General features: G+C 73.3%; 53 protein-coding genes and 1 pseudogene (2 of these 54 running past the window's edge). 24 read left to right on the top strand and 30 right to left on the bottom strand.

The genetic code is table 11. The annotated features are described in order from the left end of the window. A protein-coding gene (locus OG286_RS24685) for a hypothetical protein (RefSeq protein ID WP_396325800.1) crosses the window boundary here: on the top strand, positions 1-450 show its 3' portion. The gene continues 90 nt to the left of window position 1, outside the view; the window shows 450 of its 540 coding nt (coding positions 91-540); its start codon lies beyond the left edge, outside the window; it ends in the stop codon at positions 448-450. Between the two features lie 136 nt (positions 451-586). Here OG286_RS24685 and OG286_RS24680 read toward each other — a convergent pair whose 3' ends face one another. From OG286_RS24680 to OG286_RS24670, 3 genes are all read right to left on the bottom strand, one after another. Further along, complete coding sequence (locus OG286_RS24680; protein WP_396325801.1) at positions 587-1402, bottom strand: arylamine N-acetyltransferase; 816 nt, start codon at positions 1400-1402, stop codon at positions 587-589. A 130-nt stretch (positions 1403-1532) separates the two neighbouring features. Next, on the bottom strand, positions 1533-2027 hold the full coding sequence (locus tag OG286_RS24675) for a peptidylprolyl isomerase (RefSeq protein WP_396325802.1): 495 nt from the start codon (positions 2025-2027) through the stop codon (positions 1533-1535). Between the two features lie 92 nt (positions 2028-2119). Next, positions 2120-2245: a hypothetical protein gene (locus tag OG286_RS24670; protein ID WP_396325804.1), complete on the bottom strand. Its 126-nt coding sequence runs from the start codon at positions 2243-2245 to the stop codon at positions 2120-2122. A 171-nt stretch (positions 2246-2416) separates the two neighbouring features. Here OG286_RS24670 and OG286_RS24665 point away from each other — a divergent pair, with 171 nt between their 5' ends. Together OG286_RS24665 and OG286_RS24660 are read left to right on the top strand one after the other, a co-directional pair. Then, entirely contained in the window at positions 2417-3019 is a 603-nt protein-coding gene (locus OG286_RS24665) for an NAD(P)H-dependent oxidoreductase (protein WP_405360050.1), read from the top strand. A 184-nt stretch (positions 3020-3203) separates the two neighbouring features. Next, positions 3204-3815, top strand: a complete 612-nt coding sequence (locus OG286_RS24660) for a hypothetical protein (protein ID WP_405360052.1) — start codon at positions 3204-3206, stop codon at positions 3813-3815. Between the two features lie 82 nt (positions 3816-3897). On the opposite strand, the gene OG286_RS24655 is transcribed toward OG286_RS24660, so the two are convergent. From OG286_RS24655 to OG286_RS24645, 3 genes are all read right to left on the bottom strand, one after another. Beyond that, positions 3898-4395, bottom strand: a complete 498-nt coding sequence (locus tag OG286_RS24655; RefSeq protein WP_405360054.1) for a GNAT family N-acetyltransferase — start codon at positions 4393-4395, stop codon at positions 3898-3900. A gap of 115 nt (positions 4396-4510) precedes the next feature. Next, positions 4511-5734 carry a beta-ketoacyl-[acyl-carrier-protein] synthase family protein gene (locus OG286_RS24650; RefSeq protein ID WP_396325808.1) on the bottom strand — a complete coding sequence of 408 codons (1224 nt, stop codon included), beginning with the start codon at positions 5732-5734 and terminating at the stop codon, positions 4511-4513. 171 nt (positions 5735-5905) lie between these two features. After that, positions 5906-6769, bottom strand: a complete 864-nt coding sequence (locus tag OG286_RS24645; RefSeq protein WP_405360057.1) for an oxidoreductase — start codon at positions 6767-6769, stop codon at positions 5906-5908. A 151-nt stretch (positions 6770-6920) separates the two neighbouring features. Between OG286_RS24645 and OG286_RS24640 the strand changes: the two genes are divergently transcribed. Continuing rightward, entirely contained in the window at positions 6921-7832 is a 912-nt protein-coding gene (locus OG286_RS24640) for a LysR family transcriptional regulator (RefSeq protein ID WP_396325810.1), read from the top strand. A 48-nt stretch (positions 7833-7880) separates the two neighbouring features. Here OG286_RS24640 and OG286_RS24635 read toward each other — a convergent pair whose 3' ends face one another. Both OG286_RS24635 and OG286_RS24630 read right to left on the bottom strand, forming a co-directional pair. Further along, a complete protein-coding gene (locus tag OG286_RS24635) occupies positions 7881-9044 on the bottom strand; it encodes an acyl-CoA dehydrogenase family protein (protein ID WP_405360059.1) in 1164 nt (387 codons plus the stop codon). Between the two features lie 93 nt (positions 9045-9137). Continuing rightward, positions 9138-10292, bottom strand: coding sequence for an LCP family protein (locus OG286_RS24630; protein ID WP_396321311.1), 1155 nt, complete (start codon positions 10290-10292; stop codon positions 9138-9140). A 227-nt stretch (positions 10293-10519) separates the two neighbouring features. Here OG286_RS24630 and OG286_RS24625 point away from each other — a divergent pair, with 227 nt between their 5' ends. Continuing rightward, a complete protein-coding gene (locus OG286_RS24625) occupies positions 10520-11857 on the top strand; it encodes a UDP-glucose dehydrogenase family protein (protein ID WP_396321312.1) in 1338 nt (445 codons plus the stop codon). Between the two features lie 136 nt (positions 11858-11993). Then, the gene (locus OG286_RS24620; RefSeq protein ID WP_396321313.1) at positions 11994-12683 is read left to right on the top strand and encodes a hypothetical protein; all 690 of its coding nucleotides are present in this window, start codon (positions 11994-11996) and stop codon (positions 12681-12683) included. A 33-nt stretch (positions 12684-12716) separates the two neighbouring features. On the opposite strand, the gene OG286_RS24615 is transcribed toward OG286_RS24620, so the two are convergent. The 4 genes from OG286_RS24615 to OG286_RS24600 form a co-directional block, all read right to left on the bottom strand. Beyond that, a complete protein-coding gene (locus OG286_RS24615; protein WP_396321314.1) occupies positions 12717-13142 on the bottom strand; it encodes a CoA-binding protein in 426 nt (141 codons plus the stop codon). Between the two features lie 116 nt (positions 13143-13258). Further along, positions 13259-14503, bottom strand: a complete 1245-nt coding sequence (locus OG286_RS24610; RefSeq protein WP_396321315.1) for a dipeptidase — start codon at positions 14501-14503, stop codon at positions 13259-13261. A gap of 23 nt (positions 14504-14526) precedes the next feature. Beyond that, complete coding sequence (gene purE / locus OG286_RS24605; RefSeq protein ID WP_396321316.1) at positions 14527-15096, bottom strand: 5-(carboxyamino)imidazole ribonucleotide mutase; 570 nt, start codon at positions 15094-15096, stop codon at positions 14527-14529. Then, on the bottom strand, positions 15093-16250 hold the full coding sequence (locus OG286_RS24600) for a 5-(carboxyamino)imidazole ribonucleotide synthase (RefSeq protein WP_396321317.1): 1158 nt from the start codon (positions 16248-16250) through the stop codon (positions 15093-15095). Before OG286_RS24600 ends, purE begins: the two co-directional genes overlap by 4 nt. Before the next feature lie 227 nt (positions 16251-16477). On the opposite strand from OG286_RS24600, the gene OG286_RS24595 reads away from it, so the two are divergent. Both OG286_RS24595 and OG286_RS24590 read left to right on the top strand, forming a co-directional pair. Further along, complete coding sequence (locus OG286_RS24595) at positions 16478-17017, top strand: GtrA family protein (protein WP_396321318.1); 540 nt, start codon at positions 16478-16480, stop codon at positions 17015-17017. Between the two features lie 109 nt (positions 17018-17126). Continuing rightward, a complete protein-coding gene (locus OG286_RS24590; RefSeq protein WP_396321319.1) occupies positions 17127-17819 on the top strand; it encodes an ester cyclase in 693 nt (230 codons plus the stop codon). Between the two features lie 215 nt (positions 17820-18034). On the opposite strand, the gene OG286_RS24585 is transcribed toward OG286_RS24590, so the two are convergent. Further along, entirely contained in the window at positions 18035-19282 is a 1248-nt protein-coding gene (locus tag OG286_RS24585) for an ATP-binding protein (protein WP_396321320.1), read from the bottom strand. 54 nt (positions 19283-19336) lie between these two features. Beyond that, positions 19337-20011, bottom strand: coding sequence for a response regulator transcription factor (locus tag OG286_RS24580; RefSeq protein WP_030290974.1), 675 nt, complete (start codon positions 20009-20011; stop codon positions 19337-19339). A 329-nt stretch (positions 20012-20340) separates the two neighbouring features. Here OG286_RS24580 and OG286_RS24575 point away from each other — a divergent pair, with 329 nt between their 5' ends. Further along, the gene (locus OG286_RS24575; protein WP_396321321.1) at positions 20341-21849 is read left to right on the top strand and encodes a peptide MFS transporter; all 1509 of its coding nucleotides are present in this window, start codon (positions 20341-20343) and stop codon (positions 21847-21849) included. A 204-nt stretch (positions 21850-22053) separates the two neighbouring features. After that, complete coding sequence (locus tag OG286_RS24570) at positions 22054-24144, top strand: prolyl oligopeptidase family serine peptidase (RefSeq protein WP_396321322.1); 2091 nt, start codon at positions 22054-22056, stop codon at positions 24142-24144. Between the two features lie 49 nt (positions 24145-24193). Here the strand turns inward: OG286_RS24570 and hutI are convergent, their stop codons facing one another. The 4 genes from hutI to hutU form a co-directional block, all read right to left on the bottom strand. Further along, positions 24194-25363 (bottom strand): imidazolonepropionase, encoded by a 1170-nt coding sequence (gene hutI, locus OG286_RS24565; protein WP_396321323.1) that lies wholly within the window; start codon positions 25361-25363, stop codon positions 24194-24196. A gap of 152 nt (positions 25364-25515) precedes the next feature. Continuing rightward, complete coding sequence (locus OG286_RS24560; protein WP_396321324.1) at positions 25516-26865, bottom strand: formimidoylglutamate deiminase; 1350 nt, start codon at positions 26863-26865, stop codon at positions 25516-25518. Further along, positions 26856-28058, bottom strand: coding sequence for an allantoate amidohydrolase (locus OG286_RS24555; protein ID WP_396321537.1), 1203 nt, complete (start codon positions 28056-28058; stop codon positions 26856-26858). Before OG286_RS24555 ends, OG286_RS24560 begins: the two co-directional genes overlap by 10 nt. A gap of 20 nt (positions 28059-28078) precedes the next feature. Then, a complete protein-coding gene (gene hutU / locus OG286_RS24550) occupies positions 28079-29746 on the bottom strand; it encodes a urocanate hydratase (protein WP_396321325.1) in 1668 nt (555 codons plus the stop codon). A gap of 555 nt (positions 29747-30301) precedes the next feature. Between hutU and OG286_RS24545 the strand changes: the two genes are divergently transcribed. After that, on the top strand, positions 30302-30499 hold the full coding sequence (locus tag OG286_RS24545) for a hypothetical protein (protein ID WP_396321326.1): 198 nt from the start codon (positions 30302-30304) through the stop codon (positions 30497-30499). 7 nt (positions 30500-30506) lie between these two features. Here the strand turns inward: OG286_RS24545 and OG286_RS24540 are convergent, their stop codons facing one another. After that, positions 30507-30824 carry a hypothetical protein gene (locus tag OG286_RS24540; RefSeq protein ID WP_396321327.1) on the bottom strand — a complete coding sequence of 106 codons (318 nt, stop codon included), beginning with the start codon at positions 30822-30824 and terminating at the stop codon, positions 30507-30509. A gap of 117 nt (positions 30825-30941) precedes the next feature. Between OG286_RS24540 and OG286_RS24535 the strand changes: the two genes are divergently transcribed. After that, positions 30942-31421, top strand: a complete 480-nt coding sequence (locus OG286_RS24535; protein ID WP_405365778.1) for an SRPBCC family protein — start codon at positions 30942-30944, stop codon at positions 31419-31421. Between the two features lie 33 nt (positions 31422-31454). Here the strand turns inward: OG286_RS24535 and OG286_RS24530 are convergent, their stop codons facing one another. Next, complete coding sequence (locus OG286_RS24530; RefSeq protein WP_396321329.1) at positions 31455-32324, bottom strand: MurR/RpiR family transcriptional regulator; 870 nt, start codon at positions 32322-32324, stop codon at positions 31455-31457. 235 nt (positions 32325-32559) lie between these two features. On the opposite strand from OG286_RS24530, the gene OG286_RS24525 reads away from it, so the two are divergent. Next, positions 32560-32985, top strand: a complete 426-nt coding sequence (locus OG286_RS24525) for a hypothetical protein (protein ID WP_396321330.1) — start codon at positions 32560-32562, stop codon at positions 32983-32985. A 35-nt stretch (positions 32986-33020) separates the two neighbouring features. Here the strand turns inward: OG286_RS24525 and hutH are convergent, their stop codons facing one another. Beyond that, a complete protein-coding gene (gene hutH, locus OG286_RS24520) occupies positions 33021-34604 on the bottom strand; it encodes a histidine ammonia-lyase (protein ID WP_396321331.1) in 1584 nt (527 codons plus the stop codon). 150 nt (positions 34605-34754) lie between these two features. On the opposite strand from hutH, the gene fdhD reads away from it, so the two are divergent. Further along, positions 34755-35579 (top strand): formate dehydrogenase accessory sulfurtransferase FdhD, encoded by an 825-nt coding sequence (gene fdhD / locus OG286_RS24515; RefSeq protein WP_396321332.1) that lies wholly within the window; start codon positions 34755-34757, stop codon positions 35577-35579. Here the strand turns inward: fdhD and OG286_RS24510 are convergent. Next, entirely contained in the window at positions 35569-36057 is a 489-nt protein-coding gene (locus OG286_RS24510) for a MarR family transcriptional regulator (protein ID WP_396321333.1), read from the bottom strand. The genes fdhD and OG286_RS24510 overlap by 11 nt on opposite strands. Before the next feature lie 143 nt (positions 36058-36200). Here OG286_RS24510 and OG286_RS24505 point away from each other — a divergent pair, with 143 nt between their 5' ends. Next, a complete protein-coding gene (locus OG286_RS24505) occupies positions 36201-37046 on the top strand; it encodes an alpha/beta fold hydrolase (protein WP_405365777.1) in 846 nt (281 codons plus the stop codon). Positions 37047-37138: 92 nt separating this feature from the next. Then, positions 37139-37750 carry a TetR/AcrR family transcriptional regulator gene (locus tag OG286_RS24500; protein WP_396321335.1) on the top strand — a complete coding sequence of 204 codons (612 nt, stop codon included), beginning with the start codon at positions 37139-37141 and terminating at the stop codon, positions 37748-37750. Here the strand turns inward: OG286_RS24500 and OG286_RS24495 are convergent. From OG286_RS24495 to OG286_RS24480, 4 genes and pseudogenes are all read right to left on the bottom strand, one after another. Then, on the bottom strand, positions 37747-38112 hold the full coding sequence (locus tag OG286_RS24495) for a hypothetical protein (protein WP_405360074.1): 366 nt from the start codon (positions 38110-38112) through the stop codon (positions 37747-37749). The two genes, OG286_RS24500 and OG286_RS24495, sit on opposite strands and share 4 nt — an antisense overlap. A 729-nt stretch (positions 38113-38841) precedes the next feature. After that, positions 38842-40092: pseudogene (locus OG286_RS24490) on the bottom strand (diguanylate cyclase domain-containing protein); the annotation flags it as partial. A 241-nt stretch (positions 40093-40333) separates the two neighbouring features. Beyond that, the gene (locus OG286_RS24485) at positions 40334-41458 is read right to left on the bottom strand and encodes an adenylate/guanylate cyclase domain-containing protein (protein ID WP_396321337.1); all 1125 of its coding nucleotides are present in this window, start codon (positions 41456-41458) and stop codon (positions 40334-40336) included. Between the two features lie 197 nt (positions 41459-41655). Beyond that, positions 41656-42546, bottom strand: coding sequence for a biotin--[acetyl-CoA-carboxylase] ligase (locus tag OG286_RS24480; RefSeq protein WP_405365776.1), 891 nt, complete (start codon positions 42544-42546; stop codon positions 41656-41658). Positions 42547-42809: 263 nt separating this feature from the next. Between OG286_RS24480 and OG286_RS24475 the strand changes: the two genes are divergently transcribed. The 4 genes from OG286_RS24475 (at position 42810) to OG286_RS24460 (ending at position 45551) form a co-directional block, all read left to right on the top strand. Beyond that, on the top strand, positions 42810-44390 hold the full coding sequence (locus OG286_RS24475) for an acyl-CoA carboxylase subunit beta (protein ID WP_405360077.1): 1581 nt from the start codon (positions 42810-42812) through the stop codon (positions 44388-44390). 40 nt (positions 44391-44430) lie between these two features. Beyond that, positions 44431-44646, top strand: a complete 216-nt coding sequence (locus OG286_RS24470) for an acyl-CoA carboxylase subunit epsilon (RefSeq protein ID WP_396321340.1) — start codon at positions 44431-44433, stop codon at positions 44644-44646. Between the two features lie 145 nt (positions 44647-44791). Next, a complete protein-coding gene (gene mmpB, locus OG286_RS24465) occupies positions 44792-44917 on the top strand; it encodes a morphogenic membrane protein MmpB (protein ID WP_396321341.1) in 126 nt (41 codons plus the stop codon). Positions 44918-44951: 34 nt separating this feature from the next. Further along, on the top strand, positions 44952-45551 hold the full coding sequence (locus tag OG286_RS24460; protein WP_396321342.1) for a nucleoside triphosphate pyrophosphatase: 600 nt from the start codon (positions 44952-44954) through the stop codon (positions 45549-45551). Position 45552: 1 nt separating this feature from the next. Here OG286_RS24460 and OG286_RS24455 read toward each other — a convergent pair whose 3' ends face one another. Next, a complete protein-coding gene (locus tag OG286_RS24455; RefSeq protein ID WP_396321343.1) occupies positions 45553-46326 on the bottom strand; it encodes an alpha/beta hydrolase in 774 nt (257 codons plus the stop codon). Positions 46327-46432: 106 nt separating this feature from the next. Here OG286_RS24455 and OG286_RS24450 point away from each other — a divergent pair, with 106 nt between their 5' ends. Next, positions 46433-47185 carry a hypothetical protein gene (locus OG286_RS24450; protein ID WP_396321344.1) on the top strand — a complete coding sequence of 251 codons (753 nt, stop codon included), beginning with the start codon at positions 46433-46435 and terminating at the stop codon, positions 47183-47185. 220 nt (positions 47186-47405) lie between these two features. After that, a complete protein-coding gene (locus tag OG286_RS24445) occupies positions 47406-49181 on the top strand; it encodes an acetyl/propionyl/methylcrotonyl-CoA carboxylase subunit alpha (protein ID WP_396321345.1) in 1776 nt (591 codons plus the stop codon). Between the two features lie 118 nt (positions 49182-49299). On the opposite strand, the gene OG286_RS24440 is transcribed toward OG286_RS24445, so the two are convergent. Both OG286_RS24440 and OG286_RS24435 read right to left on the bottom strand, forming a co-directional pair. Continuing rightward, positions 49300-50298 carry a DeoR/GlpR family DNA-binding transcription regulator gene (locus tag OG286_RS24440; protein WP_405365775.1) on the bottom strand — a complete coding sequence of 333 codons (999 nt, stop codon included), beginning with the start codon at positions 50296-50298 and terminating at the stop codon, positions 49300-49302. Positions 50299-50498: 200 nt separating this feature from the next. Then, positions 50499-51953, bottom strand: a complete 1455-nt coding sequence (locus OG286_RS24435; protein ID WP_396321346.1) for an NAD(P)H-quinone dehydrogenase — start codon at positions 51951-51953, stop codon at positions 50499-50501. A gap of 78 nt (positions 51954-52031) precedes the next feature. Here OG286_RS24435 and OG286_RS24430 point away from each other — a divergent pair, with 78 nt between their 5' ends. Next, positions 52032-52469, top strand: a complete 438-nt coding sequence (locus OG286_RS24430; protein WP_396321347.1) for a gamma-glutamylcyclotransferase — start codon at positions 52032-52034, stop codon at positions 52467-52469. Positions 52470-52485: 16 nt separating this feature from the next. Here OG286_RS24430 and OG286_RS24425 read toward each other — a convergent pair whose 3' ends face one another. Further along, the gene (locus OG286_RS24425; protein WP_396321348.1) at positions 52486-53490 is read right to left on the bottom strand and encodes a hypothetical protein; all 1005 of its coding nucleotides are present in this window, start codon (positions 53488-53490) and stop codon (positions 52486-52488) included. 210 nt (positions 53491-53700) lie between these two features. On the opposite strand from OG286_RS24425, the gene OG286_RS24420 reads away from it, so the two are divergent. Further along, a protein-coding gene (locus tag OG286_RS24420) for a HAMP domain-containing protein (protein ID WP_396321349.1) crosses the window boundary here: on the top strand, positions 53701-55762 show its 5' portion. It continues 182 nt past the right edge of the window; 2062 of the gene's 2244 nt are visible here — the first part of the coding sequence; it begins with the start codon at positions 53701-53703; its stop codon lies off the right edge, out of view.

Genomic DNA, 55762 nt, shown 5'->3' with positions numbered 1-55762 from the left:
GTGCCGGCCGCCGCCGAGATCGGGCCCGGACTGACCGTCTTCCACCGCGGCTTCGGCACCGTCCTGCACCCGTACACCACGCTCGGCGCCGGCGTGACGCTCTACAACGGCGTGACGATCGGGCGGGCCGACCCGTGGGTGCCGCAGGAGCGGAGCGCGATGCGGCGGGTGGTGGTGGAGGACGGCGCGGTGCTCTGCGCGGGCGCCAAGGTGGTCTGCAAGGAGGGCGTGCTGACCGTCGGCGCGGGCACCGTCGTCGGCGCGAACGCCGTCCTCACCCGCTCGACCGGCCCCGGCGAGATCTGGGCCGGCGCTCCGGCCCGCAGGGTGGGCCTGCGTGAGGGCTCGTGGGCGGCGGCCGCAGCGGCTCCGGACGAGCTGACGCCCGGTGAGGCTCCCGGTGGGGTGGCTGCCGGCGGGGCCCCCGGCGAGGCGGATGCCGTTGGTTGATTCGGGCCTGTGCGGGTCCGCGCGCATCCGAGGCGGGGCGGGCCCCGGCCGACCTGCGCCAACCGGCCGCCTGGTCCGCTGTTCCGCGCGCACGGCCGGCCGGTCCGACTCCCCTCCTCCGGTCACCGGCTTCCTGCTACCGCGGGTGCAGCACCATGGGGAGGCGGTCCAGGGCGATGCCGAAGAGCGAACGGTAGGCGGCCAACGCCGCGGCCTCGTCGAGGAGTTCCTCGGTGCGCCCGCCGTCGGCGCCGGTGCGGATCAGACGGGTGCCGCTCAGGGTGACCCGGCCGCCGTCCGGGGCCGGCAGCGAGCAGGTGGTCGAGCGGGTGAAGTGCGAGTCCGGCGAGGTGGCCTGCCACCAGCAGGTCGGCACGAAGTCGGCCGGCTCGTACGGGCGCAGGCCGAGCCGGTACTGCGGCTCGCCGTCCATCCGCACGTCGAGCTCGTCGCCTCCGTACGGGGTGATGGTGAACTCCCCCGCTGGGTCCGGCTGTTGCCCGCGGTCGTCCAGGCGCAGCGGGAGCCGGCTGAACCGTCCGAACCCGACGTCGGCCAGCCAGGGCCCGCCGAGGTCCACCCGCAGGGCGAGGTGGTCGAACGGCGGCCCGAGGCGGTCCCCGTCGCAGACGCGCGCGCCGAGCAGGCTCACCCGGTAGCCGAGTGCGCGCAGCAGGGCCGCGAAGGAGGCGTTGAGTTCGTAGCAGAATCCGCCGCGGCGCCGGGTGACGATCTTCTCGAAAAGGTCGCCGGTTCCGAGCAGCACGGGCTCGCCGAGGTGCACGCTCAGGTTCTCGAACGGCACGGCGTCCAGATGCGCGCGCTGCAGCTGCGCCAGCGCGGCCTCGGAGGGCCGTCCGGGCCGGACCGCGCCGATCCGGGCGAGGTAGGCGTCCACCTGCGCGGCGGTCAGCCCGCCGCCGGTCGATGAAGGAAGATCCACACCACCCATTCCATCGCGCCGGACTCCGTTCGGCCATCGGTCCTTGGTCCTAGGGCACGCTTCGGGGCCCGGAAACGGCGAGGAGCAGGAAGTCGGCCGGGCCGACGTCCTGCTCCACAGCGCCTCGGGGAGGGCGGAACTACTCCACGATGCCCGAGTCGGCGATGGTGATCTTCGCCTTGGTGCGGCCGCTCTGCGAGCCGAGCGACTCGATCTTCGTCACCAGCTCCAGGTTCTCGACGACCTCGCCGAAGACGACGTGCTTGCCGTCCAGCCAGTCGGTCACGATGGTGGTGATGAAGAACTGCGAGCCGTTGGTGTTCCGGCCGGCGTTGGCCATCGAGAGCTGGCCCGGCTTGGTGTGCTTGAGCTGGAAGTTCTCGTCCGCGAACTTCTCGCCGTAGATGCTCTTGCCGCCGGTGCCGTCACCACGGGTGAAGTCGCCGCCCTGGAGCATGAAGCCCGGGATCACACGGTGGAAGGACGAGCCCTTGTAGCCGAAGCCGTGCTGGCCGGTGGCCAGCTCGCGGAAGTTCTGGGCGGTCTTCGGGACGATGTCGTCGAAGAGCTTGAAGACGATCCGGCCGGCCGGCTCGTCGTTGATGGTGATGTCGAAGTAAACGTTGGAACCCATGCAGGGATCATGGCATGCCGCCCCCCGCGACGCGCGACGACCCCGGCCTGCGGTCACAGGGCGCTACCGGCCCGGGGCAGGCGGCACCGGCGTCAGGCGGCGGCCGGCCCGGCGGCGAGCACGGGGTAGTCCGTGTACCCCTCCGCGCCGCTCGCGTACATCTGGGCGCCGCGCACCGGGTTGAGCGGCGCGCCGGTGCGCAGAGGTGTCAGGTTCAAGCCCGTCCTCGAACCCTGCGGCCCGCACCGGGGCGGCCCCCTGCGACCGGACGGCCGCCGGCCCCGCCCACCCCGGCGACGAGCGCTGCACCCCACCCGGCGCCGCCGGGAGGGGGCCCGTCGGCGCGCCCTAGGATCATCACAGAGCAACTGACCGAGGGGGAACGGGACATGGGCGCACTGAGGGTCGGGGTCTATCTGGCGCATCCGGGGCCGAGGAGCTTCAACCACGCGCTGTTCGAGGCCGTGGCGGACGAACTGCGCGGCCACGGCTGCGAGGTGGTGGCGCACGACCTGTACGCGGAGGGGTTCCAGCCGGCACTGACCGCCGGGGAGACGGAGACCGTCGCCGCGGCCGGTGAGTCCGCCGACCCGCAACTCGCCCTGCACCGGGCCGAGGTGGCGACCCTCGACGCACTGGTCCTGGTCCACCCGAACTGGTGGGGCATGCCGCCCGCCGTCCTGGCCGGCTGGGTGCAGCGGGTCCTGGTGCCCGGGGTGGCATACAAGCTGGGCACGGCGGACGGCGAGCCGGCCGGGCTGCTCCGGGCCGGGCGGGCGCTGGTACTGAACACCTCCGACACCCCGGAGGAGCGCGAGCACGGCGAGTTCGGCGACCCACTGCAACGGATCTGGGCGGCCTGCGTCCTGCCCTACGTGGGCGTGGACGACGTGCGGCGGGTGGTCTTCCGGACCGTCACGGACTCGACGGAGGCCACCCGCGCGCAGTGGCTGCACCAGGCTCGCCGGGAGGCGGCGGCGCTGCTCGACTGAGGCCCAGGAGCGCACGCACGGACGGATATGGCCGGCGGACGGGCGTCCGGTGGCGGGTAACCGCCCCTGCCGTCCGGCGGGGGTGCGGAGATCCACATGAGCATGCTAGAACCAGCGGCGGGCACAAAACCTTGCCCGAATCACCGTGCGACCTTCACACCACCGGCCACCCCTTGGGAGACCCATGTCCGCCGCACGCACCGCCCGCACCGGCGCCGTCCGCCTGGTGCTCGCCGCCCTCTCCGCCCTGGCACTGCTGCTCTCCGGCGCCGCCACCGCGACCACCGCCTCCGCCGCCACCACCGCCGTCACCAGCCTCGACGGAGCCTGGGCGTGCGACGTCCCGGCCGGCTACGTCTACGACCAGGTGTCCATGAACCGGACCTGCAGCTCCGGTAGTTGGAACGCGCCGCAGTTCCACCTGCGCACCCCCGTCGACGGGCTGACCGCCTGTAAGAGCGCGCCCGGCTTCGTCTACGACGCCATCACCTGGGGCAGCGCCTGCAGCCAGATGCCCGGCGTGACATCCAACGCGTACCACCTGCGGACTCCGGTCGACGGCCTCACCGCCTGCATGGCCACCCCGGCCTTCACCTACGACCGGATCACCTTCACGAGCCAGTGCAGCCTCAACCAGGGCGTCCAGGCCACGACCTTCCACCTCCGCAAGCCGGCCAACGGGATCTGGGCGTGCACCATCCCCACCGGCTTCACCTACAGCCAGACCATCCAGAACACCGACTGCAGCAACATCCAGGGAAGTGTCCTGTCGACCAAGTACCTGCTGCTGGGCTGACGCCCGGCGCACCGGTGGAGCAGGAGGGCGGCGGACCGGCCTCCTGCTCCACACGCGTCCGGGCCGCCCGGACGGGCCGGGGTCAGTCCTCCGGCAGAGCGAGCTCGGCCACCTCCTGGTCGCCGCTGAACTCGCCGGTGGGGCGGAAGCCGAGGCTCGCGTAGAACCCGGCCGGCCCGTGGTCGCCCGGCACGTAGGTGACCGTCACCCGGCGCCCGCCCCGGCGGCGGATCTCCGCGCAGACCTGCTCGACGGCGAAGCGCCCGTACCCGCGGCCCTGCTCCTCGGCACCGATGTTGAGGCGCCAGAGGCCGGACTGCGGCTGGTCACCGGGCTGCTCGGGGTTGAAGCGGATGTCGAGGAACGCCATCACGAACCCGACCGGCCGGTCCCCGTCGAAGACCAGCCGGGGCCAGGCGGTGTCTCCGTGGGCGTACGCCTCGGCCAGGGACTTCACCACCGGCGACACCAGCCCCTCCTGGTCGGGCCGCACCTTCAGGGCGAGCGCGGCGTCGATGGTGGCGGGGGTGATCGGCTCCAGTCGCAGGGCCGGCGAGGGCGAAGGCGACGACGTAGACATGCCGGTCACCCTAGTGAGGGCCGGCGGCACGGTCGCCCGGTTTTCAGGGCACCGGCGCGCGGCACCGGCTTCCCGGGTGCCGCATTCAAGGTGCCGGCATCCGAGGCACCGGCACTCAGGGCGCCGGGGTGAAGACCAGGGACGCGTTGTGGCCGCCGAAGCCGAAGGAGTTGGTGAGCGCGGCGGTCAGCGCACCGCGCCGCGGGGCGCCCGCCACGACGTCCAGCTTGACCGCCGGGTCCAGGGTCTCCAGGTTCCGGGTGGCCGGCACGACGCCGTCGCGCAGTGCGAGGACGGCGGTCAGCGCGCCGACCGCACCGGCGGCCCCGAAGAGGTGGCCGGTCATCGACTTGGTCGCCGTGACGGCCGGGTGCAGGCCGATCGCCTCGGCGACCGACTCGGCCTCGACCAGATCGCCCAGCGGGGTCGAGGTGGCATGGGCGTGGACGAGACCTATGTCGCGCGGGGCGAGCCCGGCCTCGGCCACCGCCCGGCGCATCGCCCGGACCTGCCCCTCGGCCGCGGCCCCCGTGATGTGGTACGCGTCCGAGGTGACCGCCGCACCCGCGAGGGTGGCGTGCGCGCGGGCGGACCGGGCCGCGGCGAACCCGGCCCGCTCCAGGACGACGACCACCGCGCCCTCGCCGATCACGAAGCCGTCCCGGTCCACGTCGAACGGACGGGACGCCCGCCCGGGCTCGTCGTTGCGGGTCGAGTGGGCCTTGGCCTGGGCGAACCCGGCCAGCGGCAGCGGGCAGATGCATGCCTCGGCGCCACCCGCCACCACCACGTCGGCCCGGCCGAGCCGGATCAGGTCCAGGCCCATCGCGATCGCCTCGGCGCCGGACGCGCAGGCGCTCACCGGGGTGTGCGCGCCGGCCCGCGCGCCCAGGTCGATGGAGACCCAGGCGGCCGGGCCGTTCGCCATCAGCATCGGCACGGTGTGCGGGGAGACCTTCCGCACCCCGGACGCCTCCAGCACGTCGTCCTGGCCGAGCATGGTGAGCGCCCCGCCGGTACCGGTGCCGATCACCACGGCGAGGCGTTCCGGGTCCACCCCGGGTGCCCCCGCGTCGGCCCAGGCCTGCCGGGCGGCGATCAGCGCCACCTGCTCGCAGCGGTCCATCCGCCGGGCCTGCACCCGGTCCAGCACCTCGGACGGCTCGACCCTGAGCCGCCCGGCGATCCGGACCGGCAGGCCGTCGGCCCACTCCTCCTCGATCGCGCGGATGCCCGAGTCGCCGGCCAGCAGACCGGCCCAGGTCGAGGCGACGTCCCCGCCGAGCGGCGTCGTCGCGCCGAGCCCGGTGACCAGCACACCGTTGTTGTCGACACTCATCGAACGAACCCCCTGACTGTTGTGGAGATTGTGAGAGAGGCACAACTCCCCGCGTCGGGTCGACGCGGGGAGCAACGCCTCATCTGCCACCTTGCCAGGGAGGTGATGATCGATCAGGTGTGCAGGGGAACCGATTCGACCACGAAGATGTTGTGGGGTTTCTCCATGTGATCAGGCCTGGAAGTCGGTGCCCCGGCCGACCGGCTCCCAGTCCCTGAGCTCCTTCTCGGCGGCCTGGAGGTTACCGAGGACGGCGTCGACGGCGTCGTTCCCGAGCGCCAGCCGCAGCGGGGTCCGCTCGGCGTCCAGCGCGGACAGGATCGCGGCGGCCGCCCTGGCCGGGTCGCCGGGCTGCTTGCCGTCGCTCTCCGGCAGGGCCGCGCGCACCGGACCGACCACCGAGTCGTACGCGGGGATGGCGGCGGCCTGGGCGAGCGCGCCGGGACCGGCGAAGGAGGTGCGGAAGGAACCGGGCTCGACGATCAGCACCTTGACGCCGAACTGGGCGACCTCCTGCGCCAGTGCCTCGGAGAGGCCCTCCAGCGCGAACTTGGTGGCCGAGTAGGCGCCCACGCCGGGGAACGAGAAACGGCCGCCCATGCTGCTCATCTGGACGACGGCACCGGAGCCCTGGGCCCGCATGTGCGGCAGGACGGCGCGGGTGAGCGCGGCCGGGCCGAAGAAGTGCAGCTCCATCAAGTCCCGCAGCTCGCGGTCGGTGTACTCCTCGACGGCGCCGATCAGCCCGCGCCCGGCGTTGTTCACCAGGACATCGATCCGCCCGTACCAGAGCAGGGTGTCCGCCACCACGGAGGCGATCCCGGCCGCGTCGGTGACGTCCAGCCGGACCGGGACGACCCGGTCGGGGTGGGCGGCGGCCAGGGTGTCCAGCGTCTCGGGGCGGCGGGCGGCAGCCACCACGGTGTCGCCGGCGGCCAGCGCGGCCTCGGCGATCGCCTGGCCGAAGCCGGAGTTGGCGCCGGTGATCAGCCAGACCCGGCCGGCCGCGTTCTTCTCAGGGGTGGTGCTGGTCATCCGGAGTGCCTCCGTAAGCCGTTGGAAGACTTGCTAGTTGACGCACTCAGTTATGTCAGCCGGGCCCGGCCAGCGTCCAAGACAGATGCCTGGTCGCTCGATAAGGATGCTTTATGGCCCACCGCGTGATCACCATCCTTATGATCACCGGATGGAGCTGCGCCAGCTGCACTATCTGATCGCGATCGCCGACGAGGGCAACCTCGGCCGGGCCGCCGCCCGTCTGTACGTGAGCCAGCCCGCCCTCTCCTACGCCCTGCGGAACCTGGAGACCGAATTCGGAGTCCGCCTCTTCGACCGCCACTCCGGTGGGGTCACCGCCACCGCGGCCGGGCTCGACGTGGTCGTCGAGGCCCGCCGCACGGTCGCCCAGGCGGAGCAGATCACGGCTGCCGCCGAGCGGCACCGGCGGGCGGCGAGCGGGGTGCTGCGGGTGGGCTTCGAGGCCAGCGGTGCGGGCGAGTTGACGACCCGGGCGCGCGCCGAGTTCGCGCGCCGGCACGCGGGCGTACGGGTCGAGCCGAAGCGGTTCGACTGGGGCCAGGAGGCCGACGGGCTGCGCGACGGCCGGGTGGACGTCGCCTTCGTCTGGCTGCCGGCCGACCTCACCGGGCTGCACGCGGAGATCGTCCACACCGAGCCGCGGGTCGTCGGGCTGCCCGCCGGCCACCGGCTGGCCGGGCGCGCGGGCATCTCCGTCCTGGAGGTCAACGACGAGCCGCTGATGTGGACCGAGCGCGCACCCCGCGCCTGGGTCGACTGGTGGGCGGTCAACCCGCGCCCGGACGGCTCGGCGCCGCGCTGGGGGCCGACCAACGACAACGTCGAGGAGATGCTGGAACAGGTCGCCGAGGGCGCCGCCATCTGCTTCGCCCCGGCGGGCCTGGCCCGTTACTACGCCCGCCCGGACCTCGTCTGGGTCCCGCTCACCGACGTCGAGCCGCTGCGGGTCGCCCTCGCCTGGCCGGAGGGCGCGGACAACCCGCTGGTGCACGGATTCGCCGCCGTGGTCCGCGAACTGACCGGCCCGCTGAGGGAACCGGCCCCCGGCGGGTCGAAGTGACCGGGGGCCGAAACCCATGACGCAGCGCAGCGTCCGACAGCGGCCGGGTTACGGCAGGTTGCGGGCCATGACGATGCGCTGGATCTGGTTGGTGCCCTCGTAGATCTGCGTGATCTTCGCGTCCCGCATCATCCGCTCCAACGGGTAGTCCCGCGTGTACCCGTACCCACCCAGCAACTGCACCGCATCCGTCGTGATCTCCATCGCCGCGTCCGACGCGAAACACTTCGCCGCCGCCCCGAAGAACGTCAGATCCGCATCCGTCCGCTGCGACCGCGCCGCCGCCGCATACGTCAACTGCCGCGCCGCCTCCAGCTTCATCGCCATGTCCGCCAACATGAACTGCACACCCTGGAAATCACCGATCGGCTTCCCGAACTGCTTACGCTCACGCACATAGCCCTTCGCGTAGTCCAACGCCCCCTGCGCGATCCCCAACGCCTGCGCCGCGATCGTCACCCGCGTGTGGTCCAGCGTCTTCATCGCCGTCGCGAACCCCGTACCCTCCGCACCGATCATCCGGTCCGCCGGAATCCGCACATCGTCGAAGTACACCTCACGCGTCGGAGACCCCTTGATCCCCAGCTTCTTCTCCGGCGCACCGAACGACACCCCCGCATCGCCCTTCTCCACCACGAACGCCGAGATCCCCTTCGAACGCTTCTCCGGATCCGTCACCGCCATCACCGTGTAGAACTCCGACACACCCGCGTTGGTGATCCACCGCTTCACACCGTTCAACACCCAGAAGTCCCCGTCCCGCACCGCCCGGGTCTTCATCCCCGCCGCGTCCGAACCCGCATCCGGCTCCGACAGGCAGTACGAGAACATCCCCTCACCCCGGGCCAACGCCCCCAGGTACTTCGCCTTCAACTCCTGCGACCCCGACAACTGCACCGGCAGCGAACCCAGCTTGTTCACCGCCGGGATCAACGACGACGAGGCGCACACCCGCGCCACCTCCTCGATCACGATCACCGTCGCCAGAGCATCCGCCCCCGCACCACCGAACTCCTCCGGCACGTGCACCGCATGCAGGTCACTGCCCTGCAACGCCTCCAACGCCTCCTGCGGGAACCGCCCCAGCTCGTCCACCTCCGCCGCGAACGGAGCGATCTTCGCCTCGGCCAGCGAACGCACCGCCTCACGGAGCATCTCGTGCTCCTCGGAGATCCGGAAGAGATCGAAGTCCGCCCCTGCGCTGCCCGCCATGATTCCCGCCTCGTTCGTGTGATGAAGGAGTGAAGTGAGTTAACTACCGTTCAGTAGACAGATCCTAGGGCTCCGACCTGCGGCTGCCTAGGTTCAGTCGACGTCCGCCCCCAGGGTGTCGCCGGCCCGGTGCTCCTGGAAGTACTGCGGCATCCGGTCGTTGCGCATCGCCTCCCAGAGCTGGGCGGCCGGGCGCTCGGCCAGCAGGACGACGCTCTGGCCCTCCCGCGTGTCGAAGCCGCCGAACGGCGCGTTCATGAAGCGGACGTCGTCCGGCCGCAGCGAGCGCAGGCTCCAGGCGAGTCGGAAGAGGTCGCCGTTGGAGAGCCGGTCGTCCACGCTGACCACCTCGCCGACCGACTGCAGCAGGCCGCCGAGCCTGGACGGGCTGGTCAGCGTGCCCGAGTCCATGATCCGCAGCATCAGCGCGCGCAGGAAGTTCTGCTGTCGCTTGGTGCGGTCGAGGTCGCCGCCGGGCAGGCCGTAGCGCTCGCGGACGTAGAGCAGCGCCTGCGCGCCGTCCATGTGATGAGTGCCGGCCTCCCAGGCGCGGGCCTCGCCGGCCGCCTCGATGGTGCGCGCGATGGTGATGTCCACCCCGCCGACGGCGTCGGTGAGCTCGCGGAAGCCGTTCCAGTCGATGACGGCGAGGTGGTCGATCCGGATGCCGGTGAGGTCCTGCACGGTCTCGGTCATCAGCGCCGGGCCGCCCCAGGAGTACGCGGCGTTGAGCTTGGCCTGGCCGTGGCCGGGGACGGAGACCCAGGTGTCGCGGGCCAGCGAGACCAGCGAGGCGCTGCGGCGGTCGTCGGAGAGGTGCAGCAGCATCATGGTGTCGCTGCGGGCCGCGCCCGCCTGCCAGGCCGGGGCCTCGGCCCTGCTGCCGGTGGTCGGGACGTCCGAGCGGGCATCCAGGCCGACCAGCAGCAGGTTGAGGCCGCTCGACGGGACGGGCCTCGGCTGGGCGGACTCCGGCGCGGTGGGGAAGGCGTTCGGGATCCGGGTGACGGACGAGGCGTAGTGCTCGGCCGTCCAGTAGAGCGCGCCGCCGGCGCCGCCGGCCAGCACCAGCAGCACGGAGAGGGTCCAGAGCAGGACGCGGCGGGTGCGGCGGCGCCGGCCCGGCGGCTCGCGGTCGGCGTCGGGCCCGGGCGCTCCCCCGCCGTCCTCGCGCGGCTCGAAGAGGCTGAGCCCGGCCGTCTCGTCGGTGTTCTCGGGTTCGTCCGTGCGCTCGGGCTTCGGATCCATGCGCGCATTGTGCCGCCGGTCACATCTCCGGCGCGGGGGTTCCGCCGAGATCGCACCCCCGGTCCGTGCCGGGCCCCGTGCCCTGCCCGGAAACCGCGCCCCCGCGGCCGAAAACCCGGTGCCGCCGGGACGGCCTGGGCGGCACTCGTGCAGCCGGATAGCATCGGTCCTCGCACGTCATGTCCGCCCGCACCCGCCCAGGTCGAGATTCCACATAAGGGGAACCCGTGGCCCTCCGCATCTCCGTGATCGGCACCGGCTATCTCGGTGCCACCCACGCCGCCGCCATGGCGGAGTTCGGCTTCGAGGTGCTGGGGCTGGACGTCGACCCGGAGAAGATCGCCACGCTGACCGCCGGCCGGGTCCCGATGTACGAGCCGGGCCTGTCCGAGCTGCTGCTCAAGCACGTGGCGGGCCACGAGGGATCGACCGGCCGGCTGCGCTTCACCACCTCCGCCCAGGAGGCCGCCGACTTCGGCGACGTGCACTTCGTCTGCGTCAACACCCCGCAGCGCAAGGGCGAGTTCGCCGCCGACATGTCGTACGTGGACGCCGCGATCGACGCGCTCGCCCCGCACCTGACCCGCCCGGTGCTGGTGGTCGGCAAGTCGACCGTCCCGGTCGGCTCGGCGGGTCGGCTGGCCGAGCGGCTGGCCTCGCTGGCACCGGTCGGCGAGGGCGCCGAACTCGCCTGGAACCCGGAGTTCCTGCGCGAGGGCTTCGCCGTCCAGGACACCCTGCGCCCGGACCGGATCGTGGTCGGCACCCGCAGCGAGCGCGCCGAGCAGCTGCTGCGCGAGGTGTACGCGGACCCGATCGCGGCCGGAGTGCCGTTCGTGGTCACCGACTACGCGACCGCCGAGCTGGTCAAGGCCGCCGCCAACTCCTTCCTGGCCACCAAGATCTCCTTCATCAACGCCATGGCGGAGGTCTGCGAGGCGGCCGGCGCCGACGTGACCCAGCTGAGCACCGCGCTCTCCTACGACGAGCGGATCGGCGGCAAGTTCCTCAACTCCGGCCTCGGCTTCGGCGGCGGCTGCCTGCCCAAGGACATCCGCGCGTTCATGGCCCGGGCCGGCGAGCTGGGCGCCGACCAGGCGCTGACCTTCCTGCGCGAGGTCGACTCGATCAACATGCGCCGCCGCTCACGGATGGTGGAGCTGGCCCGCGAACAGTGCGGCGGCGGCTTCCTCGGCCGCCGGGTCGCCGTCCTCGGCGCCGCCTTCAAGCCGAACTCGGACGACATCCGGGACTCGCCCGCGCTCAACGTCGCCGCCCAGATCCAGCTCCAGGGCGCCCAGGTCACGGTGTACGACCCGAAGGCGATGGACAACGCCCGCAAGATGTTCCCCGGCCTGGCCTACGCCGACTCCCCGCTGGAGGCCGCCGAGGGCGCGCACGTGGTGCTGCACCTCACCGAGTGGCAGGAGTTCCGCGCCCTCGACCCGGCCGAGCTGGGCGCGGTGGTCGCCGAGCGCCGCCTGCTGGACGGCCGCAACGTCCTCGACGCCGACGCCTGGCGCGAGGCCGGCTGGACGTACCGCGCGCTCGGCCGCCCCAGCTGACGGGAGCCCCCGCCGCCGATCGCGGGGGCGGCCGGATGGCTCATCCTCGTTGGCACCGCCGCCCGGTCCGCCGCATGCTCGACGGACAGGGCATCGGCTTCCCCCGTCGCCGGAGCGGGCCGGATGAGGTGAGGGCATGGCCGCAGCGGACGCGTCGGGCGTCGTCCACGACGTGGTGACGTCGGCGCTCCCGGCCACCGTGGCCGCGCTCCTCGGCGCCGCGGGGCTCTGGTTACGCGACTGGCGTGCCCGACGGAGCGCCGCGACCAGGCGGCGGCAGCAGCTGGAGGAGGCGCAGGCCTACCTCGGCTTCCTCGGCCAGTGGTTCAGCACCTACACGGCCATCGCCCCGGGGGTGGACGCCGCCCCGGCACGGGCCTGGGCGGCCGGCTACCTGGAGGACCAGCTCCGGGCCCTGCAGACACCGGAAACCGAGGCGCCGCAGGGCGAACAGACCCCGTTCTGGAAGAGGACCAGGCTGGTCCTCCTCCTCTATCCCCTGCACTCCTTCGCCGGATCGATGGTGCGACTGCTCTTCTACGTCGCGCTGGCGCTCACCTGCGAGTTCACCTCGGCCTCCCTGGTGACCTCGGACGACTGGGCCACCAGGATCGTCCTGGCCGCGTTCTTCCTGGTGGCCGGGCTCGTGACGCTCGGCATCCTGTGGCGACTCGCCCTGGGGCTCTCACCCGGGCACGCCGTTCCCCGGATCCCCCCTGAAGGCCCCGCGCAGCGAAGAGGCCCCGTCCCGAACTGGACCGGTTCGGACCATGACCGGGCACCTCCCCCGCCGCCCTCCTCCCCGCCGCCCGGACCACCGCGCTGACCCGACCGGCCCCGGGGCCGTCCCGGACGGTCCTTAACCGAACCGGCCGGCCAGGCCGAGGCGCGGGATCTCGATGGCGGGGCACTTGTCCATCACCATCGAGAGCCCCGCGGCCCGCGTCCGCTCGTAGGCGGTCTCGTCGACCACGCCGAGCTGGAACCAGACGGCCGCGGCCCCGATCGCGGCCGCCTCGTCCGCGACCCCGCCGGCGAGGTCCGGCCGGACGAAGACGTCCACCACGTCGACCTCGAACGGGATGTCCGCGAGGGAGGCGTAACCCTTCTCGCCGTGCACGGTCTCCGCCTTCGGGTGCACGGGCACGATCCGCTTGCCGAAGCGCTGCAGCACCTCGGCGACGCCGTGGGCCGCCCGCCGCCGGTTGGACGAGAGGCCCACGACGGCCCAGGTGTCACCGAGCTCGGTAAGGATCTTCCGGACCGTCTCCGGGTCGCCGTACATGTCCTGCCTCCTCGCAGCCGAGAACCCACCCGACCCAGCGCCACCGCGGCCCCGGCCATTCCCGGCCGACGGCGGCGCAGGCCGGCGCGCCCGGCCGTCCGGATCCCGCGACCGGGTCAGGACTCCCGCGGCTCGGCGCCGTCCAGCTGCGCGATGGTGGCGATGGACGGGCCGCGGGTGGACCGGAGGTCGCGCGCGACGGCCTCGGCGTCGCGCAGCACGCGCACGGCGTTGTGCCAGGTGAGCTTCCCGAGGTCCGTCTCCGACCAGCCACGGCGGAGCAGTTCGGCGATCAGGTTGGGGTAGCCGGCCACGTCGTCCAGCCCGTCGGGGAGGAACGCGGTGCCGTCGAAGTCGCCGCCGATGCCGATGTGGTCGATGCCGGCCACCTCGCGCATGTGGTCCAGGTGGTCGGCCACGGTGGCGGGGGTGGCGACCGGGCGCGGGTTGGCCTCCTCGAAGGCGCGCTGGCAGGCCATGGCGGCCGGGGTGGTGTCGAGGTGGTCGAAGCCGTGGGCGCGCATGTTCTCGTCGGCGGCGGCGGTCCACCCGATGGCGGCCGGCAGGATGAACTTGGGCACGAAGGTGGCCATCGCGACGCCGCCGTTGGCGGGCAGCTGGGCGAGCACGTCGTCCGGGATGTTGCGCAGGTGGTCGCAGACGGCGCGCGCGGAGGAGTGCGAGAAGAGCACCGGCGCCTCGCTGACCCGCAGCGCGTCACGCATGGTGCCGGCGGAGACGTGCGAGAGGTCGACCAGCATGCCGACCCGGTTCATCTCCCGGACGACCTCCTCGCCGAACCGGGTCAGTCCGCCGGCGGCGGGCTTGTCGGTGGCGGAGTCGGCCCACGGGGTGTTGTCGTTGTGGGTGAGCGTCAGGTACCGGACGCCGAGCGCGTACAGGGCGCGCAGGGTGGCGAGCGAGCAGTCGATGGAGTGGCCGCCCTCGGCGCCCATCAGGGAGGCGATCCGGCCCTCGGCGCGGGCGGCCTCCATGTCCGCGGCGGTGGTGGCGAGCCGGAGCCGGTCGGGGAAGCGCGCGGCGAGGGCCCGGACGAAGTCGATCTGCTCCAGGGTGGCGCTGACCGCGTGGTCGCCGGCCAGCCGGGAGGGGACGTAGACGGACCAGAACTGGGCGCCGACCCCGCCCGCGGTGAGGCGGGCGAGGTCGGTGTGCAGGCGGTCGCGCTGGTCGGCGGCCAGGTCGACCGCGTCGAGGTCGTATCCGGCCTGCTCGCGCATCGCCCAGGGGAGGTCGTTGTGCCCGTCCACCACGGGGGTGTCGCGGAGGACGGCTCGGGCACGCTCCAGCAGGGCGGTGGAGTCCGACGGGGTGGAGGAGTCCAACAGCTCAGATGTCATACGAGCTGTTGTATCTGATTTGACTACTTTCCAAAGCCGAAGGAGGAGGAACCCGCCACCTTGGCCCGCAGCTTCTTCCCCTTCTCGGTGGCCTGGCTGTTCAGCTCGGCCTGGAAGTCGGTCATCCGCTCGGTCAGCTCCGGGTCGAACGCGGCCAGCATCCGCACCGCCAGCAGGCCCGCGTTGCGCGCGCCCGCCACCGAGACGGTGGCCACCGGCACGCCGGCCGGCATCTGGACGATCGACAGCAGGCTGTCCATGCCGTCCAGGTAGCGCAGCGGCACCGGCACGCCGATGACCGGCAGCGGGGTGACCGAGGCGAGCATGCCCGGCAGGTGGGCCGCGCCGCCGGCGCCGGCGATGATCGCCTTCAGCCCGCGGGTGTGGGCGTTCTCGCCGTACGCGACCATCTCGCGCGGCATCCGGTGTGCGGAGACGACGTCCACCTCGTAGGGGATCTCGAACTCGTCGAGGGCCTGGGCGGCGGCCTCCATCACGGGCCAGTCGGAGTCCGAGCCCATCACGATGCCGACGAGGGGGGTGCGCGCGTCAGCGCTCGAGTGGGGGTGCTGGCCGGGCGACGGGTGGGTCATTCGGTGATCGTTCCTCGCAGGTAGGCGGCCGCGTGGCGGGCGCGCTCGCGGACGTCGTCGAGGTCGTCCCCGAAGACGTTGACGTGGCCGACCTTGCGGCCGGGCTTCACGTCCTTCCCGTACATGTGGATCTTCAGGCCCGGGTCGCGGGCCATGCAGTGCAGGAAGGCGTGGTACATGTCCGGGTAGTCGCCGCCGAGGACGTTGACCATGACGGTCCACTTGGCGCGCGGCCGGGGGTCGCCGAGCGGCAGGTCCAGCACGGCCCGCAGGTGGTTCTCGAACTGCGAGGTGACGGCGCCGTCCTGGGTCCAGTGCCCGGAGTTGTGGGGGCGCATGGCCAGCTCGTTGACCAGGATCCGGCCGTCCCGGGCCTGGAACAGCTCGACCGCGAGGTGGCCGGTGATGTCCAGCTCGCCGGCGATCCGCAGGGCCAGCTGCTGGGCCTCGTCGGACAGGGCCGGGTCGAGGTCCGGCGCCGGGGCGGTGACCTCGGCGCAGACTCCGTTCTCCTGGAGGCTCTCCACCACCGGGTAGGCGACGGCCTGGCCGCTGGGCGAGCGGACCACGTTGGCGGCCAGCTCGCGGACGAAGTCGACCTTCTCCTCGGCCAGCACCGGGACGCCGGCCAGGAACGGCGCGTGCGCCTCCCGCTCGTCGCCGACGACCCAGACGCCCTTGCCGTCGTAGCCGCCGCGGACGGTCTTCAGCACGACCGGGTAGCCGGCGCCCTCCTGCGCGAAGGCGGTGACGTCGGCCGGGTCGGCGACGATCCGGTGACGGGGGCAGGGCACGCCGATGGAGTCGAGCCTGGCCCGCATCACGCCCTTGTCCTGGGCGTTGACCAGCGCCTCCGGGCCCGGCCGGACGGCGACGCCGTCGGCCTGCAGGGCCCGCAGGTGCTCGGTCGGCACGTGCTCGTGGTCGAAGGTGATCACGTCACAGCCGGCCGCGAAGCGGCGCAGCGTGTCGAGGTCGCGGTAGTCACCGAGAACGACATCGGAGACCACCTGCGCGGCGGAGTCCTGGGGCGTGTCGGCGAGGAGTTTGAACCTGACCCCGAGCGGGATGCCCGCCTGGTGTGCCATGCGGGCCAACTGCCCGCCGCCGATCATGCCCACCACTGGAAAATTCGCATTGCCCGGGAAAGTCACCCCGCCAGGATATCCGGGCCGGTGGGAGCCCGTGGAACCGCTCCGCCCCCGGGGGCGTCCCAGAATGCACGGGACCCTCGGGGCTGAGCCGAACGGCGGAAGCGGGTAGCCTGGGCCGCTAGGTCCTGGTACGCGTGGTCCGATCATGTGCGTGCACGCAGGGCTCAAGGGCCGACCGAGCATCCGCTCCGGGCCCCTCTTCCGCTGGTACATGGAGGCAGCCCGGTATGGCGACGACCGAAGCGTCGAACCCCTCGCTGGCGCAGAAACTGCGTGGGCTCAAGGGCGAAGTCGTGAAGTTCGGCATCGTCGGCCTGAGCGGCGTGGTGGTCAACTTCGCCCTCTTCTGGATCTGCATCAACGGGCTGGGCCTCGCCTCGGTGCGGTCGAACATCGTGGCGACGGTCATCGCGATCGCGACCAACTACCTCGGCTACCGCTACTGGCTGTACCGGGACCGCGACGCCGCCTCCCGCAAGCGGGAGATCACGCTCTTCCTGGTCTACAGCGGCATCGGCATGCTGATCGAGACCGGCGTGCTCGGCTTCTCGAGGTACGTGCTGGGCCTCGGCTCGAACTACGAGCAGCTGGGCGCCAAGGTGGTCGGCCTCGCGGTGGCCACGGTGTTCCGCTTCATCTCGTACCGGACCTGGGTGTTCACCGCGACCCCCGAGCCGGAGACCGCGGAGGAGCCCGGCAGCGAGCTGGCGGCGCAGGCCGAGCTGATGCTGGCCGCCCGGGAGATCCGGTACGCCAAGGCCGAGTAGGCCTCCCCGTCCCACTTGCCGCGCCCGCCTCCGCAAGAGGACAGTGGTGACCGAGGGCGAGCACGGCCGGCGAACGATCGAGGCCCGGGGGGTACCCAGGAGGCTCGCCATGGCGTTCGTCCAGATCATCGACTGCAAGACCGACAAGTTGGACGACCTCAACCGGCTCATGGACAGCTGGGCCGAGCAGACCAAGGGCAGGCGGACGGCCGGCCACGCGGTGGTCGCCACGGACCGCTCCGACACCAAACACGTCGTGGAGATCGTGGAGTTCGCCTCGTACGAGGAGGCCATGAAGAACTCCCACCTGCCCGAGACCGACCGGATATTCCGGGAGATGGTGGCGCTCTGCGACGAGCCGCCGACCTTCACCGACCTCGACGTGGTCCGCGACGAACAGTTCAACAAGGACACCGCGACCCGGCTCCTGGACGAAATCGCCAAGGGCAACCTCGGCATGATCGACGAGTGCATGGCCGCCGACTACCGCGACCACGACTACGCCAGTGAGGGGGACGCGGTCGGCCCGGCGGCGTTCAAGGAGCGCTGCGCCGGCTACGTCGGAGCCTTCGACTTCACCTTCGCCATCGAGAGCCAGATCGCCGAGGGCGACGAGGTCGCCACCCGGTGGACGTGGCACGCCACGCAGAAGGCCGACTTCATGGGCGTACCGTCCACCGGCAAGTCGGTCGTCGGACGCGGCACGACGACCTTCCGCTTCGCGGACGGAATGATCGCGGAAGGCTGGTGGCAGTGGGACGTCATGGGCCTGATGCGCCAGCTGGGGATGATGCCCAGCTGATCCACCGCTCGCGCCGGGCCGGTGGGCCCTGCGGCTCCGCCCCAAGAGCCGCCGGTCGCGCTTGGGGCGGCACCCCCGGCCCCTCTGGTCGTCCCTGCGGCTCCGCCCCAGACCCCCTGGTCGTCCCTGCGGCTCCGCCCCAGACCCCCCTGGTCGTCCCTGCGGCCCCGCCCCAGACCCCCCTGGTCCTCCCTGCGGCTCCGCCCCAGACCCCCCTAGTCGTCCCTGCGGCTCCGCCCCAGGAAGAGCGCGAACACCGGCGGCTGGAGCGAGAGCAGTTCGAGCCGCCCGCCGTCCGCCTCCGCCAGGTCGCGGGCGACGGCCAGGCCGATGCCGGTCGAGTTGCGGCCGCTGACCGCGCGCTCGAAGACCCGGTTGCCGAGCTCCGGCGGGACCCCGGCGCCCTGGTCCTGCACCTCTACCACCACCGACGTCCCGGACGGCCGCACCCGCAGGGTGATCATCCCGGCGCCGTGCATCAGCGAGTTCTCGATCAGGGTGGCCAGCACCTGGGCCACGGTGCCCGGGGTGCCGACCGCGGTGACCCCGCGCAGCCCCTCCAGCTGGAGCACCCGTCCGGTGCCGCGCAGCGACGGGCCCCACTCCTCGACCTGCTGCTTGACCACGTCGTCCAGGTCGAAGGCGACGGCGGTGGGGCTGCGCGGGTCGCGCTGGGTGGTGAGCAGCCGCTGGACGACGTCGGTGAGCCGCTCGACCTGCTGGAGGGCGATGGTCGCCTCCTCCTTGACGGTCTCCGGCTCCTCGGCGAGCGCGGTGATCTCCTCCAGCCGCATGGAGAGCGCGGTGAGCGGGGTGCGCAGCTGGTGGGAGGCGTCGGCGGCGAGCCGGCGTTCGGCGGTGAGCATCCGGGCGATACGTTCGGCGCTGACGTCCAGCACCTCGGCGACGCGGTCGAGCTCGGGCACCCCGTAGCGGCGGTCGCGCGGGCGGGGGTCGCCGGAGCCGAGCCGTTCGGCGGTCTCGGCGAGGTCGGTGAGCGGGCGGGCGAGCCGTTTGGCCTGCCAGACGGCGAGGGCGACGGCGGCCTGGACGGCGAGCAGGGCGACGACGCCGAGCAGCAGCAGCATGTTGGCGATCTCGTGGTCGACCGCCTCCCGGGACTGCTCGACGGTGACGGTCTCGCCGCTGGCGCCCTGCTCCACCGCCTTCAACAGGTGGTTCCCGGCCGGGCGCTCGCCACTGGAGACGGGCTCCTTGCCGGGGATGTCCACCTCGACGTACTGGCCGTCGGTGACCTGGTTGGCGAACTTGTCGCCGGTGACCGGCTCGCCCGCGGCGAGCCGGTTCTCCACCAGGGCCAGGACCCGGACGGCGGCGGCGTCCACCCGGTCCTGGGCCGAGTTGACGATGGTGCGCTTCTCGACCAGGGCGAGCGGGACGCAGAACACCGCGACCACCACCAGGACGACGCCCAGCAGCGAGTTGATCATCCGGCGTTTCACGCTGCCGCTCCCCGTGGTGGTACGTACCCCCGCGGGGGCTGGATCGTTTCGCGGCTAATTCTTCTCGAAGCGGAAGCCCACCCCGCGCACGGTGGCGATGTAGCGGGGGTTGGCCGCGTCGTCGCCGAGCTTCTTGCGCAGCCAGGAGATGTGCATGTCCAGCGTCTTGGTGGAGGTCCACCAGGTGGTGTCCCAGACCTGGCGCATGATCTCCTCGCGGGTGACCACCCGGCCGGCGTCCCGGACCAGCACCCGCAGCAGCTCGAACTCCTTGGCGGAGAGGGTGAGCTCCTCCTCGCCGAGCCAGGCGCGGTGCGACTCGATGTCGATCTTCACCCCGTGCGCGCCCGTGGTGAGCTGGTCGACGTTGCCGCGCCGGAGCAGGGCGCGGACGCGGGCCAGCAGTTCGGCGAGGCGGAAGGGCTTGGTGACGTAGTCGTCGGCTCCGGCGTCCAGGCCGACCACGGTGTCCACCTCGTCGGCGCGGGCGGTGAGCACCAGGACGGGGCAGCTCTTGCCGTCGGCGCGCAGGCGGCGGCAGACCTCGAGGCCGTCCATCTCCGGCAGGCCGAGGTCGAGGACGACGAGATCGACCTCCTCGGTGAGTCCGGCGGCCAGTGCGGTCGGACCGTCCTCGCGGACGAGCACCTCATAGCCCTCGCGTCGCAGGGCCCGGGCGAGCGGTTCGGAGATCGCCGGATCGTCCTCGGCGAGCAGCACACAGGTCATGTGGTGATGGTAGTCCGCCGGGGTATGGCCGTTTCCCCTGTGAACTAGTTCACAGAGCGTGATCGTTATACGGGGGGTGATCACCGCTCAACGGACATGTCCGGACCGCCTGTTCGGCGAAGATTCTGCTCCTCGGGCTTCAAACCGAAGGAATTCTCTCGGCGGAACCATGGATCGGCCGAGTTAGCCTGTCGCGAGCTTTACCATTGGCATACCTGATTAGCGTGTTTTGTCAGCTGATGGCGCCAAATGTCGCCACGTACAGTGGTTTGGTCCACGTCCGCCGCCACCCCCCTAGGCGGACGCTGTCAGGCAAGGAACCACTACACATGGCGTCTACGACCCTGGAGCCCGGCGTTCAGTCGGCCTCTCCCAGCGGCAAGACCTTCCTCGGGCACCCCCGGGGCCTCGCCACCCTCTTCATGAGCGAGATGTGGGAGCGCTTCAGCTACTACGGCATGCGTGCCCTGCTGGTGCTCTACATGACGGCCTCCATCGCGGAGGGCGGTCTCGGCATGAAGGCGGCCGTCGCCGCCGCCGTCTACAGCGTGTACACGGCAATGGTCTACCTGCTCGCCCTGCCGGGCGGCTGGATCGCGGACCGCTTCCTCGGCGCGCGCAAGACCGTCGCCCTCGGCGGCTCGATCATCATGATCGGCCACTTCCTGCTGGCCGTGCCGGCGAGCGTGTCGTTCTTCGTCGGCCTCGCGTTCATCGCGGTCGGCTCGGGTCTTCTCAAGGCCAACATCTCGACGATGGTCGGCCACCTCTACGACGGGCCGAACGACCCGCGCCGTGACGGTGGCTTCACCATCTTCTACATGGGCATCAACCTCGGTGCCTTCGCCGCTCCGCTGGTCATCGGCACCGTCGGCCAGAGCGTCAACTGGCACCTCGGCTTCGCCCTGGCCGGCATCGGCATGGCGCTCGGCCTGATCCAGTTCCTGCTCGGCACCCGCCACCTGAGCGCCAAGAGCGACGTGGTGACCTCGCCGATCTCGGCGGCCGAGAAGAGCGCGATCTTCAAGAAGGCCGGCCTCTGGCTGGCCGTTGCCGTGGTCTTCTACGCGGTCGTCGCGCTGACCGGTCACTTCACCATCAACTGGGCGATCTGGCCGCTGTCGATCGCGGGCATCGCGATCCCGGTCTTCGTCTTCGCCAAGGTGAAGCGCGACAAGGACCTCGACGAGACCGAGCAGTCCCGGATGAGCGGCTACATCTGGTTCTTCGTCGCCGCCGCCGTCTTCTGGATGATCTACGACCAGTCCGGCTCGACGCTGAGCATCTTCGCGGACGAGAACACCTCGTCCACGCTGTTCGGCTTCAACTTCCCGTCGACCTGGTTCCAGTCGCTGAACCCGCTCTACATCATGGCGCTGGCCCCGGTCTTCGCCTGGCTCTGGGTGGCCCTGGCCCGCAAGGCCAAGAACCCCAGCACCACCGTGAAGTTCGCCTTCGGTCTGCTGATGATCGGCGGCTCCTTCCTCGTCATGATGCTGGCGATGGCCGCCGCCACGGGCGGCACCAAGGTCACCCCGCTCTGGCTGGCCATGGTCTACCTGGTCCAGACCGTCGGTGAGCTGACCCTCTCGCCGGTCGGCCTCTCCGTCACCACCAAGCTGGCCCCGACGAAGTACGCCAGCCAGATGATGGGTGTCTGGTTCCTCGCGGTCACCGCGGGTGACTGTGTCGCGGCCATCTTCCAGCTGGTCCTCGGCGACAAGGTGGTCGGCTCCACCGGGTACTTCGCGGTCCAGGGCGTGATGGCGATCCTCGCCGGCGTGGCGCTGTGGATGTACCGCAAGAAGGTCGTCCGGCTGATGGGCGACGTCCACTGACGTCGCGCTGACGGCACACCTGCCACCGGGGCCGGTGCGGATTCCTGAGATCCGCACCGGCCCCGGCCGCGTTCGACCCGGCCGGCCGCGGCTCCGGCCGTATGTCCGGGCACGCCCGCGCCCGGCCGTGTCCACCCCGGCCGTGTCCGAGGCCCCGGCCGATTTCCCTCGCACGCCCGCGCCCGGCCGTGCGAAGGTGTCGGGATGCCGACCGACAGCCTCCCCCGCCAGCTCGCCCGCACCCGGCGCTTCACCCTGGGCACCCCCGTCCACCCGGCCGTCTCCGCCGACGGCGGCACCGTGCTCTTCCTGCGCAGCCGGGCCGGCGACGACCCGCTCTCCTGCCTCTGGGCGCTGGACACCGCCACCGGCCGGGAACGGCTGGTCGTCGATCCGTCCACGCTCGCCGGCCCCGGTGACGAACTTCCCGAGGCCGAGCGCATCCGCCGCGAACGGGCCCGGGTCCTGACCACCGGCATCACCGCGTACTCCACCGACGCCACCGGCCGGCTGGCCGCCTTCGCCCTCGGCGGCGCGCTCTGGCTCGCCGACACCACCGCCGGCACCGTCCGGCCGGTCCCCACCGCCACCGAGGTGTACGACCCGCGCCTCGACCCGGCCGGCCGCCGGATCGCCTATGCCGGCGGCGGCGCGCTGCGCGTGGTCGAGGCCGACGGCAGCGGCGACCGGGCGCTCGCCGAACCCGAACAGGAGGAGGTGACGTACGGGGTCGCCGACCACGTCGCCGCCGAGTCCATGTTCCGCACCCGGGCCCACTGGTGGTCCCCGGACGGCACCCGGCTGCTGGCCACCCGGGTCGACAACGGCCCGCTGAGCCGCCTCCACCTCGCCGACCCGGCCAACCCGCAGCAGCAGCCGCGCGTCATCCGCTACCCGCTGGCCGGCACCGCCAACGCCGACGTCTCGCTCTGGCTGCTCGGCCTGGACGGCGCCCGCACCGAGGTCCGCTGGGACCGCACGGCGTACGAGTACCTGGCCGCCGCCGGGTGGGACGGGCACGGCCCGTTCGCCGCCGTGCAGAGCCGCGACCAGCACACCGTGCTGACCCTGGCGGTCGACCCGGCCGACGGCACCACCCGGCTCCTCGCCGAGCAGCGCGACGAACGCTGGGTCGAGCTCGTCCCCGGTCTGCCGGTCCGCACCGCGGCGGGCGCGCTGGTCGGCTCCGCCGACCACGGCGACACCCGGCACCTCACCGTCGACGGCGAGCCCGTCACCCCGGCCGGGCTCCAGCTGCGCGAGGTGACCGGGACCGACGGCGAGCAGGTGCTGTTCACCGCCACCACCGAGCCCACCGAAACCCACCTCTGGCTGTACGAACCGGTCGCCGGCCTCCGGCGGCTGAGCGACGGACCGGGCCTCCACACCGGCGTGCGGCGCGGCGGCACGCTCGTCCTCACCACCCGGGAGCCCGGAGCCCCCGCCGGCCGGACCAGCGTCCGGCGCGACGGCCGCCCGCCGCTCCCCGTCGCCTCCCACGCGCAGCCGCCCGTCCTGACCGCGCGGCCCGAACTGCTCCGCCTCGGCCGGCGCGACCTGCGCGCCGCACTCTTCCTGCCCGCCGGCCACCGCCCCGGCGACGGCCCGCTGCCCGTCCTCCTCGACCCGTACGGCGGGCCCGCGCAGCAGAAGGTCACCACCGCCGGCGCCTGGTGGGACCTCGTCTCCCAGTGGTTCGCCGACCAGGGCTTCGCCGTGCTGGCCGTCGACGGCCGCGGCACCCCCGGGCGCGGCCCCCGCTGGGACAAGGAGGTGTTCGGGGACAAGGCCACACCGGCCCTGGAGGACCAGGTCGACGCCCTGCACGAGACCGCTCGCCTGCGGCCCGGGCTGCTCGACCTCGACCGGGTCGCCATCCGCGGCTGGTCCTACGGCGGCTACCTCGCCGCGCTCGCCGTCCTCCGGCGCCCGGACGTCTTCCACGCCGCCGTCGCCGGGGCGGCCCCCTCCGACCAGCGGCTCTACGACACCCACTGGCAGGAGCGCTTCCTCGGCCACCCCGACAAGCACCCCGAGCGCTACGACGCGTGCTCGCTGGTCGGCGACGCTCCCCGGCTGCGCCGCCCGCTGCTGCTCGTCCACGGCCTCGCCGACGACAACGTGTTCCCCGTCCACGCCCTGCGGCTCTCCGGCGCCCTGCTGGCCGCCGGCCGCCCGCACGAGCTCCTGCCGCTCAGCGGCACCACCCACACGCCCTCCGACGAGTCGGTGGCGGAGAACCTCCACCACCACCAGCTCGACTTCATCCGGCGCTCGCTGGGCCTGGGCCGGTGACGGACGCCCCCCGCACCCGGACCGGGGTGCGGGGGGCCGGCCCTCGGCGTCAGACCTCTCGCACGCCCGCGCGCCAGACCGCCGCCGTCAGCGGCACCCCGGGCCGGTAGGCGAGGTGGACGTGCGAGGGGGCCTCCAGCAGCTGGAGGTCGGCCCGGGCACCCACCGTCACCGTCCCGACGTCCGTCCGCCGCAGCGCGTGCGCGCCGCCTGCGGTGGCGGCCCAGACCGCCTCGTCCGGCGTCATCCCCATCTCCCGGACCGCGACCGCGATGCAGAACGCCATCGAGCTGGTGAAGCTGGAGCCCGGGTTGCAGTCGGTGGAGAGCGCGACCACGGCGCCTGCGTCGAGCAGCCGGCGCGCATCCGGGTAGGCGGCGCGCGTGGAGAACTCCGCGCCGGGCAGCAGCGTGGCCACCGTCGCCGAACCGGCCAGCGCGGCCACGTCCTCGTCCGTCAGGTGGGTGCAGTGGTCCGCGGAGGCCGCCCCCAGTTCGACGGCGAGCTGCACACCCGGCCCGTAGGAGAGCTGGTTGGCGTGCACCCGGGGGGTGAGGCCGCGCTCGATCCCGGCGGTCAGGACGGCCCGGGCCTGGTCGCCGTCGAAGGCGCCGTTCTCGCAGAACACGTCCACCCAGCGGGCGTACGGCGCGCAGGCGTCCAGCATGTCGCCGGTGACGAGGTCGACGTAGCCGGCCGGGTCGTCCGCGAACTCGGGGGCGACGACGTGGGCGCCGAGGTAGGTGGTCTCGGGGGTGTACGAGGAGGCGATCCGCAGCGCCCGGGCCTCGTCCACGACCGTCAGCCCGTAGCCGGACTTGCACTCGATCGCGGTGGTGCCCTGCCGCAGTGCCTCGCGGACGAAGCGGGCCAGGTTGGCGTCCAGCTCGGCGTCGCTCGCGGCCCGGGTGGCGGCGACCGTGGTGCGGATCCCGCCTGCGGAGTACGACTGGCCGGACATCCGGGCGTTGAACTCGGCGGTGCGGTCGCCCGCGAAGACCAGGTGGGCGTGCGAGTCGACGAAGCCCGGCAGCAGCGCCCGGCCCGCCGCGTCGAACCGCTCGTCGGCGGCGGGCGCCTCGGCCGCCGGACCGACCCAGGCGATCGTGCCGCCGTCCACCACCACGGCCGCGTCGGTGAGCAGGCCGAGCGGCCCGGTCCCGTACGCGGGGTCGTTGGTGACCAGGCTGCCGACACCGGTGATCAAGGTGCTCGGCATGCCCTGGCTCCGGGGGCTGCTCGGGGTGCTCACATGGGACCTTTCACGGACGGATGGACCCGGGGGCGGGGCGGGATCGGCCCCCGCCCCGCCCCCGGGAGTGACGGGGAGTTCAGCCGCTCAGCCTCTCGACGGCTCAGCAGCTCAGCAGCTCAGCAGCTCAGCGCGGCGATCGCGGAGTGCAGCGCGCCCGGGACGTCCGGCACCAGCTGGTGCACCCCGTCCCTGACCACGTGCCGGCCGCCGACCACCACGTGCCGCACGTCGGCGGCGGAGGCCGCGAACACCGCGATCTCGGCACCGAGCCGGGGCGGCGGTCCGGCGGTGCGCACCGAGTCCAGCGCGATCACGGTGAAGTCGGCCAGCGAACCGGCTTCGATCCGCCCCGCCTCCGGCCAGCCGAGCGAGGCGTGCCCGTCCTCGGTGCCGGCCCGCAGCAGCGCGTTGGCCGTCCAGTGGCCGCGGGTGCGGGTGCGCAGCCGCTCGTCCAGCTCCAGCGCGCGGGCCTCCTCGAACGGGTCGATGACGGCGTGGCTGTCGCTGCCGAGGGTGACCGGGCAGCCGGCCGAGGCCAGCTGGCGGGCCGGGCCGATGCCGTCCGCGAGGTCCCGTTCGGTGGTGGGGCACATGCAGATGCTGGTGGAGGTGTCGGTGAGGAGCTTGATGTCCTCGTCGGTGAGGTGGGTGGCGTGCACCGCGGAGGTGCGCGGGCCGAGTGCGCCGTGGTCGGCGAGCAGCCGGGTCGGGGTGACGCCGTGCGCGGTGAGGCAGGCGTCGTTCTCGGCGGTCTGCTCGGAGAGGTGGACGTGCAGCGGGGCCTTGCGCATCGCCGACCAGTGCGCGACGGTGCCGAGCTGCTCGGCCGGTACCGCCCGCACCGAGTGGATGGCGGCTCCGATCCGGGCGTGCTCGCGCGGCTTGAGCCCGTCGGCGCGCTCCGCCCAGGCGTCGGCGTCACCGTCGCTGAACCGGCGCTGCGGCTTGGTCGGCTCCGCGCCGAAGCCGGACGAGAGGTAGCAGGTGTCCAGCAGGGTGATCCGGATGCCGGCCCGGGCGGCGGCCTCGATCAGCGCCTCGCCCATCGCGTTCGGGTCGTCGTAGCGGACGCCGCCGGGCGCGTGGTGCAGGTAGTGGAACTCGCCCACCGCGGTGATCCCGGCAAGTGCCATCTCGGCGTAGACGGCGGTGGCCAGCGCCAGGTAGCTGTCGGGGTCGAGCGCGGTGGCGAACCGGTACATGGTGTCGCGCCACGTCCAGAAGGTGCCGGAGCCGACCTGGACGTTGCCGCGCAGCGCCCGGTGGAAGGCGTGCGAGTGGGCGTTCGCCTGGCCGGGCAGCAGCAGCCCCTCCAGCCGGACGGCGCCGGGCGGGCACGGCCCGCTGTCCGGCGTCACCTTGGCGATCCGGCCGCCGGGCCCGGTGGCGATCAGCACGTCCTGCTCGACCACCGGCCCGTTCACGTGCGGCAGCCAGGCGTACTGCGCCCAGTAGGTCACTGACACGCCAGGTCCTCCAGTACGTCGGCGAGGGCGGCGACTCCGGCCAGGCAGTCGGCCGTCTCGGCGTGTTCGGCCGGGGAGTGCGAGACGCCGCTCGGGTTACGTACGAACAGCATGGCGGTCGGGATCGCCGATGCCAGGATTCCGGCGTCGTGTCCCGCGCCCGTGGGCAGGATCGGCACACCGCCGGGGGCCCCGTCCCTGGTGAGACGACGGGCGAGCCGGTCGCGCAGCGGGCCGTCGAAGTCCACCACCGGGGTGTAGGACTCGCGGGTCAGCTCGACCCGGACACCGTCGCGCTCGCCGCGCTCGTACGCGGCCCGCTCGATCTCCTCGACCAGTGCCTTGAGCGTCACCTCGTCGGCGGCCCGGGAGTCCAGCCAGCCGCGGACCAGCGAGGCGATCGCGTTGGTGCCGTTGGGCTCGACGGCGACCTTGCCGAAGGTGGCCAGGGCGCCCGCCAGCTTCGCCTTCTTCCGCGCGGCAAGCACGGTGTTGGCGTAGGTCAGCATCGGGTCGCGGCGGTCCTCGATCCGGGTGGTGCCGGCGTGGTTGGCCTCGCCGTGGAAGTCGAACCGCCAGCGGCCGTGCGGCCAGATCGCGCTGGCCACACCGACCGGCTGGCCCTCGGCCAGCGAGCGGCCCTGCTCGACGTGGAGTTCGACGAAGGCGCCGATCCGGGCCAGCCGGTCGCCGTCCGCGCCGATCACGGCCGGATCGTAGCCGGCCTTCTCCATCGCGTCGGGCAGCCGGACGCCGTCGGCGTCGCGCAGCTCGTACGCGGCCTCCCGGCCGAGCACGCCGGCGCTGAGCCGGGAGCCGATGCAGGCCACGCCGAACCGGGCGCCCTCCTCGTCGCCGAAGTTGACGATCGCCAGCGGCCGGGTGAGGTCCGCCTTCCTGCCGCGCAGTTCGTCCAGGGCGGCGAAGGAGGAGACGACGCCGAGCGGGCCGTCGTAGGCGCCGCCGTCCGGAACGGAGTCCAGGTGCGAGCCGGTGACGACCGCGCCGCCGGCGGCCGGGTCGCCCAGCCAGGCCCACTGGTTGCCGTTGCGGTCCAGCTCGTAGGTCAGGCCGCGCTTGCGGGCCTGCTCCTCGAACCAGGCCCGGCACTCGGCGTCGGCGGAGTTCCAGGCGAAGCGGCGGTAGCCGCCGGAGGCGGCGGAGCGGCCCACGGGGAGCAGCTCCGCCCACATCTCCTCGAAGCTGTCGGAGCTCACAGCTCACCCATCGGGACGCGGACCCCGCGCTCGGCGGCGACCTCGTCGGCCCGGTCGTAGCCGGCGTCGACGTGCCGGATGACGCCCATGCCCGGGTCGTTGGTGAGCACCCGGCGGATCTTCTCGCCGGCCAGCGCGGTGCCGTCGGCCACCGTGACCTGGCCGGCGTGGATCGAGCGGCCGATGCCGACGCCGCCGCCGTGGTGGATGGAGACCCAGGACGCGCCGGAGGCGACGTTGACCATGGCGTTGAGCAGCGGCCAGTCGGCGATCGCGTCGGAGCCGTCGAGCATCGCCTCGGTCTCGCGGTACGGGGAGGCGACCGAGCCGCAGTCCAGGTGGTCGCGGCCGATGACGATCGGGGCGGACAGCTCACCGGAGGCGACCATGTCGTTGAACCGCTCGCCGGCCTTGTCCCGCTCGCCGTAACCGAGCCAGCAGATGCGCGCGGGCAGGCCCTGGAAGTGGACCTTCTCCTGGGCCATCTTGATCCAGCGGTGCAGCGACTCGTTCTCCGGGAAGAGGTCGAGCACGGCCTTGTCGGTCTTGGCGATGTCCTGCGGGTCGCCGGAGAGCGCCGCCCAGCGGAACGGGCCCTTGCCCTCGCAGAACAGCGGCCGGATGTACGCCGGGACGAAGCCGGGGAAGGCGAAGGCGCGGTCGTAGCCGGCCAGCTGGGCCTCGCCGCGGATCGAGTTGCCGTAGTCGAAGACCTCGGCGCCGGCGTCCATGAAGCCGACCATCGCCTCGACGTGCTTGGCCATCGACTCGCGCGAGCGCTGGGTGAACTCGGCGGGCTTCTCGGCCGCGTAGGTCGCCATGTCGTCGAAGGAGACGCCGATCGGCAGGTAGCTCAGCGGGTCGTGGGCGCTGGTCTGGTCGGTGACGATGTCGATCGGCGCGTCCATCGCGAGCAGCTGCGGGAAGAGCTCGGCGGCGTTGCCCAGCAGACCGATGGAGAGCGGCTGCTTCTTGTCGCGGGCGGCGGTGGCCAGCTCCAGCGCGTGGGCGAGGTTCCTGGCCTCGACGTCCAGGTAGCGGTGCTCGATCCGGCGGGCGATCCGGGACGGGTCGCAGTCGATGCAGATCGCCACGCCGCCGTTCATGGTGACGGCCAGCGGCTGGGCGCCGCCCATCCCGCCGAGGCCGGCGGTGAGGGTGATCGTCCCCGCCAGGGTGCCCTCGAACCGCTTGTTGGCGACGGCCGCGAAGGTCTCGTAGGTGCCCTGGAGGATGCCCTGGGTGCCGATGTAGATCCACGACCCGGCCGTCATCTGCCCGTACATGGTGAGCCCGAGGCTCTCCAGCCGGCGGAACTCCTCCCAGTTGGCCCAGTCGCCGACCAGGTTGGAGTTGGCGATCAGCACCCGCGGCGCCCACTCGTGCGTCTGCATGACACCGACCGGACGCCCGGACTGGACCAGCATGGTCTCGTCCTGCTTCAGCGTCTGCAGCGTGCGGACCATGGCGTCGAAGGAACGCCAGTCGCGGGCCGCCTTGCCGGTGCCGCCGTAGACCACCAGCTTCGACGGGTGCTCGGCCACCTCGGGGTCGAGGTTGTTCATCAGCATCCGCAGGGCGGCCTCCTGCTGCCACCCCTGCGTCGTCAGCGCCGTCCCGCGCGCCGCACGCACCTCACGCGGTCCGCTCGTCTGCTGCACCATGTCCGGGCCTCCCTACGGATGAATCCATTCAGACTTTGTCCGAATGAATATATCCAAACATTCGGCTCCCGACCAGACCTCGACCACATCCGATCAGCACCCGCCCCGATGACCCCCGAGCGCTACCCTGAACCCGGCGAACACCAGCCACTCGGCCCATGCGCCAGGGAGCGGAGGACACGATGGCGGCCATCAGCGTGCGACCGGGCAGACTCCGCGACGCGGCAGAGGAGATCGAACGGAGCATCGGCCTCCGCGTCCAGATCATCGGAGGAACCCTGGTGATGGCCCCACTCCTCGCGGCAAGCACGCGGGAACCGTGCGCCGGCTGAGGATCCAGCTCGAGTCGCGGCTGCCGAGCGGGCCCGGCACCTTCGAGGTGTCGTCCGTCTCCATGCCCGACAACACGGAGGACTACGCCACACCCGATCTCGTCGTCCTCCCCACCGACTGGGAGGAGGACGACGACTGGTTGGCCGACCCGCACGACGTCGCACTGGCCGTGGAGGTGGTCTCCGGCTCCGAGCGCGCCGGCGGCATCACGGCCAAGGCCGAGTGGTCGCGATCGCCGGCGTTGCCGCGCTGCTCTCGATCGATCCCCGCACGGGCCTCCGGACGCTCTACACCTACCCGCGCGACGGCGCCTACCAGGGCGTACTGCACGGCAAGTACGGCGAGCCCGTCCCGCTCGCAGCACCCCTGCCGCCGGAGCTGCGCACCGACGATCTGCCGCTGTACGCCCCGAGGCGCTGAGCGCGCGTCACGCCGCCGCGTCGCCGTCCCAGTCGATGCCGATCTCGGCGAGCCAGCGGCGGTCGTCGTCGTCCGGCGTGGCCGGGCGGGGCGGGCGGGGGATCTCCTGGACCGGGCCGAGGCCGTACTTCTCGGCGGCGGCCGTGCCGGCGTCGGGTTCGATGACGCCGACGTGGACGGCGCTCTGATCGCCCGGGTCGAGGACGACGAGCTCGGGGTCGGGCAGACGGCGCAGGGTGACGCGGCGTCCGCAGGCGGGGCAGGACCATTCGTCGGCGCCGGAGGCGAGCCGGCCGACGAACTTCATCTCGTGGATCACGCGCATGGCGGCACCCCCTGACAGGGTGATACCCGCCCTGGGCGGATCGGCAACGTGACGGTACGGTCACTTGCGCGCGCAGAAGCGCCGACACCGGGCGGGAGCGATCGGGGAGGGGCCGCAATGGGCCGCGAGTGGAGCGTCGAGGAGAGCGTCACGGTGGCGGCCGGACCGGCCGCCGCATACCGGGCCGTCAGCGAGGTGCGCCGGACGGGCGAGTGGAGCCCGGAGTGCCGCGCGGTCTGGGCCCGCCGGGGGTCGCTCCGTGCGGGCGAGCGGTTCGTCGGGTTCAACCGCCGCGGGCTCTTCGTCTGGTTCACCACCTGCCGGGTGACGGTCGCCGACCCGGACCGTGAATTCGCCTTCCGGGTCGACTCGTTCGGGATCCCGATCGCCGAGTGGGGCTACCGCTTCGCGGCGGACGGGAACGGCGGGACGACGGTCACCGAGTACTGGCGGGACCTGCGCACCGGGCGCAGCGCGCCGTTCGCCGAGCTGCTCGGCAAGGTCTTCACCGGGGTCTCCCCGGAGCGGCGGGCCGCGGCCAACCGGGCCGGCATGCGCGCCACCCTGGAGCGGCTCCGGACCGCCCTCGTCGGCTGACCGCCGGCCGCCGCCGGCCGCTCCGGGCCCCTTCTACTCCAGGAAGAGACCGCGCGCCGCCGCCGCCTGCTCGATCGCCTCCAACCGGGCCTCGGCGCCGGGGAGTTCGTCGCACATGGTCTGCAGCAGCACCCGGCCGAGCATCATCGGCGCACAGGCAGTGTCGAAGACCAGGCCGGTGCCGACGGCGGCCGGCAGCATCAGGTCGGAGAGCTTGGCCACCGGCGCGAAGGCGCTGTCGGCGACGGTGAGGACGGTCAACCCGCACTCCCGGGCCACGGCCAGGGCGTCCATCAGCTCGCGCGGGTAGCGCGGCAGCGCGAAGCAGAGCAGGGCGCTGGCGCCGGCCGCGGCGGCCTGTTCGAGCCGGTCGGCGAGCATGCTTCCGCCCTCGTCGAGCAGCCGGATGTCGGGGTGCACCTTGGCCGCGAAGTAGGCGAAGCCACGGGCCTGCGCGGAGGCGGCCCGCAGGCCGAGGACGGGCAGCGGGCGGGAGGCGGCGAGGAGGCGGGCGGCGCGGGTGATCGGCTCGGGGTCGGCGAGGAGTTCGGCGAGGTGGCGCAGGTGCTCGATCTCGGCGAGGACGGCCTGCTGGTGCTCGTTGCGGACGGCGTCGGCCGGGGTCTCCGGGGCGGCCGGCTCGCCCGCGCCCAGTTCGCGCAGCTGCTTGCGCAGCGCCGGGTAGCCGTCGTAGCCGAGCGCCACCGCGAAGCGGGTGACGGAGGGCTGGCTGACGCCGGCCAGCTCGGCGACCTCGACGCTGGAGAGGAACGGGGCCTCGGTGGCGTGCCGGACCAGTGAGTGGGCGATCCGGCGTTGGGTGGGGGTGAGCCGGTGGCCCTCGAAGAGCTGGAGCAGCCGGGCGGAGGGGCCGACCGTGCCGGTGTCGTCGGTGGCGGTCATCAGCAGTACCTCCGGGTGCGAGCTGTTCGGACGACGACTGTGCAGCAGCGCGCGCCCGCTGGCAAAGACGTCTCGTACGCCGGGACGCCCGGTGAGACGTCCCGAGGGGTGGGACCGGCGCCCGGACGAGGCCCCCGGGCACGTCTCGGGGGGACCCTGATTTCCCCCTGAGTCCGCCCCGATTACCGCGCGAACCGATGGACCGGCGGCGTACCGCGGGCCCAGGCTTGGCGGCATGGACACTCGCCAGGACGAACTGCGGCGCGACCTCGACGCCACCCTGCAGGCCCGCAAAGAGCTGGGCAAGGAGTACGAGTCGGAGTTGGTCGACTCGTTCCTGGCCCGGCTCGACGCACGGATGGACGCCCGCCTCGACGCCCGGGTGGAGCGCCGGGTCTCGGAGCGGCTCGACGACTACGGGCCGGCCGAGCACCTGCGCCGCCGCCCGTTCGGCCGCTCCGGCAACCGGCTGCCGCTGGTCTCGCTGGTCCTGGGCATCCCGTTGACCGCCATCGCGACCGACGGCGGCACCAACGGCTTCACCGGCTTCATGGGCCTGGTGGTCTGCTGGACCGGCATCGTCGGGGTCAACTTCGCCGCCGTGCTGTCCGACCGCCGGGACGAGCGCCGGTCGAAGCGGTCGCGGAGCGAGTGGGACTGAGCCCACCCGCTCCACGACGGCCGCGTGGGCGTGCGTCAGGCCAGCGGCCCGGTGACCTTCTGGACCGCCTGCAGCAGCGCGCCGGAGGCGACCAGCGCGGCGGCGGCCTCCAGGTCCGGCGAGAGGAAGCGGTCGCGGCCGGCGCCGCCGACCCCGGCCTCGCGGGCCGCCGCCATGGCGGCGGCGGTGGCGGGGGCCACCGTGCCGCTGGAGTCGGCCTGCTGACGGATCTCCAGCGCACGGGAGGCGGCGGTCAGCTCGACGGCGAGGATCCGGCCGAGGTTCTCGACCGCCTGGCGCAGCTTGCGGGCGGCGGACCAGCCCATCGAGACGTGGTCCTCCTGCATCGCCGAGGACGGGATCGAGTCGACCGAGGCCGGCACCGCGAGCCGCTTGTTCTCGCTGACCAGCGCCGCCTGGGTGTACTGGGCGATCATCAGGCCGGAGTCCACGCCCGGGTCGTCGGCCAGGAAGGCCGGCAGGCCGTGCGAGCGGGCCTTGTCGAGCAGCCGGTCGGTGCGGCGCTCGGAGATCGAACCGAGGTCGGCGGCGGCGATGGCGAGGAAGTCCAGCACGTACGCGACCGGGGCGCCGTGGAAGTTGCCGTTGGACTCGACCCGGCCGTCCGGCAGCACCACCGGGTTGTCGACCGAGGCGGCCAGCTCGCGGGAGGCGACCAGTGCGGCGTGGGCCAGGGTGTCGCGGCCGGCGCCGGCGACCTGCGGGGCGCAGCGGATCGAGTAGGCGTCCTGGACGCGCGGCGCGTCGTCCTGGTGGTGGCCGGTGAGGCCGGAGTCCTTGAGGACGGCCAGCATGTTGGCGGCGGAGAGCGCCTGGCCGGGGTGCGGGCGGATCGGGGCGTGCAGCTCGGGGGCGAGCACCTTGTCGGTGCCGAGCAGCGCCTCCAGGGTCATCGCGGCGGTGATGTCGGCGGTGGTGAACAGGCGCTGGAGGTCGGAGATGGCCATCACCAGCATGCCGAGCATGCCGTCGGTGCCGTTGATGAGGGCCAGGCCCTCCTTCTCCAGCAGCTCGACCGGCTCGATGCCGGCCGCGGCGAGCAGCTCGCCGGCGGGCTTCTCGACGCCGTCGGGGCCGGTCGCCACGCCTTCGCCCATCAGCACCAGCGCGCAGTGCGAGAGCGGCGCGAGGTCGCCGGAGCAGCCGAGCGAGCCGAACTCGCGGACCACCGGGGTGATGCCGGCGTTGAGGATGGCGGCCATGGTCTGGGCGACCAGGGGGCGCACGCCGGTCCGGCCGGAGGCCAGCGTCTTCATCCGCAGGAACATCAGCGCGCGGACCACCTCGCGCTCCACCGCCGGACCCATCCCGGCGGCGTGCGAGCGCACCAGCGAGCGCTGGAGCTGGGCGCGCAGCTCGGGGCTGATGTGCCGGACGGCGAGCGCACCGAAGCCGGTGGAGACGCCGTAGACGGGGCGCGGCTCGGCGGCTAGGGCGTCGATCCGGGCGCGCGCGGCCGCCATCTCGGCGAGCGCGTCGGGGCCGATCTCGATCTTGGCGTTGCCCCGGGCGACGGCCAGCACGTCCTCCGCACTGACGTCGGCCTTGCCGACCTGGACGAGCGGCGCGTGGGGGGCCGCAGCACTGTGCATATCCATATACACCATCACATCAGGTGAATGAAGATATGACAACCGTCCTGGGCCATTCGGCCGCCACGGGCACTGCGCCGGTCAGCAGGATTTTCTGTTACCCCGGCCCGTGGCGCACGCTGTGGGGGTGACGGACGGCACGGAGGTGGCGGGGCGATGACGCGGGCGACGGCGCGACGGCGGGTGGTGCGGCTGCGGGGGGACGCGCGCAGTACGCGGCCGGACGCGCTGGCGGCGGAGGAGCCGCTGGAGATCCGGCTCGGCGGCGAGCCGCTCACCGTGACCATGCGGACCCCCGGGCAGGACTTCGACCTGGTGGCCGGCTTCCTGGTCGGCGAGGGGCTGGTGCACACGGCGGAGGAGCTCGCCGCGCTGCGCTACTGCGCCGGGACGGACGAGACCGGCGCCAACACCTACAACGTGGTGGACGCGACGCTGCGCGGCGCCGGCGCCGTCCCGCTCTCCGCCCACCGCAACCTGCTCACCACCAGCGCGTGCGGCCTCTGTGGCCGCGACACCGTGGACGCCGTCCGCACGCACGTCCGCCACCCGGTCGCGGACGACCCGCTGAGCGTCCCGCCCGCGCTGCTGTACGGGCTGCCGGACCGGCTGCGGGCCGCCCAGCGCACCTTCGAGTCGACCGGCGGGCTGCACGCGGCCGGGCTGTTCGACGGCACGACCGGCGAGCTGCTCTGCGCCCGCGAGGACGTCGGCCGGCACAACGCGGTGGACAAGGTGGTCGGCTGGGCGCTGCGCGCGGGCCGACTGCCGCTGGCCGGGCACGTCCTGCTGGTCAGTGGCCGGGCGTCGTTCGAGCTGACCCAGAAGGCCGCACTGGCGGGCATCCCGCTGCTGGCGGCCGTCTCGGCGCCGTCCTCGCTCGCGGTGGACCTGGCCGAGGAGCTGGGCCTGACCCTGGTCGGCTTCCTGCGCGGCGAGGGCGCCAACGTCTACACCCGCCCGGACCGCGTCACCGGCTGACCGCCCGGCCCTCGCCCGCCTCCACCTCCGCCCGCAGGCGCCGCAGCGACGCGGGCGTCAGCCGACGGGCGAGCACCTCCAGCGCCGCCAGCACCTCGGCCAGCTCCGCCGGGTCGTCCGTGCCGAGCGCCCGCGCCAACGCGGCATCGACGGGCGTCGCGGCCACCTCGGCCCGGCGGGCGGAGAGCTCGGGCGCGCGGCGGGCGAGCAGCCGGCGGCGGTCCCCGGGGTCGGCCCCGGTGACGATCGACCCCGCCTCCCGGAGCCGGGCGACGGCCGCGGACACCTGGCTCTGCGGCAGGCCGGTCCGCGCGGCGATCTCGCCGACGGCGCTGTCCGGATGCTCGTAGATGTCGCTCATGACGACGACGACCGCCCTGACGCCGGTGGCGTGCTTGCCGATCCCCTCGGTGGGAATGGCCTCCTCGCCGATCTTCGCCAACGTCCGGCCGAGCAGCAGCAGTTCGACTCCGTTCATGGGGCCAAGGTATCCCAGAGACGCATCGAAAGAGATCCATCTATTTTGATGCATCTACCTTGATGCATCAAAATAGATGCTTTACCGTGGAGTCCAGAAGCCGACGGCGGCCACCCGGCCGCCCCAGGGGAGGGAACCCAGCCATGACCACCGCACTGCTCACCACCGCCGGCGCCCGCATCCACTACCAGGTCCAGGGCGCCGGCCCGGTCCTGCTGATCTCCCAGAGCGGCGAGGGCAACGCCGACCGCAGTGCCGACCTGGTGTCCCGGCTGGCCGGCCGCTACACCGTGGTCACGTACGACCGGCGCGGCCTCTCCCGCAGCACCCTCGACGAGCCGGACCGCACCCCGACCGTCGCCGAGCACGCCGACGACGTCCACCGACTGCTCGCCGCCGTCACCGACCGGCCCGCCATGATGCTCGGCTGCAGCTTCGGCGGGCTCATCGGCCTCCAGCTCGCCCACGACCACCCCGGGCAGCTGAGCACCCTGATCGCCCACGAGCCGGCCGCACCGCGCCTGCTGCCGGCCGAGGAGTGCGCCGGGACCCTCGACGCGCTGGCCGGCATCCAGGAGGTGTTCCACCGGGACGGCTGGCAGGCGGCTTTGCGCGGGGTGATGGCGGCCACCGGGATCGACCCGGCCCGCCAGGAGCGCGAGCCCGAGGTGCGTCCGCAGCCGTTCGGCCCGGAGCGCGCGGCCGACTTCACAGCCTTCCTCGCCCACGACCTGACCACCCTGTGCCGGAGCACCTTCGGCGCCGCCGGGGCCGACGCGCTCGCCGCCGGGCCCACCCGGGTGGTGCCCGCCATCGGGGCGGCCACCGACCCGACGGTCTACAGCTACCGCTGCGCCGAGGTGCTGGCCGGGCGGCTCGGCACGGGCCTCACCCGCCTCCCCGGCGGCCACAACGGCAATCTGACGCACCCCCGCGCGTTCGCGGCGCGGCTCGACGAGGTGCTGACGGCCGCGGGTCAGGCCGGCTGAGCCTCCGGCGCACCGACCGGCCCCAGCGGGGAACACCCCTCGCGACTGTCAAGACGAGACGTATCGTTTCGCCATCGCGCTAGACTGGGGCCATGACCCGCAGCAGCACACCCGACCCCGCCCGCCGCAGCGAGCGCTCCCGTCAGGCCGTCCTCGCCGCCGCCGCCGAACTGGTCGCCGAGGTCGGCTTCGGCAAGCTCACCATCGAGGCGATCGCCGCCCGCGCCGGCGTGGGCAAGCAGACCATCTACCGCTGGTGGCCCTCGAAGGGCGCGGTGGTCTTCGACGCCTTCCAGGCCGCCAACGAGGACGCCTCCGGCAGCCTCGCCCTGCCCGACACCGGCGACCTCTCCGCCGACCTGCGGGCCGTCCTACGGCCGACCGCCGACCAGCTCGTGGACCCGGCCTTCGACAACACCGGCCGCGGCCTGGTCTCCGAGTACCTGCTCGACCCGGCGCTGCTCCGCGAGTACCGCGAACGCCTGATGGATCCGCTGCTGGAGGTCACCCGCGAGCGCCTGCGCGGCGCCCGCGCGGCCGGCCAGATCGACGCCGACGCCGACCTCGACCTCGCCGTCGAACTGCTCTACGGCCCGATGTACTACCGCTGGCTGCACGGCCTCGGCCCGCTCGACCACGCGTACGCGGACCGCCTCGTGGAGGCGGTCCTGCGCGCTCTCGGGGCCTCGGGGGGCGACAGCTAGCCGCGGTTGCGGCGGCGGAGCGCCACGACCACCGCGATGATCACCACAATGACCACCAGCACCACCACGACGCCGACGAGCAGGCCGATGATCTTGCTGAAGCCCTTCTTCTTCTTTTTCTTCGCCTTGTCCTTCGACCCGGCCAACCGGGTGCTGTCGTGCCGGTCGGCCGCCACCCCCACGGCCGGGGCCGCGGCCGGCGCGGCAGCCGGAGCCGCGGCCGGCGCGCCCTGGACGGCGGTGCTCACCGCGGCGGCGCGCGGCGCGGCCTGGGCCGCCGAGGCCGCCGGTGCGGTGGCGAGCGCGGCACCGCCGAGGGCGAGCACGGTAGTGAGGACGAGGCTCGTCAGACGAGCGCGCATGGTGTGAACCCCCGATCCGGCCGGCCCCCATGGCCCGCCGACCGCGGACACCATCCCACGCCCGCCCGCCCGCGCCCAACCCCCCGGCACCCTCCACACCGGACCGCGACCTGCCCGGAACCGACCGGTCACCGAACCGGCACAACCCCGCGCCCCGAGGCCTCAGCCCGGCGGCGGGGAGGCCGGGCCGGACAGGGCGACGGCGACCAGGGCGCGCATGGCGCAGGCGGCCTGGCCCAGCGGGAGCGTGGCATCGTCGGCGAAGAGCTCGACCAGCCAGCCGCCCGCCGCGTTCTGGCCGCCGGCGGCGACCATGCCGCGATAGCCGGAGACGACCAGCATGGCCTCCTCGGCCGGGTCGTTGCCCGCCGAGCCGGCCCGCAGGGCGAAGGCGTCGCCACGGACGGCCCGCCGGGTCATCGGGTAGTGCCGCAGGTCGAAGACGGCGTCCGGCGCCTCGATCTGCGCCCGCTGGGTCTCCGCCCGGCTGCTGCTGGGCCCGCTGGTCATCCGGTAGACGGCGTGCTGCGCCGTCCGCATCAGGTGCGAGCCGGGCGGGACGTAGGAGATCCACCAGCCGACCGCGTCCAGCAGCCGGGCGGAGGTCTCCGCGACGACGGCCAGCTTGCCGATGGTGTCGGCGGGGTGCACGGACCGGACCACGCCGTGCTGGTCCAGAGCGGCGAGCACGGCGGTGAGCAGCTGGCCCGGATCGGCGCTGTGCGCGGCCCCGCGGAACCGCCGCCGGTCGCCGGCCCCGGCCCGGCCGCTGCCGCGGCCCCGGGCGTCGGCCCGGTGGTGCGGGTCCGCGGCGTCGGCGAGCAGCACGGTCGGGTCGGGCGAGAGGCCGGGGCCGTGACTGCGCCCGGCGACCACGGGGTGGGCGGCGCGCGCGGCTTTGGCCCGGTACTGGGCGGCGTCGGCGAGCCGGAAGAGCCGGTCGGCGGTGGTGACCGGGCCGATGGAGTCCCCGGTGGAGGCGACCCCGCAGGCGACGCCCTCGCCCTCGGCGAGCGCGAGGGCCCGCGCGCACAGCTCCTCGGCCACGGCGGCCACCTCGTCCGCCTTCTGCCCCTCGACCAGCAGGCAGAACTCGTCGCCGCCGAGCCGGGCGGCGAGGCTGCCGGGCAGTTTGGCGGCGGCCAGCGACAGCTGGTGGGCGAAGCGTTCGAGCAGCCGGTCGCCCATCTCGTGGCCCAGCTGGTCGTTGACCCGCTTCAGGCCGTTGACGTCGCAGACCACCAGCGAGACGACGGTGTTGTCCCGGTTGTGCGCCTCCAGCGCGCTCTCCAGCCGGGCGTCCACCGCGCGCCGGTTGGCCAGGCCGGTGAGCGGGTCGGAGAAGGCGAGCTTGCGCAGGTCGGCGAGGCGCTCGGTCTGGGCGAGACCGGCCGAGATCTGGGCGGCCAGCAGGGTGGCGTAGTCGGCGTCGGCCTCGGTGAACTCGGGCTCCCCGACGGTCCTGGCGAGGTACAGCTCGCCCCAGGCCTGCCCGTGCAGCACGATCGGGGCGACCACGCAGCAGGCCCGTCCGCGTCGGCGCAGCGCTGCGGCGCGCTCCTGGCAGTACGCGCCGGCAGTGGGGTGCAAGTGCCCGGCGTGCGGCTCGGAGCTCTCGGCGCTCTGCAGCCAGGCGCGCGGGAGGCGGCCGGTGGTCCAGCGCTCCTCCAGATAGGTGACGATCTCGGGGAAGTCGGCCACCGGGTAGGACTCGTCCTCCGGCAGCTCCTCCTCCCCCGGCGCCAGCTCCCCGTGGTTGACCAGCACCCGCAGCCGGCCGGACTCGCGGTCCCAGACCGAGACCGCGGCCATGGTGGCGCCGAGCGCCTCGGTGGCACGGACGGCGGCCGCCCGGACGGCCTCCAGCGGGGTGAGGGCACCCGCCATGTCCTGGGCGAGCTCGACCACGGACTTCAGCCGCCCGTCGGTGGCGGCGGCCGGCGGCTGCGACCGGTCGTACTCGCAGCCGCGGTCCGTCATGATCGCCTCACTGCTCACCGGCTCGCCTCGCTCCCTGTGCCCGGCCCTGCTCGGCCCCCCAGGACGCGACCCGCCGGGGCCCGCACCCGCCGAGAAGCTGCACCCGTACGGCCGCTTGCACCAAGACTATGGCGGTTTCATTCGGTTATGCCCCGTTTGCCGGGAAGGATCCACGCGGCCGTACGGGTTTCAACCGTTCGGCCACGCCGGGCACGCACCGGCTTCACACCGCGGACACGCGCTACTCCGAACGCTGGCGCCGCGACAGCAGCCACGGCTCGACCAGACCGAGCCCGCGCACCGGGCGGCGCCACATCGGCTGGAGGTTGAACCGGTGCCCGGCATCCGGCCCGGGCACCGGCAGGCCGGAGGCGGGGAGTCCGGCGGAGGCCGACAGCACGTCGGCGAGGCCCGGCCCGTCCGCGTCGGCGGGGGCGACGCTGCCGTTCTGCTCCAGTGCGGTGGCGAACTCGCCGTCGATCAGCACCGCGTCCTTGGGAGCGATCGAGGTGAGCCGGCTGGCCAGGTTGACCGTGGTGCCGAAGACGTCGCCCATCCGGGAGGTGACGGTGCCGAAGGCCATGCCGACCCGCAGCGCGGGGATGGAGTCGTCCTCGGCCAGCGCCTCGACCAGGGAGAGCGCGATCTCGGCGGCGGTGGCCGGGTCCTCGGAGACGTAGAGGATCTCGTCGCCGAGGGTCTTGATCACCCGGCCGCCCTGGCCGGCGATCAGGTCGGAGCAGGTGTTCTCGAAGGTCTCGACCAGCTCGCCGAGCTCCTCCTCCTCCAGCCGGCGGGAGAGCCGGGTGAAGCCGACCAGGTCGGCGAAGCCGACGGCGAGCCGGCCGCTGGTGATCTCGGTGTCCTCGGCGGCCTGCACCACCCGGCCCGTGACGGCGGCCAGCTGCCGGCGCCAGACGTAGACCAGGAACTGCTCCAGCTCCGGCAGCAGCAGCTCGACCAGCGGGTACGCCACCTCGGCACGGGTCAGGCCGGGTTCGACGGACTGGGTGAGGTTCTCCAGGAAGGTGTCCATCTGCCAGCCGGCCAGCCGGGAGGTGGTCTGCCCGGTGGACCGCGCCACCTGGATCGCCATCGACTCGCTGAGCAGGCCCGACTCCACCAGCCCGGCCAGCCGGCGCAACGCGATCACATCGCCGTCGGTGAGCGCCCGGGACTGCCCGATGTCCGGGAAGCCCATCGCCCGCCAGAAGCGGGTGGCCAGCTCCATCGGGACGTCTGCGGCGCGCGCGGCCTGGTACGGGGTGTAGCGGCGTGGTGCGTCCAGGATCAGGCGTTCCAGGTCGAGCGCGACCGTCTGGTCGTGGCCGCCCGCCGTTCCGCCGCTGCTGCCGTCCTCTGCCACCGGTCCGTCCCCGTGCGGTTGCCGCACTTGCCTCGTGTCCTGCCTGTCCGGGCGCGCCCGCCACCCGGCGGGCAGTGGCGCGCCTCACACTGCTGCCAGGTGGAATGTTCGCACGGAATCGCGCGATCCGGGGCATCCGCCCGAGTCAAGGGGAGGTGAAGAGTCCCGCCCGGCGGGTCCCGGTCGGCCGGTCCCGCTCAGCTCGGCTCGGGGCGTACGTGCACGACGTCGCCCGCGCCGACCGCGCGCCGGGCGCCGTCGGGGGTGCGGACCACCAGCCGGCCGTCGCCGTCGACCGCCACCGCCTCGCCGAGCAGCTCGCGGTCACCGGGAAGGTGCACCCTGACCTCCCGGCCGAGGGTGGTGCAGCGGTCCGCGTACGCGCGCAGCAGGCCGCTGGCGTGCGGGTCGCCGGCGGCCGCCGTCCACTCCGTGTAGAGGCCGGCGAACTCGCGCAGCAGCGCGCGCAACAGAGTGGCCCGGTCGGTGACGGCGGCGCCGGCCAGGGCCAGCGAGGCGGCGGTGGGGACGGGCAGCTCGCTCTCCCGCAGCGAGACGTTGACGCCGAGGCCGGCGACCACCGCACCGCCGCTCAGCTCGGTCAGGATGCCGCCGAGCTTGCGCTCCGCGCCGCCGATGCCGACCTGGAGGTCGTTGGGCCACTTCAGGCCGACCTCGACCTCGGCGACCCGGCTCAGCGTGCCGGCGGCCGCGACGCCGACCAGGATCGGCAACCAACCGTACCGCTCGACGGGTACCTCGTCCGGGCGAAGCAGGACGGAGAAGAAGAGCCCGGAACGGGCCGGCGCCGTCCACTGCCGCTCCAGCCGCCCGCGCCCGGCGCTCTGCGCCTCGGCGACCAGCACGGCGCCCTGCGGCGCGCCCTCCTTGGCGCGCGCGGCCAGGTCGCTGTTGGTCGAGCCGGTCTCGGTGACGACGTCCAGCGAGGTCCAGAACCCGCCCGGAAGCACCAGGTCACGGCGGAGCGCCTCGGTGTCCAGCGGCGGCCGGTCCAGGTCGGTCCAGGGCGACGGCCCGGCGTGGCCGAAGCCGCGCAGTCCACTACGGCGGGGGGTCTCTGAGGTCATGGCGACGAGACTAGGTCCTGCCAGGTCGGTCCTGGCGGAGCAGCGCGACCGGCCCGACGGGACCCACAAGCCGTAGGCCGCCTTATCGTCCCGCAGAACGAGCGTTGACACACTGTGTCGCTGGCCATAACGGCAAACCCTGCGCGCTGGCTACGCTACTCAACGGTAGTTCGTTGCGCCGCCCTGCCCTCGTGCGCGGGCCCCCATCCTGGCCCGCGCAGTACTCGACAGGTCGCGGCCCATGGATCAGGGAGAGCCACCGGATGACCGAGGCGCCGTACGACCCCCACACCACCGCCGGCAAGCTCGCCGACCTGCGGCGCAGGATCGACGAGGCGGTGCACTCCGGGTCCGCCAAGGCCGTGGAGAAGCAGCACGCCAAGGGCAAGCTGACGGCCCGTGAGCGCGTGGTCGAGCTACTGGACGAGGACTCCTTCGTGGAGTTCGACGAGTTCGCCCGGCACCGCTCGACCAACTTCGGCCAGGAGAAGAACCGCCCCTACGGTGACGGCGTCGTCACCGGGTACGGCACCGTCGACGGCCGTCAGGTGGCCGTCTTCGCGCAGGACTTCACCGTCTTCGGCGGCTCGCTCGGCGAGGTCTTCGGCGAGAAGATCGTCAAGGTGATGGACTTCGCGCTGAAGACCGGCTGTCCGGTCATCGGCATCAACGACTCCGGCGGCGCCCGGATCCAGGAGGGCGTGGTCTCGCTCGGCCTGTACGGCGAGATCTTCCGCCGCAACGTGCACGCCTCCGGGGTCATCCCGCAGATCTCGCTGATCATGGGCCCCTGCGCGGGCGGCGCGGTCTACTCCCCCGCGATCACCGACTTCGTGGTGATGGCCGACCAGACCTCGCACATGTTCATCACCGGCCCGGACGTCATCAAGACCGTCACCGGCGAGGACGTCGGCATGGAGGAGCTGGGCGGCGCGCGCACCCACAACACCAAGTCCGGCAACGCGCACTACCTGGCCACGGACGAGAAGGAGGCGGTCGAGTACGTCAAGAGCCTGCTCTCGTACCTGCCCTCCAACAACCTCTCCGACCCGCCGGCCTTCCCGGAGGAGGCGGACCTCACCGTCACCGACGAGGACCTCGAACTCGACACCCTGGTGCCGGACTCGGCGAACCAGCCGTACGACATGCACAAGGTGATCGAGCACGTCCTCGACGACGGCGAGTTCCTGGAGACCCAGCCGCTGTACGCCGGCAACATCATCACCGGCTTCGGCCGGGTCGAGGGCCACCCGGTCGGCATCGTCGGCAACCAGCCGATGGACCTGGCCGGCTGCCTGGACATCGCCGCCAGCGAGAAGGCCGCCCGGTTCATCCGGACCTGCGACTCGTTCAACATCCCGGTGCTGACCTTCGTCGACGTGCCCGGCTTCCTGCCCGGCACCGAGCAGGAGTGGGACGGCATCATCCGCCGCGGCGCCAAGCTGATCTACGCGTACGCCGAGGCGACCGTCCCGTTGATCACCGTCATCACCCGCAAGGCCTTCGGCGGCGCGTACGACGTCATGGGCTCCAAGCACCTGGGCGCGGACCTCAACCTGGCCTGGCCGACCGCGCAGATCGCGGTGATGGGCGCACAGGGCGCGGTCAACATCCTGCACCGGCGGGAGCTGGCGGACGCGGACGACGTCGAGGCCAAGCGCGCCGAGCTGATCGCCTCCTACGAGGACACCCTGCTCAACCCCTACCTGGCCGCCGAGCGCGGGTACGTGGACGCGGTCATCGCGCCGAGCGAGACCCGCCGGCACATCATCCGCGGTCTGCGGGCGCTGCGTGGCAAGCGTGAGGTGCTGCCGCCGAAGAAGCACGGCAACATCCCCCTGTAAGCCCCTCCCCCACCAGCGGCCGTCGCGAGAGGATTGAGCCATGGCCCCGATCCATGTGCTGCACGGGCAGCCGACCCCCGAGGAGCTGGCCACCGTCCTGGCGGTGGTCCACTCCCGGGCCGCCGCCGCACAAGCCGCCGAGGCGGCCCGTGCCGGTGCCGGCCCGGACTCCCCCTGGAACGACCGCGCCCGCCGGCTGCGGGGCACTCCGCGCCCCGGCGTCAACGTCTGGCGCACCTCGGGCTGGGCCGGCTAGGGCCGGCACCGGTGCGCCGAGCAGGGGAGCCGGCCGGGCCGGCTCCCCTGCTCGGCGTCCGCTCGCACGGGCACGCCCGGATTGCCCGGAAAGCTGAGTACGGATACTCAGGCGCCACCGCGTCCCCCCGGCGCACCCTGGAGGGGTGCTCTGGTCAGACCCCCGCGACGAGCCCTCCCCCGAGGCCCGGCGGGTGCAGGAGAAACTGCGCCGCGCCGGCCCTGTGCTCGCCGCCTTCCTCCTGGTGTTCGCCGTTCTTCTGATGGTCTGAACGGACGCGCGGAGGACCCCCTACCCTGGTGGGCATGACCGACCGCCGCGCCCTCGTCCTCGCCTCCGCCTCCCCCGCCCGCCTCGGGCTGCTGCGCCAGGCGGGCCTCGACCCACGCGTGGTGGTCAGCGGTGTCGACGAGGACGCGATCACCGCCGCCACCCCCGGCGAGCTCGCGCTCGTCCTGGCCGAGGCCAAGGCGAAGGCGGTCGCCGCCGAACTGACCGGCGGCGAGCTGGTGATCGGCTGCGACTCGGTGCTGGAGCTGGACGGCCTGGCGCTCGGCAAGCCCGCCGACGCCGCCGAGGCGCTGGCCCGCTGGCAGTCGATGCGCGGCCGTTCCGGCGTGCTGCGCACCGGGCACTGCGTGATCGACACCGTCACCGGCGAGCAGTCCTCGGCCACCGCCTCCACCACCGTGCGCTTCGGCACCCCGGACGACGCGGAGGTCGCCGCCTACATCGCCTCCGGCGAACCGCTGCACGTGGCCGGCGCCTTCACCCTGGACGGCCGCTCGGCGCCGTTCGTCGAGGGGATCGACGGCGACCCGGGCAACGTCATCGGCCTCTCGCTGCCGCTGCTGCGCACCCTCCTCGCCGGGCTGGGCGTGCGCATCACCGACCTCTGGGCCTGACTCACCCGGCCGCCGGGGCCTGCTGGGCGAGGAAGGAAAGCACGTCCGGCAGCGCGCCGTCCGCGAGCAGGTCCGCGCCGTGACGGTAGCCCGGGTAGATCTTGAGCTGCTTGACCGGCGCCGCGGCGGCGGTGTGCAGCGTCCGGGCGTCCTCGGCGAACGGCGAGTCGTCCTCCTCCGCGCCGAAGAACTCCGGCACCTGCGAAGTCCGCACGGCCTTCCCGGCGTTGTCCCCGCTGTACTGTGCGGGGCCGCTGAGCGAGACCACGGCGGCGACCGGCAGCGGGGTCGGCTCGGCGGCGGCCACCAGCGAGCCGGTGCCGCCCTTGGAGGCGCCGACCAGCACCACCCTGGTGACGCCCTTGGTCCCGAGCCAGGTCAGCGCGGCCGGGAGGTCGTTCGCGGGGCTGCCCGGCACGTTGGCGGCCAGTACGGCGTACCCGGCCTTGGTGAACTCCGGCAGGTAGGGCACCCAGTCGCAGAGGGAGCCGTCGAGCTGGTGCGAGAAGACCACGGCCGTCCGGGCCGGCCCGGCGTCCGCCTGCTGGAAGTACGCCGGGCGGATGCCGGAGGAGGCCGGCAGGTCGATGCTGCCGGCCTTGGCCTGTGCCTCGGTGAGGCAGCCGTGCGTCCGGGCCGGTCCGGCCGTCGGCGAGGCGCTGCCCGGTGGGGCACCACCCGGTGCCGCGGTCGTGCCGGAACTGCCACAGCCGGCGAGGGCCAGTACCCCTATGGCGGCGGCCGCCACCCCCGACTTCCCCCTGAAGAGCCTCATCTGCCGCACGCTAGGAGGACGTTCCGCCTTCGTCAATGGCCCGGGACGGTCAACCGCCGCTAGTCTGACGGACGTTCGAACGGAGAGCGGGGAAGGGGACGGGCAGGTGACCGACGGTCTGCTCAACGTGGTGCTGGGGCTGGTCGCCAGCGCGCTCAGTGCCGGGCTCGGCTGGCTCGGCCAGAACCTGCGCCGAAGACGGCGGCTGGAACGCGTCCGCTCGTTCTTCGGCCTGCCGGCCGGCAGCGAGTGCCTGCTGGTGGTGAACCGGCACACCGCCTCGGCCAGCGGCAAGAGCGTCTCGCGCAACGACGTGTTCGCACTGATGGAGCTGGCCGCGCTGGTCAAGGAGTGCGGGGCCCAGGCCGACCTGGTCGGCCACGAGGACGTCCGCCAGGGGCTGGGCCACAAGGCCGAGTTCTGCCTCGGCGGCCCGTCCAGTAACGACCGGACGGCGGCGCACCTGGCCTCCTGGCTGCCCGGGGTGACCTTCAAGGACGTGGGCGGCAGCGCCCCCGAACTGTCGCTGGCGGTGGGGGGCGAGGAGTACCGGTACGAGCCCGGGTCCGAGCCCTCCGGCGGCCAGGCGTTCGTGCTGCTGGCCCGGCTGCACCCTTCACCCGACGGCCGGCCCGCCTTCCTGGTCGCAGGACAGACCGCGGTCTCCAACCACGCCGCCGTGCGCTACCTGGTCGCCAACCACCGGAGGCTCGCCCGCACGTACGGCGCGGGCGGCACCTTCGCCCTCGTCCTCAGGGTCGTCAACCCGAGGGCGTACGGCCCGGACGTGGTCGAGCTGGCCGCCGACGTGACGGCGAGGGCACTCGAAAGGAGTGCCTCCGCGGCCCCCGTTTCGTGAGTGTGGCCAAGGCCACCGCGTCGCCGTACCTCCCCGTCACCACCCGCGCGGGGCGGGCCGCGGCAGCCTCACCGGCCGCCACCTGGGACGACCCCGACAGGGCCGCGGACCGGTCCGCCGGACGCATCACCCTCCGTGTGGGATAGTTCACAACCTTGGGCTACTCGCCGGTACTACCGAGAAATCCATAGACTCGATCAGGTTCAAGAAGGGAGCCACAGTGCGCAAGGTGCTCATCGCCAACCGCGGAGAAATCGCCGTCCGCGTCGCCCGGGCCTGCTCGGACGCCGGTATCGCCAGCGTCGCCGTCTACGCCGAGCCGGACCGGGATGCGCTGCACGTCCGCGCGGCCGACGAGGCTTACGCGCTGGGCGGCGACACCCCCGGTACCAGCTACCTCGACATCGCGAAGGTCCTCAAGGCCGCCGCCGACTCGGGGGCGGACGCCGTCCACCCCGGTTACGGCTTCCTGTCGGAGAACGCCGACTTCGCCCAGGCCGTCATCGACGCGGGCCTGACCTGGATCGGCCCGCCGCCGCAGGCCATCCGCGACCTCGGTGACAAGGTCACCGCCCGGCACGTGGCGCAGCGCGCCGGCGCCCCGCTGGTGGCCGGTACGCCGGACCCGGTCTCGGGCGCCGACGAGGTCGTCACGTTCGCTCAGGAGCACGGCCTGCCGGTCGCCATCAAGGCGGCCTTCGGCGGCGGCGGCCGAGGTCTGAAGGTCGCCCGCACGCTGGAGGAGATCCCGGAGCTGTACGAGTCCGCGGTGCGCGAGGCGGTCGCCGCCTTCGGTCGCGGCGAGTGCTTCGTGGAGCGGTACCTGGACAACCCGCGGCACGTCGAGACCCAGTGCCTGGCCGACCAGCACGGCAACGTGGTGGTCGTCTCCACCCGTGACTGCTCGCTCCAGCGCCGGCACCAGAAGCTGGTCGAGGAGGCGCCCGCGCCGTTCCTGACCGCCGAGCAGAACGCCGAGCTGTACCGGGCGTCCAAGGCCATCCTGAAGGAGGCCGGCTACGTCGGCGCCGGGACCTGCGAGTTCCTGGTGGCCGTGGACGGCACGATCTCCTTCCTGGAGGTCAACACCCGTCTGCAGGTGGAACACCCGGTCACCGAGGAGGTCACCGGGCTCGACCTGGTCCGCGAGATGTTCCGGATCGCCGACGGCGAGGAGCTGGGCTACGGCGACCCGGAGGTGCGAGGTCACTCCTTCGAGTTCCGCATCAACGGCGAGGACCCGGGCCGTGGCTTCCTGCCCGCGCCGGGCACCGTCACGCTGTTCGCCCCGCCGTCCGGGCCGGGTGTCCGGCTGGACTCGGGTGTGGAGACCGGCTCGGTCATCGGCCCGGCCTGGGACTCCCTGCTGGCCAAGCTGATCGTCACCGGCACCACCCGCAAGCAGGCCCTGGAGCGGGCCCGGCGCGCGCTGAACGAGTTCAAGGTGGAGGGCATGGCGACCGCCATCCCGTTCCACCAGGCGGTCGTCACCGACCCGGCGTTCGCGCCGGAGGTGCACGGCGACGAGGGGCCGTTCAAGGTCTACACCCGGTGGATCGAGACCGACTTCGAGAACACCATCCCGGCGTTCGCGGGTGCGCCCGGCGAGGGCGAGGAGGCCGAAGGCCGGGAGACCGTCGTGGTCGAGGTCGGCGGCAAGCGGATCGAGGTCTCGCTGCCGTCCTCGCTGGGCGTCTCCGCGGCTCCGGCGGCGGGTGCGGCCGGTGCGGCCAAGGCCAAGCGCCGGGTCGGCACCAAGAAGGCCGGCTCCGCGGTCAGCGGTGACACCCTGGCCTCGCCGATGCAGGGCACCATCGTCAAGGTCGCCGTCGAGGAGGGCCAGGTCGTCGCGGAGGGCGAGCTGATCGTCGTCCTGGAGGCGATGAAGATGGAGCAGCCGCTGAACGCGCACAAGGCGGGCACCGTGGTCGGCCTCAAGGCCGAGGTCGGCGCGAGCGTCTCCAGCGGCGCCGCCCTCTGCGAGATCAAGGACTGACGCAGCACGAGCCCGGGGACCGACGAAGTCCCCTCGCCGGACCGGTCCGTACACCCCCGTGGTGTGCGGACCGGTTCCGTTTCCGGCCGGAGCGGCCGCCGGCGCCGCCGGGCGCCGGCTACCGCACGCGCGGGATGCCGCCCAGCTCGGCGAGCCGGGCCGGCAGCGGCCCGCCGGGGCCCGCGGGGCCGCCGTGCGCGCCCGGGCGGCGCTGGCCGGGCAGCGGGGTGCCCCCGGGCGGCGGGGCGGCCCTGCGGGCCATCGGGCCGGGCTGGGTCTGGTGCACGGGACCGCTGCCGGTGCCGTTCGCCGGGGCGTCCCCGGTGGGGGCGGCGCCGAGCGGGGCCAGGTCGATCTGCACGCCGCAGTCGGCGAGCGCGTCCAGCTCGCGCGCGGTGGCGTCGTCGGAGGTGGCGTGCTCGTCGGTGACCAACCGGGTGATGGTCTCGGTCGGCACGGTCTGGAACATGGTGTCCGCGCCGAGCTTGGTGTGGTCGGCGAGGACGATGACCTCGGCGGCCGACTGCACCAGAGCCCGGTCCACGCTCGCGGAGAGCATGTTCGTGGTCGACAGGCCGCGTTCGGCCGTCAGCCCGCTGCCGGAGATGAACGCCTTGGAGACCCGCAGCCCGTGCAGCGACTGCTCGGCCCCGCTGCCCACCAGGGCGTAGTTGGAGCCCCGCAGGGTGCCGCCGGTCATCACCACCTCCACCCGGTTGGCGTGCGCCAGCGCCTGGGCGACCAGCAGGGAGTTGGTGACCACCGTCAGCCCGGGCACCCGGGCCAGTCTGCGGGCCAGCTCCTGGGTGGTGGTACCGGCGCCGACCACCACGGCGTCACCCTCCTCCACCAGGCCCGCGGCGAGATCGGCGATGGCGCTCTTCTCGGCCGCGGAGAGGTGGGTCTTCTGCGGGTAGCCGGGTTCGCGGCTGAAGCCGCCGGGGAGCACCGCACCGCCGTGCCGGCGGTCGAGGAGCCCTTCTGCCTCCAGCGCCCGTACGTCTCGGCGCACGGTCACTTCGGAGGTCTGGACGACGCGGGCCAGTTCACGGAGCGACACGGCTCCGTTGGCGCGCACCATTTCGAGGATCAACTGGCGACGTTCTGCTGCAAACACAGAACCGACGGTAACCTGCGTGACCGTCTGCTTTCATGCGTTTGCAGCTGGTAGCCGGAATTGCTCACGCACGTGCGGCGCGTGACCGTACAATACGCGCCGTCAGCAATCCGGAACTGCGCCCGCCGTCCGGGTGACTCCCCGGGACGCGCGAAGGGCGGCCGCCGACCGGCAGCCGCCCTCAACTTCGCGTCAGGTGCTCAGTTTTCGCCCTCGGCCCGCTTCCTGATGTGGAGCTGGCGGGCGGCCTCGGCGGTCGAGCCGGAGACCGACGGATAGACGGTGAAGGCGCTGGCCACCTGTTCGACCGTCAGATTGGCGTCCACCGCGAGCGAGATCGGGTGGATCAGTTCGCTGGCGCGCGGGGCGACCACCACGCCGCCGACCACGATGCCGGTGCCCGGGCGGCAGAACAGCTTCACGAAGCCGTCCCGGATGCCCTGCATCTTGGCCCGCGGGTTGCCGCGCAGCGGCAGCTTGATCTCGACCGCGTCCATCTTGCCGCACTTCACGTCGGCGGCGGTGTAGCCGACGGTGGCGATCTCCGGGTCGGTGAAGACGTTGGAGGCCACGGTCTTCAGGTTCAGCGGCTGCACCGCGTCGCCGAGCGCGTGGTACATCGCGATCCGGCCCTGCATGGCGGCGACCGAGGCGAGCATGAAGACGCCGGTGCAGTCGCCGGCCGCGTACACGCCGGGGGCGCTGGTGCGCGAGACCCGGTCGACCTGGATCTGGCCCCAGTCGTTGAGCTTGACCCCGGCCTCCTCCAGGCCCATGTCCGCGGTGTTCGGGATCGAGCCGACCGCCATCAGGCAGTGCGTGCCCTTGATCACCGTGCCGTCGGAGAGGGTCACCTCGACGTGGTCGCCCACGCGCTTGGCGCCCTCGGCGCGGGAGCGGCTCATCACGTTCATGCCGCGGCGGCGGAAGACCTCCTCCAGCACCTCGGCGGCGTCCGGGTCCTCGCCGGGCAGCACCCGGTCGCGGCTGGAGACCAGGGTGACCTTGGAGCCGATCGCCTGGTACGCGCCGGCGAACTCGGCGCCGGTGACGCCGGAGCCGACCACGATCAGCTCGCGCGGCAGCTCGTCCAGGTCGTACACCTGGGTCCACGTCAGGATCCGCTCGCCGTCCGGCTGGGCGTCCGGCAGCTCGCGCGGGTGGGCGCCGGTGGCGATCAGCACCGCGTCGGCGCGCAGCGCCTGCACGGTGCCGTCGGGCGCGTCCACCAGCACCTCGCGGGAGCCGTCCACAGCCTGCCCGCCGGTGCCGAGCCGGCCCCGGCCGCGCAGCACGGTGACGCCGGCGCGGGTCACCGACTGGGTGATGTCGTGCGACTGCGCGATGGCCAGACGCTTCACCCGTCGGTTGACCTTGCCGAGGTCCACGCCGACCACCCTCGCCTGCTGCTCCAGCGGCGGGGTGTCGTCGGCGACGATGATGCCCAGCTCCTCGTACGAGCTGTCGAAGGTCGTCATCACCTCCGCGGTCGCGATCAGGGTCTTCGACGGCACGCAGTCCGTGAGCACCGCCGATCCGCCCAGACCGTCGCGGTCGACGACGGTCACCTCCGCGCCGAGCTGGGCGGCGACGAGCGCCGCCTCGTAGCCGCCGGGTCCGCCACCGATGATCACGATCCGAGTCACATTGCCCATTGTCCCGTACGCCGGGAGCACTGCCACGCCGGGGTCGGGGCTTCTGTGCAATCGCCCCGTGAACGTAGGCTTCCCCCCATGCCCCTTTACGCCGCGTATGCCACCAACCTCGATGCCCGGCAGATGACCCGCCGCGCGCCGCACTCCCCACTGCGCGGTACCGGGTGGCTGGACGGCTGGCGGCTCACCTTCGGTGGTGAACAGCTCGGCTGGGAGGGCTCGCTGGCCACCGTGGTCGAGGACGAGAAGGACCAGGTCTTCGTCTCGCTGTACGACGTCGCGCCGATGGACGAGGAGGGCCTCGACCGCTGGGAGGGCGTCCAGCTCGGCATCTACCGCAAGATCAAGCTGCGCGCGCACACCCTGGACGGCGACATCCCGGTCTGGACGTACGTACTCAACGACTACGAGGGCGGCCTTCCCGCCGCCCGCTACCTCGGGCTGATCGCCGACGCCGCGGAGAGCGCCGGCGCTCCGCACGACTACGTCCTGGACCTGCGCCGCCGCCCCTGCTAGGTCCTGCCGGGCCCTGTCAGGGCGTGGCCGGGGTGCGCCAGGCGACGGCCGTGGCGGCCAGCGCCCTCACCACCGCGGCCCGCCGGGCCGCCTCGGTGCGCAGCGCGTTGGCCAGCTCGACGTGCAGCCACGGCACCGCGAGGCCGGCCGCGAACCGGCCCTCGACGTTGGTGGTGCCCTCCAGCTGCCCGCACTTCTCCCGCCACGCCCGGCAGACCGCGAACCCGGCCTGCCCGAGCCCGCCGGCCGTCAGCTCGGCGGCCGGCCCGGCCTGTCCGGTGCCGCCGGAGACGACCGCGTCCTGCCCGGGCAGGCTCCCCTCGTCGAAGCCGTGCACCTGGATGCCGGGCAGCCCGCGCGCGGTGAGCGCCTCGATCACGGCGGCGAACACCGTGTCGCTGCGGTGCGCCGGGTCGGAGGAGCCGTCCGCGCCCGCCCTGCGGTGCGCCCCGGCGAGTACCAGCACCGCGCCCGGCGCGGCCCGGAAGAGGTCCACCCCGAGCAGTTCGGTACGGCTGTCGGAGACGGGGTGCGGCACCTGGACCGTCCAGTAGTCCTTCACCGTGAGGTCCAGGTAGACCCGGCCCCAGCCGCGCCCGTCCGCCGTCCCCGCCGTGTCCTCGGCGATCTCGGCCACCCGGCGCCCGCTGCCCGCCTCGGTGAACTCGTTCAGCCGGTAGCCGACCGGTGCCAGCGCGCGGCCCGCCTGCTCGGGCCGCCCGTCGAGCGCCGCCAGCACCCCGTCGGCGACGGCCCTGCGCTGGACCGCGTCCGGCACCGTGTACGGGGTGTCGGGGGCGAAGCCCGCGCTGTACGCGTCCACCCGGGCCGCCAGGTCCACCGGCTGCGGGCCGCTCGGGGCGGCCGGCCCGGCCGGGCCCGCCGCCGTCGTCGTCCGGCCGGCAGAGCCGCGGGCCGCGACGGTCAGCCCGACGGCCAGCGCCGCCAGCACCAGCAGCACCGCCACCGGCAGCACCACCGAGCGCCGGGAACCCGCGCTCTTCACGGGCAGAGTCTCCATGGGGCGAGAACCTACCTTGATTGCCTCTCTTTCCATGGTCCAAACCAATAGACACCGAAGCTTCTCTGGTTCGATATGGAAACGTGACAGCATTCGGTGAACCGACTCGTAAGCTCGTCAGGTTTTGACCAGGGCTTGACCACAGGTCGCGGCGAAGCTCCACGGGGGAGGCGGACGCGCCGCCGCCCCCGAACCGATGACGAGGCCCCCGTGAGCACGGCAAGCAACCCGCCGCGACAGCACCGCTATCGCCGCCGGGCCGACATGCCGCTACTCGGAGGCATCCGCCCGCCGATCGCCCTGCTGCTGATCCTGCTGCTGGCCGTCGCCGCGATCACCGCGCTGGCCGTCGGCGGCCTCCGCGTGGACGACACCCCGCAGGCCGTCCGCGAGTCCCACCAGTTCGCCGCCGAGGACACCGCCGCCTCGCTCCGCGCCGGACTCCACGAGAGCGCCACCGACCTGCGCCGCGCCGCCGCCCGCTACGACAGCGCACCCGCCGAGCCCGCCGCCGTCCTGACCGCGCTCGGCCAGGCGTACCAGAAGTGGCGCGGCACCGTGATCGTCCGGCCCGGCACCGGCCGGCTGCTCGCCGCCCGCGGCGAGACCGTCCCGCTGGCCGGCCTCGACCTCGCCAAGGTCACCGACACCGCGCCCGCGCCGCTGCTGGTGCCCTCCGCCGCCGGCACCCGGCTGCTGACCTTCGCCCTGGTCACCACGAAGACGGACGGCCGCGCCCTGCTGGTCGCCTCCGACAACCTGCGGCTGCCCGGCATCGCCACCCGCAAGGAGCAGACCATCCAGGTCCTCGACGCCACCGGCGCCGTCCTGGACTCCACCGGCGCCCCGCTCGCCGAACCCGACAAGCGGCTCGTCGCCACCGCCCGGGAGCACGCCTCCCTCGCCCGCCCCGTGCCCGGCGAGAGCGCCTCCGGCAGCCTGGCCGGCAGCCCCGACGACAAGGGCGTCCGCCGGGTGGCCGGCTACGCGGCCGTCGCCACCGCCGACGGGCACGACCTGGCCTCCCCGCTCGGCCTCACCGTGGTCTCCACCAGCACCATCGACGGCAGGCCCGGCAGCCTGCGCCACCCCGCCCTCGGCCTGGCCGCGGCCGGCGCGCTGCTGCTGGTCGCCCTGCTGCTGGCCTGGTTCCTGATCCGCACCCTCCAACGCCCGCTGCTCCGGCTGTTCCTGGAAGCCCGCCGGCTGACCCGCGGCGAGCTGGACCAGCCGGTCCGCGGGCCCGGGCGCGGCGAGGCCGGCCGGATCAACCGCGCCCTGGAGGAGCTGCGGCTCCAGCTGCTCGACCCGGCCCGCCCGCCGGCCGGCCCCCCGGTGGTGAAGCGCCGCCGCCCCGGCATCGCGCTGCCGCTCGCCCTGTGCGCCGTCGTCATCCTCGGCTGGTCCGGCCCGCTGCTCCTGCTCGGCGGCGCCGACACCGAGGTCCGCGTCCCCACCCAGGTGGTGGCCGGCCAGCGGGACCGAACCGACACCGCCGCCGACCGGGTCCGCCAGGCGCTCAACGAGGGCTACGCCGACCTGCGCTCCCTCGCCCCCGCACTCGCCGACGCCTCCGTCGGCCAGGCCACGACCCTGCTCCGCGCCACCCTCACCGAGCACGACCGGTACCGCTCGCTCTACGTCCTCGGCGCCGACGGCGAGCTGCTCGCCCAGGCCGGCGAGACGCCGCACCGCACCGGGCCGGACGCGCTCGGCCCGAACGGCGTCCTGCTGCTCAACACGTCCGGCAAGGAGCCGCGGATCGCCGCCCGCGCGGCACTCACCGCCGCCCCCGCCGGACCCGACGGGGACGACACCGGGACGGGCAGGGGCCCGGTGGTGGTCGGCGAGTTCAAGACCGACTTCCTGAGCGCCCTGCTCACCCGCCCCGGCCTCGGCCGGGTCTGGCTGGTCGACGACCGCCGGCGCGTCGTCGCCGCCAACGAGGGCTACAGCTCCTTCGGCGACCTCCCCGAGGGCCGGGCCAAGGCCGTCCTGGAGACCGCCGAGAAGGACGCCGCCGCCGACGTGCTCCGGACCGGCGGCGACCCGTCCCTGGTCTCCGCCGCCCCGCTCGGCGGCAACGGCACCGTCGCCAAGCTCGGCTGGTCGGTGGTCACCGCCCACCCGGTGGCCTGGCTGCACCTCGACCAGAACCGGGCCGACCGGCGCGCCGTCCTGGCCGGCATGCTCGGCCTGGCCGCCGCCACGCTCTGCCTCGGCTGGCTCTTCATCGCCGTCGGCCTGCCGCTGCGCCGGCTCGCCGCGAGCG

The sequence above is a fragment of the Kitasatospora sp. NBC_00039 genome (assembly GCF_045160625.1).
GTDB lineage: Bacteria > Actinomycetota > Actinomycetes > Streptomycetales > Streptomycetaceae > Kitasatospora.
Note: the sequence above shows the minus strand (reverse complement) of the source record. Positions and strands in the feature narration are given on the sequence as shown.

Coding starts and splice junctions, on each gene's coding strand:
- OG286_RS24540 (WP_396321327.1), bottom strand. CDS start 30,824: ATGCGCGTGATCCACGAGATGAAGTTCGTCGGCCGGCTCGCCTCCGGC.
- OG286_RS24435 (WP_396321346.1), bottom strand. CDS start 51,953: ATGGGCAATGTGACTCGGATCGTGATCATCGGTGGCGGACCCGGCGGC.
- OG286_RS24530 (WP_396321329.1), bottom strand. CDS start 32,324: ATGACCGCCACCGACGACACCGGCACGGTCGGCCCCTCCGCCCGGCTG.
- OG286_RS24500 (WP_396321335.1), top strand. CDS start 37,139: ATGACCCGCAGCAGCACACCCGACCCCGCCCGCCGCAGCGAGCGCTCC.
- OG286_RS24525 (WP_396321330.1), top strand. CDS start 32,560: ATGGACACTCGCCAGGACGAACTGCGGCGCGACCTCGACGCCACCCTG.
- hutU (WP_396321325.1), bottom strand. CDS start 29,746: ATGGTGCAGCAGACGAGCGGACCGCGTGAGGTGCGTGCGGCGCGCGGG.
- OG286_RS24455 (WP_396321343.1), bottom strand. CDS start 46,326: ATGAGGCTCTTCAGGGGGAAGTCGGGGGTGGCGGCCGCCGCCATAGGG.
- OG286_RS24650 (WP_396325808.1), bottom strand. CDS start 5,734: ATGAGTGTCGACAACAACGGTGTGCTGGTCACCGGGCTCGGCGCGACG.
- OG286_RS24640 (WP_396325810.1), top strand. CDS start 6,921: ATGGAGCTGCGCCAGCTGCACTATCTGATCGCGATCGCCGACGAGGGC.
- OG286_RS24425 (WP_396321348.1), bottom strand. CDS start 53,490: ATGGAGACTCTGCCCGTGAAGAGCGCGGGTTCCCGGCGCTCGGTGGTG.
- OG286_RS24470 (WP_396321340.1), top strand. CDS start 44,431: ATGGCCCCGATCCATGTGCTGCACGGGCAGCCGACCCCCGAGGAGCTG.
- OG286_RS24590 (WP_396321319.1), top strand. CDS start 17,127: ATGGCGTTCGTCCAGATCATCGACTGCAAGACCGACAAGTTGGACGAC.
- OG286_RS24630 (WP_396321311.1), bottom strand. CDS start 10,292: ATGGATCCGAAGCCCGAGCGCACGGACGAACCCGAGAACACCGACGAG.
- OG286_RS24480 (WP_405365776.1), bottom strand. CDS start 42,546: ATGACCTCAGAGACCCCCCGCCGTAGTGGACTGCGCGGCTTCGGCCAC.
- OG286_RS24575 (WP_396321321.1), top strand. CDS start 20,341: ATGGCGTCTACGACCCTGGAGCCCGGCGTTCAGTCGGCCTCTCCCAGC.
- OG286_RS24655 (WP_405360054.1), bottom strand. CDS start 4,395: ATGTCTACGTCGTCGCCTTCGCCCTCGCCGGCCCTGCGACTGGAGCCG.
- OG286_RS24460 (WP_396321342.1), top strand. CDS start 44,952: ATGACCGACCGCCGCGCCCTCGTCCTCGCCTCCGCCTCCCCCGCCCGC.
- hutH (WP_396321331.1), bottom strand. CDS start 34,604: ATGGATATGCACAGTGCTGCGGCCCCCCACGCGCCGCTCGTCCAGGTC.
- OG286_RS24475 (WP_405360077.1), top strand. CDS start 42,810: ATGACCGAGGCGCCGTACGACCCCCACACCACCGCCGGCAAGCTCGCC.
- OG286_RS24505 (WP_405365777.1), top strand. CDS start 36,201: ATGACCACCGCACTGCTCACCACCGCCGGCGCCCGCATCCACTACCAG.
- purE (WP_396321316.1), bottom strand. CDS start 15,096: ATGACCCACCCGTCGCCCGGCCAGCACCCCCACTCGAGCGCTGACGCG.
- OG286_RS24555 (WP_396321537.1), bottom strand. CDS start 28,058: ATGTGGGCGGAGCTGCTCCCCGTGGGCCGCTCCGCCGCCTCCGGCGGC.
- OG286_RS24675 (WP_396325802.1), bottom strand. CDS start 2,027: ATGGGTTCCAACGTTTACTTCGACATCACCATCAACGACGAGCCGGCC.
- OG286_RS24635 (WP_405360059.1), bottom strand. CDS start 9,044: ATGGCGGGCAGCGCAGGGGCGGACTTCGATCTCTTCCGGATCTCCGAG.
- OG286_RS24580 (WP_030290974.1), bottom strand. CDS start 20,011: ATGACCTGTGTGCTGCTCGCCGAGGACGATCCGGCGATCTCCGAACCG.
- fdhD (WP_396321332.1), top strand. CDS start 34,755: ATGACGCGGGCGACGGCGCGACGGCGGGTGGTGCGGCTGCGGGGGGAC.
- OG286_RS24665 (WP_405360050.1), top strand. CDS start 2,417: ATGGGCGCACTGAGGGTCGGGGTCTATCTGGCGCATCCGGGGCCGAGG.
- OG286_RS24620 (WP_396321313.1), top strand. CDS start 11,994: ATGGCCGCAGCGGACGCGTCGGGCGTCGTCCACGACGTGGTGACGTCG.
- OG286_RS24610 (WP_396321315.1), bottom strand. CDS start 14,503: ATGACATCTGAGCTGTTGGACTCCTCCACCCCGTCGGACTCCACCGCC.
- OG286_RS24615 (WP_396321314.1), bottom strand. CDS start 13,142: ATGTACGGCGACCCGGAGACGGTCCGGAAGATCCTTACCGAGCTCGGT.
- OG286_RS24495 (WP_405360074.1), bottom strand. CDS start 38,112: ATGCGCGCTCGTCTGACGAGCCTCGTCCTCACTACCGTGCTCGCCCTC.
- OG286_RS24510 (WP_396321333.1), bottom strand. CDS start 36,057: ATGAACGGAGTCGAACTGCTGCTGCTCGGCCGGACGTTGGCGAAGATC.
- OG286_RS24430 (WP_396321347.1), top strand. CDS start 52,032: ATGCCCCTTTACGCCGCGTATGCCACCAACCTCGATGCCCGGCAGATG.
- OG286_RS24680 (WP_396325801.1), bottom strand. CDS start 1,402: ATGGGTGGTGTGGATCTTCCTTCATCGACCGGCGGCGGGCTGACCGCC.
- hutI (WP_396321323.1), bottom strand. CDS start 25,363: ATGCCGAGCACCTTGATCACCGGTGTCGGCAGCCTGGTCACCAACGAC.
- OG286_RS24645 (WP_405360057.1), bottom strand. CDS start 6,769: ATGACCAGCACCACCCCTGAGAAGAACGCGGCCGGCCGGGTCTGGCTG.
- OG286_RS24595 (WP_396321318.1), top strand. CDS start 16,478: ATGGCGACGACCGAAGCGTCGAACCCCTCGCTGGCGCAGAAACTGCGT.
- OG286_RS24570 (WP_396321322.1), top strand. CDS start 22,054: ATGCCGACCGACAGCCTCCCCCGCCAGCTCGCCCGCACCCGGCGCTTC.
- OG286_RS24660 (WP_405360052.1), top strand. CDS start 3,204: ATGTCCGCCGCACGCACCGCCCGCACCGGCGCCGTCCGCCTGGTGCTC.
- OG286_RS24535 (WP_405365778.1), top strand. CDS start 30,942: ATGGGCCGCGAGTGGAGCGTCGAGGAGAGCGTCACGGTGGCGGCCGGA.